Here is a 57671-nt window from a genome sequence, read left to right on the forward strand (position 1 = left end):
GGTTGAACCTGCTCCCTCGCGGCCGCTCACCGGCGGGTGGGCCGGGGCGCGCATCACAGGTGGGGCAGCCCGACGCGTCGGGCTGCCCCACCTGCACGTCTGGATGATCAGTGGTCCCGCCGGGCGGGCGTCGGAAGGCGACGCCCGGCCGTCATACCCCGGGGGCCGCCGTGCGCGACACGGGCCTGGAGACAGAGCCCGGCACGTCCGCGACGACGCGCCGGAGGCACCACGGCGGTGACGTCCCGACGCGTCCCGAATGGGTGAGTTGCTCCGCAACCATCCGCCTCATCCTGGGTGCGGCCATCACGATGACGACAAGACGGGACGTGACAGCGGAGGTGAGCGGCATGAAGCGCCGACGGAGTAGGAAAGGCCCATTGGTGCAGGCGGCGGTGCTGTCGCTGACGGCGGTGGCGACGGCGCTGGTCGTCGTGCTGGCCGGACGTCGCCGCGCCATCGACGACGGTGCGGCTGCGCTGCCCGCTGAGGCCGGCGACGGCGCTTACGCGGCCGGCATGGATGCGCCAACGCTCACCGGCGCCGCGAAACGGTAGCGCCCCGGCGGAGTCCCGCGGCGACGCGGTGCCGCAGTCCATTCGATCACCTCGGTCCATGGGGATCCGAGGCACCGCCCTCCTCTACCCTGCGGCGGCAACCGGTGGGGCAGTTTCGGCGTTCACGGCCGCCGGGGCCGGTGGCGGAGCCACGATGACGCGTACCCGAGACAGCAGCGGGGCCGGGTCGCCGGCCTCGCCGGACAAGGTGGGTGGCGAATGCAGGAGGTGGTGTCCGCGCCGACGGCCACCGAGGGCGGGGTGCCGGGGCTGGCGGAGATGGTGTGGGTCAACGCCCGGCAGGACCCCACCGCGGTGCAGTTCGTGCGCCCGGCTCCGGTTTCCCGGGCGTGGCCGGCGCGCTGGTCCGCGCGGGGCGGTGACCTGCCGGTGACCTGCGAGCAGTTCCGCGACGACGTGCTGGCCCTCGCCCGCGGGTTCATCGCGGCGGGTGTCGGGCCCGGTGACCGGGTGGGCCTGATGAGCCGCACCCGGTACGAGTGGACCCTGATCGATTATGCGCTGTGGGCGATCGGCGCCGTGACGGTGCCCATCTACGACACCTCGAGCAGCGAACAGCTTCAGTGGATACTGGCCGACTGCGGGGCGGTCGGGTGCGTGGTCGAGACGGCGGGGCACGCGGAGCTGCTCGCCGGGGTACGGGACGGCCTGGCGGGGTTGCGTCAGGCGTGGCAGATCGACGCCGGCGATCTGATCGCGCTCGCCGGCCAGGGACGCGGCGTCGACCAGGCGCAGGTCGACGAGCGCCGGACAAGCGTGTCCGGCGGGGACGTCGCGACGATCGTCTACACCAGCGGCACGACCGGCCGACCGAAGGGCTGCGTGCTGACCCACCGCAACCTGTACTGCGACGTCACGGCCGCCACGTCGGTGTTGCCCGAGCTGCTGCATCCGGGGGCCTCGACGGTGTTGTTCCTGCCGTTGGCGCACGCCTTCGCCCGGCTCATCCAGGTCGGGATGGTGCAGGTCCGGGCGACCATGGTGCACAGCGTCGACACCACCAGCATGCGTGACCAGCTGCGCACCCACCGGCCGACATTCATCCTGGCGGTGCCGCGGGTGTTCGAGAAGATGCACATCCGGGCTCGGCAGGAGGCGGACGGGGCACGGCGCGGCAGGGTGTTCGCACTCGCCGACCGGGTCGCGGTGCGCTACAGCCGCGCCCTGGACGGCCGAGGTCCCGGCGTGACGCTACGGCTGGCCCGGCTGGTCTTCGACGCCCTGGTCTACCGGAAGGTGCGGGCCGCGCTCGGCGGCCGCTGCCGCCTCGCGATCGTCGGGGGAGCGCCGCTGGGGGAGCGGCTCGGGCATTTCTTCCGCGGCGCCGGCGTCACCATCCTGGAGGGATACGGCCTGACCGAGACCTCACCGGCCCTGTCGCTGAACCTGCCCTCGGCGATCCGGATCGGCACCGTCGGCCGGCCGCTGCCCGGGGTGCAGGTCCGCATCGCCGGCGGGGAGGTCCTCGCCCGCGGCGACGTCGTCTTCCCCGGGTACTGGAACAACGCCGACGCCACCCGCGCCGCGTTCACCCGCGACGGGTGGCTGCGTACCGGCGACCTCGGCAGCCTCGACGAGGACGGCTTCCTGCGCATCACCGGCCGCAAGAAGGAGATCATCGTGACCGCGGCGGGCCAGAACGTCGCCCCCACGGCCATCGAGGAGACCATCCGCGCCGACCCGCTGATCAGCCAGTGCATGCTCGTGGGCGACGGCCGGCCCTACATCAGCGCCCTGGTCACCATCGACCCTCAGGCGTGGGCGCGGTGGCGCGCCAGCCACGGCCACCCGAGCGCGGACGTGGCTGACCTGCGAGACAACCCCGAGCTTCGAGAGGAGGTCCAGGCTGTGGTCGACCGGGCCAACCAGACGGTGTCCAGGGCGGAACAGGTCAAGGCCTTCCGTATCCTGCCCCGCGACCTCACCGAAGCCGAAGGAGAACTCACTCCCACCCTGAAGATCAGACGCGACGTCGTCCACACGCACCACGCCGCCGACATCGACGCGCTGTACCGCGGCCACTAGGGCGCCCGCCGGCCGCGGAATGCGGCCGGCGGGCGACACGTCTTTCAGATCACGCCGGGTACGGGTCAGCCGCGCCGCCACTTCTGGTTGGCCGTGCCGGCGCACTCCCAGAGCTGAAGGGCGGCCCCGTCATTGCCGTTCCAGTCCTTGATGTCGACGCACTTGTTCGCCTGCGGGTTCACCAGGTCACCGGCGCCGCTCAGCACGAACTGCTGCGCGGCATTGCCGGAGCAGTTGACGATCTGGATGGCGGCGCCGTTCGCGGTGGAGCCCCACGCCACGTCCATGCACTTGTTGTTGGACGTCTGCAGGGTGCCGTTCACGAAGGTCCACCGCTGGGCGGCGCTGTTGTTGCAGGTGTACATCTGCAACTGCTTGCCGTCGGAGAAGTCGCTGCCGGGCACGTCGATGCACTTGTTGTTCCAGTTGCTGATGATCGCGCCGCCACCGCCACCGGACGTGGTCAGGGTCAGGCCGTACGTCTGGAGGATCTCGTTGACCGGCTGGAACCACATCGTGCCGCCCGACGAGCAGTTGCCGGTGCCGCCCGACGTCACACCCTGGGCCTGGTTGCCGGAGATCCACGAACCGCCCGAGTCGCCGGGTTCGGCGCACGCGTTGCTGCGGGACAGGCCGGAGACCGCGCCCTGCGAGTACACGATGGTCTCGTCGCGGCCCAGCAGGGTGCCGCAGCGCCAGCCGGTGGTCCGTCCGGAGCGGCAGATCGAGCTGCCGACCGGAACGTCCTGGGACCCGGCCACGACGACGTTGCCGCCCGCGTAGTTGTTGACCCACGGCTGCGGCGTCCAACTGCCGTTGGTCCGGATCCACGAGTAGTCGTTGCCGGGGAACGACGATCCGGCGAAGGTGCCCTGCCCGACGTTGTTGTAGCCGAGCGTCGGGCTGCCCGTGCCACCGCAGTGGCCGGCGCTGACGAAGCCGCCGGAGACCGCGAAGCCGACCGAGCAGAGCGTGTTGCCGTTGATGACGTACTGGTCGCCGCCGCGGATGTCGTACATCGGCTTCGGTGCCTCGGTGCTGGCGACCACGGAGACCGTACCCGCGCCGCTGTCCCTGGCGAACGTGCTGGCCGCCGCCTCGGCGCCGGGCTCGGCCAGCACGACCACGCTGTTGGTGACGACGTCGACGTACCAGCCGCGGACCGCGCTGCGGGTGGCGTCGGCGGCGTGCGCGTCGAGCGTCCGGCGCGACCTGGTCAGGTCGGCCTCGCTGCGCTTGACCACCGTGGCGTCGGCGCCCGCCGCCCGTACCTTCGCGGCCGCGGCCGGGTCGGTCACCGCGACCGTGAGCCGGCTGGCGCCGGACGGGATCCACGCGCCGGCGAAGACCGCACCGAGCTCGCCGCGCAGCCGCCGTTCGGTCACCGCCGCGGCGGCCTCGGTGCGTAGCCGGGTGGCGATCTGCTGGTCGTCGAGCTTGAGGTCGCGGCGCAACGCGGCGAGCACGCCGGGCGCCATGTCGATCGAGGGAGTGGCGGTGGGTGCCGCCGACGCGGGTTTCTCGGCAGCGAAGCTGACGAGCGGCGACGCGCCGACCGCGGCGAGTGCCACCGCGGCGACGACGAGCGCCTTGACTGGACGGATCATCCGAGTTCCTTTCACACACGTCAGTGCCGTCCCGAGGGGGTGCGGGACGCGGCGCTGTCGATACCGGCGGAGGAGTGCAGAGAGCGCTCTCTCAATCGGAGTGTGTCTATGGTCCGGCGTACTGTCAAGGTTCTTTAGAGAAGTGTCCGGTGTCGCCCTTGTCGCCGCGCTGCGGGCGAATCCGGAAGCGGGGCTGCGGTGGTCGGCTCGGGGTTGCCTCCGGAGCCCGACCCGCTTGCGACGGTCAGACCTGGTACGTGCGTGAGAAGATCATCACCACCGACCCGAAGGCGTCAGAGTGAGTGAGCGACCCTCCGTACTGGTCGGTGACCGTCGGCTTCCCTGGCACCGGACACCGGGCCCGCCCGGCCGAGGTACGCGAGATGGGGGACGTGATGCTGTTGCGGGATGCGTTGTCGGATCGGTTCGGCACGACATGACCGAGCCGCTGTCCGTCGACCGCCGTTGGCTCAGGGACGCGATCGACCTCTCCCGGCGGTGCCCGCCGAAGCCGACCGCGTACGCGGTCGGTGCGATCCTGGTCGGGCGCGACGGGGCCGAGCTGGCCCGAGGGTACTCCCGGGAGACCGACCCCCACGGGCATGCCGAGGAGTCTGCGCTGGTCAAGCTCCAGGGAACCGGGATCGACCTGTCCGCGGCGACGATCTACAGCTCCCTGGAGCCCTGCAGCGTCCGTAGCCACCGGTCGCCCACCTGCACGGAGCTGATCCTGGCCGCGGGTATCCGTCGGGTCGTGCTGGCGATGCGGGAACCGCCGATCTTCGTTGACTGCCAGGGGGTCGAGCTGCTCGATGCGGCGGACGTCGAGGTGGTCGAGATGCCCGATCTCGCGGACCAGGTACGCGTGATCAACGCGCATGTCATGGGACTGTCATGACACCTGGCGTGAGGCTCGCGGCGCTTCCACGGCGCCGTACCCCCCGTCAGCTCCCGGTCCACTGGTATTCACCTCGTTCCGGTCACCGTCGCCCGGCGCTGACCTACGCTGCCGGAAGGAGCAGCGTCCGGGGGGTCAGATGTCGGAACCACAACGGGTGGCCGTACTCGGGCTCGGCGGGATGGGGCGGCCGATGGCGGCGAACATCCTTCGGGCCGGCCTGTCCACGGTCGTCTGGAACCGCCGCCCCGACCCGGCCCGTCAGCTCGGCGAGCAGGGCGCGGAGGTGGCCGACAACCCGGCGGACGCGGTACGTCGGGCGGACGTGGTGATCACGATGGTGACGGACGCGGACGCCGTCGCCTCCATCGCCGCCGACCAGGGCATGCTGGCCGCCATGGCGGACGGCGCGATCTGGGCTCAGATGAGCACCATCGGGGTCTCGGCCACGGCACGCCTCGCCCGGCTGGTCAGCGAGCAACGCCCCGACGTCGTGCTGCTGGACGCGCCGGTGGCGGGCAGCCGTGGCCCGGCGGAAAAGGGGCAGTTGGTCGTCCTCGCCTCGGGGCCGGAGCAGATCCGGGAACGGATCGCCCCGGTCTTCGACGCCATCGGGCAGCGCACCGTGTGGGTCGGACCGGTCGGGTCCGGATCCCGGATGAAGCTGGCCAACAACCTGCTGCTGGCCTTCATCGCCGAGGGACTGGCCGAGTCGATCGCGCTCGGCCAGGCCCTGGGGCTGGACCACTCGGCCGTGACGGCCGCGATGCAGGGCAGCCCACTGCTCTCGCCCTGGGCCGCCGAGAAACTGCAGCGGATCGCCCGGGACGACTACTCCGCCCAGTATCCGCTCTCGCTCGCGCTCAAGGACGTGAACCTGGCGCTGCTCGAGGTCGACGTCGACCGGTTCGCCGTGGCCAACAGCCTGGCCGCGCAGTGGCAGCGGGCGGTGGAACACGGGCTCGGCAACGAGGACCTCACCGTGATCACCCGCGCCCTCCGGCACTAGTCCCAGAACGCGGAGGGGCCTCCCGGCTCGCCGCCCGTAGCACGCCGGAGTGCCGCCACGGCGCAGGTGACCGCGATCGCAGACAGGTGACGCGCGGACCCGGCGACGTCGCGGCAGACTGACCCGATGTCGTCGACGATGCTGGTGGCCGGCCCGAAGCTGGCGGTGACCCTGGTCGTGCTGACCGCCCTGGCGGCGGCCGTGGCCACCGCCGGACAGCTCGGGCACGGCCGCCAGATCGCGGTCGCCGCCATCCGGGCGGGGGTCCAGCTGGCGGCGGTGTCGCTGCTGATAGCCGCCATCGTGGCATCGCTGTGGGCCACCGTCGGTTTCGTGGTCGTGATGTGCGCGGTCGCGGCGGGCACCTCCGGCCGGCGGATCACCGGTGGGGCGCGCGGTTGGTGGGCCGGTGTGCCGATCGTGGCGGGAAGCCTCTCCGTCGTGGCGGGTCTGCTGCTGGTGGGCCTGGTGCCGCTGCGCGGGATCGCGATCATCCCGGTGGCCGGGATCCTGATCGGCGGGGCGATGACGGCCACCTCGCTGGCCGGCCGGCGGGCCGTGGACGAGTTGACCGGCCGCCGGGGCGAGGTGGAGGCGGCTCTGGCCCTGGGCCTGCTGCCCCGGGACGCGGTGCTGCTGGTCTGCCGCCCCGCGGCCGGTCAGGCGTTGATCCCGGCGCTGGACCAGACCCGCACGGTGGGCCTGGTGACGCTGCCCGGGGCCTTCGTCGGGGTGCTGCTCGGCGGGGCGAGTCCCCTCGCCGCCGGGGTCACCCAACTGTTCGTCCTCGTCGGGCTCCTGGCCGTGGAGGTCGTAGCGGTCGTCCTGACCGTCGAACTGGTGGCCCGTGGGCGGCTGCGTCCAATGCCGTGACCGGTGGCGAGGCGGGTCGAGACAGGGCGGACAACTCCCGTGGCACGAGCCGGGACCGGTACAGCAGGAACTGACCGGCCGCGAACCGAAGCGCTGGTCCGGGGACCGGGCCCGTCGGTGGTGGACGCGGGCGCCGACTCGACGAATGCCCGCTGCCGGCTCGGGTACACCATCTGCGGTATGCCGACGGCCCGCCCTGGTGCCGTCGCCGCCCCGTGCCGGCCGACCGGCTGTCGGTCCACCAGTGGCCACCAGGAAGGGATGGCTTGCGATGAAGGTCAGAAGCTCCCTGCGGGGGTTGAAGAGGAAGGTGAACTCGATCGTGGTTCGCCGCAGAGGCAAGTTGTTCGTGATCAACAAGGCCGACCCGCGCCAGAAGGCGCGGCAGGGCTGAGCGCAGGCCCGGCGTGGTGGGCATGTCCCCGACGGTCGCGTCGAGGCCTGCCGCGCGTCGGGCAGGCCTGCCGGGAGCTCCTGGCCACGATCAGTTGACCTGCGCGACGACGGTGCCGGCACCCGACCTGGGTGCCGGTGCCGTCGCTGACCGTCAGCTCTTGGCCTGGCGCTTGGCCATCTGTGGTTCGACGCCCTTGCCGACCTGGCGCAGGGCTTGGCGGAGCTGCTCCTCGGTCATCTTCGAATTGCCCTCGATGCCCGCGTTGTGGGCTCGCTGGCGCAGTTCGTGCAGTTGCTCGCGGTCAGCCATGTCCAACCTCCCCTGTCCGGTCGGCGCGAGTGGGCCGCGCCGTCGAGTCCGCTGGCTTCCCGGGCCGGCCCATCACAAACAGCCCGGGTGCCCTCAGCGTGGGCGGGAACCCCAGGAGGTAGGACAGGGGCCACCGGGTTCAGCGCAGCAGCACCGGTCCGGCGTCGATCCGGGTCCGCAACAGGGCGTAGGGCTTGCGCCGCAGGTCCTGCCCGCACTGGTACTTCGGCTGGCGGTGCAGCTGGTTGGCGGTGACGTAGAGGTACCCGTCGGCGGCGACGGACATCGTGTCGGGCCACAGCAGCCGCGGATCGTGCACCACTGTCTCGTACTCGCCGTCGGCTCGGCGGCGCAGCACCGCGTTGTGCTCGTACGAGGTGAGGTAGAGCCGGCCGGCGTCGTCGGACTCCAGCCCGTCGGAGCCGGTGCCCTTGTCGCCCTCGTCGACCACCGACGCGGCGACCCGGTCGTCGGAAACGGACGGGTCGGCGAGCGCGTCGGTGGACACGCTGTACCAGCGCCGCGAGGCGAGCGGGCAGTAGTGCAACCGGGCGCCGTCGTGGGAGATTGCGATGCCGTCGGAGCCCGCCGCGATCGGTTTCGGCGGCCCGTCGGCGGGGCGTTCCAGGAGCGGCCGGCCCTCGACCACCGGCCGGAACGTCGCCAGCGGCTCGGCCTTGGTGGACGGGTGGTCGTGCAGCCGCCGCCAGGACGCCCCGGCGGCCAGGTCGACCACGATGATCCCGTTCGGGCCGGAGGCGGAGGAGTCGGTGATGTAGGCGATGCCGGCCTCACCGCGGCGCAGATCGAAGCGCACGTCGTTGAGGTACGTCGTGGGCAGCGCCACGTCGGCCGGGAAGGTGACGACCTGGGCGACGCTGTCGGTGTCGAGGTCCACCCGGACCAGCTTCGGCCCGCCGGGCGAGGCGGGTCGGAACATCGGGCTGCCGGTGTCGAGCACCCAGAGCCGGTCGGCGGGGTCGACCACGATGCTCTGCACCGACACGAACGCCTGCGCGTCGTCGTCGCCGGACGGGCTGTTCCACCGCTGGTCGGGGAAGGGGACCTCCCCGCCGCCGCGCAGTTCCACCACCGTGGCCGGCACCTCGTCACCCCACTTCGGGAAGTTGACGAAGATCCGGCCGGTGTGCGACACGCTGACCCCGGTCGGCACCGGCCCGGTGAAGGCGTGCACGAGTTCCAGCTCGCCGAGCGGCTCGTCGGCCACCGGCCCGGTCACGACGCGCTCCCCGGGTTCGCCGGCATCCGCCCGGCTTCTTCCATCGCGCCGGTGCGCGGGCACCCGTGCACAACGGCCTTCATCGACGTCATCTCCCTCCGGCCGACCGGATGCCGACCTTCCCGCCGCGTACCGCCGCAAACCGGCGGCCGGCCGCGAAATCCGGCGACCCGGCTATCTTGGGACAAAACTCCCGATAGTGTGGCGACGAGGTGGTTCACCCGCCCGATGGGAGTACCAGGGCCGCAACGGCCCCGAGGAGGACGACGGTGGGCGGCGGCGGGCGCCGGTGGCCCGGACGAACCGGGGCGGCGCCCGCCGCCGTCGACGTGGGTCAGCCCTTGAGTGCCGCCGCGACCGCGTCGGCGAGGGCGGTGGTGGGGCGGCCGGCGAGCCGCCGCAGGTCACCGCTGTCGGTGGTCAGCTCGCCGCGGGCGATGCCCAGGTCGCACTGGGCGAGCGTGGCGGCGTACGGCTCGGGCAGGCCGGCGGCGACCAGCAACTTCGTGTACTCCTCGGCCGGCAGGTCGCGGTAGACCACCTTGGTGCCGCTCTGCCGGGAGATCTCGGCAGCGAGTTCGGCCATCGTGAACGGATCGTCGCCGCCCAGTTCGTAGACGGTGTTCTCGTGGCCGTCGCCGACCAGGACGGCGGCGGCAGCGGCGGCGAAGTCGGCGCGGGTGGCGGCGGCGACCCGGCCGTCACCGGCGCTGCCGAGGACCGCGCCGTGCTGGAGCGTGGCGGCGAGGTTGCCGGTGTAGTTCTCGGTGTACCAGCCGTTACGCAGCAGTGCGAACGGCAGTCCGGAGGCCCGGATCAGCTCCTCGGTGGCCTGGTGCTCGGCGGCGAGGGGGAAGGTGGCGGTGTCGGCCTTCAGGATGCTGGTGTACGCGAACAGGCGTACCCCGGCGCGCACGGCGGCGTCGACGACGGCGCGGTGCTGGGCCGCCCGCCGGCCGACCTCGCTGGACGAGACGAGCAGGAGGCGGTCGGCGCCGGCGAATGCCGGATCCAGCGTCTCGGGGCGGTCGTAGTCGGCCTCGCGGACGAGCACGCCCCGCGCGGCCAGGTCGCCGGCCTTCTCCGGACCGCGGACCGCGGCGACGATCTCCTGGGCGGGAACGCCCCGGTCGAGCAGTTCGGCGACGACGAGGCGGCCGAGCAGGCCGGTGGCTCCGGTTACGACGATCATGGTTACTCCTCGGGATGGGTGCGCGCCTTGAAGCATGCACTAACTTTTCGAAAGTGCCAACCCGACGGTGAGTGCGGTGGAGCGGATCGTGTCCAGGCGGGTACCGTCGGAGCCATGACTGCTCCCCTCACCAACCCCGGCGGAGCGGACGCCCCGGACGCCGACGACCAGCTCGTCGCGGACGTCTTCGCCCGCAACTGCGACTCGCGGCGGACGCTGGAGAACATCGCCGGCAAGTGGGGGATCCTGGCGCTGTCCGCGCTGCACGAGGGCGCGTACCGCTTCAACGCGCTGCGCCGCCGCGTCGACGGGGTCAGCGAGAAGATGCTGTCCCAGACGCTGCAGGCGCTGGAGCGGGACGGCCTGGTCCGGCGCGACGTGCAGACCACCATCCCGCCCCACGTCGAGTACAGCCTCACCCCGCTCGGGGCCCGGGTGGCCGAGCGGCTGATCGGGCTGATCGAGCTGGTCGAGGGCGAGCTGGGCACCGTCGTGGCGGCCCAGGCCGAGTACGATCGGGCCGCCGCGGACCGGAAGCGGCGGAAGCCGGCCTGAGGCCGGCCCGGGGAATGTCGGCACCCGCCGCTACGGTCGGGGCATGGTCACCGTCGCCGACGTACGGGCGCTGGCACTGACACTGCCGCGCACCACCGAGCACCTGATCCGCGACCGGGTGAAGTTCCGGGTCGGCGCCATCGTGTACGTCGCGTTCTCCCGCGACGAGACGACGATGGGTTTCGGCTACCCGAAGGAGGAGCGCGACGCGCTCGTCGCCGCCGAGCCGGACGTCTTCTTCCTGCCCGGGGCGTCCGACCTGCGTTTCCACTGGGTCTGCTGCCACCTCGAGCGGCTCGATCACGACCAGATGACCGAGCTGGTGACCGAGGCGTGGCGGATGGTGGTGCCCAAGTTCCTGGCCCGGCAGCGGCTGGGCGACTGACGGCGGTCAGCACCGCTCACGCAGAAAGGCGTAGGCGCGGTCCCGCATCTGCGGGGTGAACACGTGCCCCGCCGACGTCCTCCGGGTCGTGTTCCCCGGCGAACCCGGGCAGCACGACCTCCGAGCAGTTCCGCCACGACGTTCCCACCCGCGTACCCCGCGCCTTCCGCACTGACCCGCCCGGCCGGGACGTCAGTCGTTGATGTCCGGCCCCAGCAGCCGGATCTCCTCGATGTCCATCGCGGCCTGCACCTCCCGCTGCACGGCGTCGTCGATCTCGTTGGTGTCGCGCAGCCGGTTGACCTCGCGGCGCTTGTGTTCGAGCACGCCGAGCCGGAAGCGGCGCTCGAGCTCCCGGGCCCGGGCGTCCTCGTCGGCCGTGTCGGCGGCGAGCACGTCGTCGAGGTGCCGCTGGTAGTCGGAGCGGAGCCGGGCGGCCGCGTCCTGCCCGACGCCGAGCTCGGCGGCGACCTCGGGCAGCGCGGCCAGACCCGCCCGGGTGGCCGCCGTCCGGGCCTGCCGGACCTCGCCCTCCCGCTCCCGGTCGCCCGTGAGGCCCGCCCAGCTGACCACCGCCGGCAGCGTGGTGCCCTGGATCAGCATCGTGAGCACGATGACCATCGCGGTGCAGAAGATGATCAGGTCACGCTCGGCGACGCGCCCGCCCGAGGCGGTCGTCACCGGCACCGCGAGCGCCGCCGCGAGGGACACCGCGCCGCGAAAGCCCGCCCACCCGGCCGCAGTGCTCACCCGCCAACCGTTCTGGTCCTCGCGCTGCGGCGTTCGCCAGTGGACGAGCCGCAGGCCGTACGTGGACAGGTGCACCAACACCATCCGGGTCGCCATCACCACGCCCGTCGCCACCGCCCCGATGGTGAGCGCCTGCGCCGTCGACGTGCTGGTGATGCTCTCCGCCGCCCGGGGGATCTGCATGCCGAGCAGGACGAACAACGAACCGTTGATCAGGAAGGTGGAGAGGTCCCAGAAGGCGTACGCCAGCACCCGGGACCGGGCCCGGATGACCCGCGGCCCGAAGTAGGACAGGACGAGGCCGGCGACCACCACCGCCAGGACGCCGCTGGCATGGACGAGTTCCGCCAGCAGGAAGGCGCCGAACGGGGTCATCACGCTCAGCGCGCCCTCACGCAGCGGGTCGTCGAGGTGTCGACGGATCGCGAGCACGACCGCGCCGGCCAGCAGGCCGGCGGCGACCCCGCCCGCCGCGGAGCCGGCGAACCGGCCGAGCAGGACCGGTGCGGTCGGCCAGGCGCCCCCGGCGATCAGGCCGACGGCGATGGAGAAGAGCACCAGCGCCGTGCCGTCGTTGATCAGGCTCTCCGCGCGCAGCGTCGTCAGGATCCGGCGGGGCATCCGCTTGGCCAGGCCGGCGACCGCTGCGGCGTCGGTCGGCGCGAGCACCGCGCCCAGCACCCAGGCGGCGGCCGGTTCGACGCCGAGCCGCTGCACGACCAGGGACACCGCGATCATCGTGACCGCCACCAGCACCACGGCGAGCAACGCGATCGGCGCCAGGTTCGCCCGGATCTCGCGGATGCTGATGACCAGGCTCTCCCGGTAGAGGATCGCCGGCAGGAAGAGCAGCAGCACCACCTCCGGCTGCAGCACCACGTGGGACAGCGGCGGAAGCAGCGCGAGCAGTGCGCCCATGGTGATCAGCAGGACCGGCGGGGCCACGCTGTAGCGGCCACCGATCGTGGTGCCGACCAGCACCGTGGTGCTCAGGACCACGATCAGGACCAGCGCGCTCACGTCACCCCTCCCGCCGGCCGGCGGTCGGCACGCCACCGCCGCGGGGTGCCGTCCCGGCCGGTTCCGCGCCGACGGCCCGACGCCGCCCGCACTGAGCGGCCCGGGGGCGGCCCGCCGATCGCCGACCACCCCTGAACATCGTGATACGGCGGGCGGCCGGCGCGGGGCGGAACGATCGATCCGGGCCGGGGCGGGGATCGCGGAGGTGGACCCGGGGCGGCGCCGGAGCGGGGCCCGCGCGTACCCGCCGGTCGTCGGCGCGGACGGACCCCGATCACCGGGTCCACCGTGAACCGCTCCGCCGGCCGACCCGCGTCCCTCTGTGCCCCCGGTGGCGGCGTCCTTCAAGGGACCAGTAGGGGTCGGAAGGGGTACTGACCCGTCCCGTACGTGGTTAGCGTCGGCCCCGAGCGGGCCACCGTACGCCAGATTGACCGCCGCACGCGGCGCTGCTCCCGGTCGGTCTCGACTCACTTTCACGCGATCCGGCAGAGGGAGACCCACATGGGGCGGGCGGAGAACAAGGTCGTCGTCATCACGGGCGCGGCCCGTGGTCAGGGGCGCAGCCACGCGGTCCGGCTGGCCGAGGAGGGCGCCGACATCATCGCGATCGACATCTGCAGCGACATCGACTCGGCCGGTTACGGCATGGCCGGGAACGAGGACCTGGAGGAGACGGCGCGCCTGGTCAAGGAGGCCGGCCGTCGGGTGGTGGTCCGGCACGCGGACGTCCGCGACTACGCCGCGCTGCGCTCGGCCATCGACGAGGGAGTCGCCGAGCTGGGGAAGATCGACGTCCTGATCCCGAACGCCGGCATCCTGCCGATGGGGCCGGACCAGCCGGTCAGCGCCTTCACCGGCACCATCGACGTCAACCTCGCCGGTGTGCTGAACACGGTGCACGCCGCGCTGCCGCACTTCAACGAGGGCGTGTCGGTCATCATCGTCGGTTCGATCGCGAGCTTCCTGCCGCCGATGCCCTCCGACATCATGGCGGGCGCCGGGTACGCCGGGTACCGGTTCGCCAAGCACGTCCTGGTCGACTACGTGAAGGCGCTGGCGTTGCAGCTCGCGCCGACGAGCGGGCGGGTCAACTCGGTCCACCCGACCACGGTCGACACCGACATGGCGTTCAACAAGTCGATGTTCCAGACCTACCGGCCGGACCTCGACAACCCCACCGTCGAGGACGTCGCGCCGATCCTGAGCGCCATCCACGCCATGCCGATCTCGCACGTGACCCAGGCCGACGTGACGCACGCCGTGGTCTACCTGGCCTCCGACGAGTCGCGCTACGTCACCGGCAGCCAGATCAAGATCGACGGTGGCGCGCTGGCCATGCAGCACCTCTGACATCGTCCCCCCGTACCCGTACGGCGGGTGAAGGACGGCCGGCGGTCGGGCCGCCGGATGTGGCGCGGCCCGACCGGTGTCCGCACGGGGCAACCAATGACCGATCGACAGCGGCGCCGGCCGCGGAAGAGGACGGACAGATGACCGACACGGGCGTCACGCTCTACCTTGAGCTGATCAAGAAGGTGATCGCCAACGAGATCTACACCGACAACGCCGCCCCCTGGTGGACGGGGTCCGGGGGCGCCGCGGTGCCCGAGGGGGGCCTTCCGGGGACCTCCGCCGCACACACCCTGGTGGGTCTCGCGGGCCTGGACAACGTGCAGGAGTGCGTCGAGCGGGTGCTGGCCGACGGGATCCCCGGGGACCTGGTCGAGACGGGCGTGTGGCGCGGCGGCGTCACCATCCTGATGCGCGCCATCCTCAAGGCGCACGGCGTCACCGACCGGCGGGTCTGGGCCGCCGACTCCTTCGAGGGCGTACCCGAGGCGGGGGAGGGCAGCCACCCCCTGGACCAGGAGATGGCCCTGCACAACCTCAACAGCATGCTCAGCGTCTCGGCCGACGCGGTACGGGCCAACTTCAAGGCGTACGACCTGCTCGACGAGCAGGTGGAGTTCCTGGAGGGGTGGTTCAAGGACACCCTGCCGGCGGCGCCGATCTCCTCGATCGCCGTGCTCCGCCTCGACGGCGACCTGTACGAGTCGACCCGGGAGGCGCTGATCCCCCTCTACCCGAAGCTCTCCCCGGGCGGCTTCATCATCATCGACGACTACAACATGGAGCCCTGCCGGGCCGCGGTGCACGAGTACCGCGACGAGCACGGGATCACCGACGAGATCCGGCCGGTGGACAACGGCGGGGTCTTCTGGCGCAGGACGGCCTGAGTCCGCGTACGCCGACAGGGCGCCGCCTCCCGACGGAGGCGGCGCCCTTCGTGTCGCCCGCGCGCCTGGCCCTGCTCGCGCACGCGCGAAGGCCCTTCTCCAACGGGGGTAGGAGAAGGGCCTTCGCTGTCGGTGACCCGCGCCGGCGAATCAGTCGGTCTTCTTCTGGAAGAAGACCGCGGCGAGGGTGACGGAGACGACGAGGATGCCCACGGACCAGGTGAGGGCGATCCAGGGGTTGTTGCCGACCGGCCGGTCGAGCAGGAACCCGCGGACGCTCTCGATGATCGGTGTGGACGGCTGGTGCTTGGCCACGCCCTGCAGCCAGCCGGGCAGCGTGTTGATCGGGACGAACGCGCTGCTGACGTACGGCAGGAACATCATGATGAAGGCGAAGCTGGCGGCGGCGTCGGTGGACTTGGTGAGCAGCCCGACCACGGCGGAGAGCCAGGACATCGCCAGGATGAAGGTGACCAGGATGCCGCCGGCGGCGAGCCACTGGAGCAGGCTCGCCTCGGGACGGAACCCGATGAGCAGGGCCACCGCGATCACCACGACGGTGGAGACGATGTTCTTGATGACGCTGGCGGTCACGTGGCCGCCGAGCAGCACCGCCCCGCTGACGTCCATCGACCGGAACCGGTCGATGATGCCGGTGCTCATGTCGTTGGCGACGCCCACGCCGGTCTGGGCGGCTCCCCAGACCGTGCAGAGCAGCAGCACGCCGGGGGACACGTAGGTGACGTAGTCGCCGCCGGTCTGGATCGCCCCGCCGAAGAGGTAGACGAAGAGCACCATCATCATGATGGGCAGCATCAGCGCCATCATCAGGGCGTCCAGATCCCGGCTGGTCAGCCGGGTGCACCGGGCGATCATGGTCACCATGTCGGTCCCCAGCGAGGTCGGCCGGGGCCGGTTGCGCAGGACGATGGTCTCAGTCACCGACAGTCTCCTTAACTCTCTCCACCTCCGGGCTCGGGGTGGGGTGGCCCGTCAGCGCCAGGAACACGTCGTCCAGCGTCGCGCTGTGCACCTGGAACTTGGTGATCCGGTTGCGCTGCGGGTCGGCCTCGTCCAGCACGGCCCGCACCTGGTTGGCGGAACCGTCGGTGGTGACGCCGATCGTCAGCAGGTCGAGGTCCTTGCTGACCACCCGGTCGCCGAGCAGCGTGAGGACGTCCTCCAGCGCCGGGCGGTCGACCAGCTCCAGGTCGAGCCGCTGGCCCGCGACCCGCTCCTTGAGCTCGGTGGGGGTGCCCTCGGCGACGATGGTGCCGCCGTCGAGCAGGGCCACCCGGTCGGCGAGGCGGTCGGCCTCCTCCAGGTACTGGGTGGTCAGGAAGATGGTCAGGCCGTTGGCGGCCAGGTCGGCGATGACGCCCCACAGTGCGAGGCGGCTGCGCGGGTCCAGGCCGGTGGTCGGCTCGTCGAGGAAGACCACGGACGGCGCCCCGACCAGGCTCGCGGCGAGGTCCAGCCGGCGGGCCATGCCGCCCGAGTAGGTGGCCAGTCGCCGGCCGCCGGCGTCGGTCAGGTCGAACCGGGTGAGCAGCTGCGCCGCGCGCTCCTGCGCCTCGCTGCGGGACAGGCCGGTGAGCCGGCCCATCATGCGGAGGTTCTCCTCGCCGGTCTGGTTCTTGTCGATCGCCGCGTACTGGCCGGTCAGGGTGATCGCCCGCCGCACCTTGCGCCGCTCGCGGACGACGTCGAAGCCGGCGACCCTGGCCTGGCCCGCGTCGAGGGAGGTGAGTGTCGAGAGGATGCGGACCGTGGTCGTCTTGCCCGACCCGTTCGGGCCGAGCAGGGCGAAGACGCTGCCCCGAGGGACGGTGATGTCCACGCCCTTGAGCACCTGCACGTCGCCGTAGGACTTTCGTAGCCCGCTGGCTTCTATTGCCAATTCATAGGCCATTGTCGTTGCACTCCTTGCCGTCCCTGCTCCGGGTGGTCTTCTGCGTGCCTCGTACGCTGATTCGTGTAGACTGTACGCAGTTCGAAGTTCGCCTGTCAACCTGTTCGATCACCGCAGGTCAAGACCGTTTTCCGCGCCGCGCCGCAGGCGCCCCGTAGAGGGGCTCGCGGGCGGTCCGACCGGTGCGCCGCACGCCCTCGGACGGCGCGACCGGGTTCGGCGGCCGGCATGGCGCCCAAGGGTGGGCCCGGGCCGGCGCCGCGGCCCGCCAATGGGAGGCGGCGCGGCTGGATTTCCCGTGCCCGACAATGCGCGGAATCACCGCTGTCGGCGGGTGGTACTGGCGTTCTGAAAGGCTCTCACTCATTTTCCGTCATCCGGGATCAGATGGGGGATGACCCTGAGGCGGCACCCCCCGGTGTGTCCGCCGACCCCTAGGTGGTCGACATCGGCGCTGTTCAGCGCCGATTTCCGCGGCGCGCACGACGGTCGTCAATGGGGGTCCCAGGTCGTCGAGTCGGTGCCGCCGGGCGGTGGTGGGGTTGACGCGCCGAGTACGCGGTGTGTACGGTCTGCACACAACGGTATACGGCATACACAGAAGATTCCGGAGTCCATTCCCGAGCTGATTTTTGTTCGGTTCGAGGTTGACGCCGGGAAAGTCGCCACAATCATTCCGTTCTCACTTGTCGCATTTATGTCCGACATCTTCCGTCACTTCGCGCCCGGCGCGGACGTGGCTCGGGTCGTCGAGCGGACGGTGGGGCGGCGCGGACGTGAGGGCGTACGCGGCCGTCGACCCGGGAGGGATCACCTCGCGGGTGGCCGCCGCGGCTCACGCGCCCGGCAGGTGGGGCGGCGGTGAGCGGAGCGCACAGGGATCGGGTGAGGCTGATGTCGGGAGGAATGGTGGGTCTGCGTTGGGAACACAACGTGGAGGTCACGGTGTCTCCGGACGGGTGGCTGATCCTGCACCGACAGCAGACCGCCACCACGTACCGGTACCCGCCCTTCGTCACGGTCTCCTGGATCTCGCTGCAACGGCACGGCGGCGACCTCCACCTGGCCGCGGACGAGGTGGCCACCAGCTGGCAGGCGGACCGGGCGGAGATCATCGTGGTCATCGCCCGGTGGCTCGACGAGTTGCGCGACGCCGGCCTGGTACGGGAGGACTGACCCCGCCGGTGGGCGCCGAGGGCCCCGGTGGCCGCCGGGTCAGTGGCATCGCGAGGCCCAGGCGCCCGGCGCCCGGTAGTCCGCCGCGGCGGACCAGGACGCCTCCGCGCGCCGGGGGCCGGTCCGGTCAGCGCCCCGACCGGCGCGCAGCGAGCAGATCAGCGCGACGGTGGCCGCCGCGAGCTCCTCCTCGGTGGGGGCGCCCCGGACCACCACCAACCGGGGGACCGGCCCCGCCGCGTCGAGCTCCTCCGGGGCGGTCACGTCGGCGGGTTCCCGTGCTTGCGCCCCGGCAGCTGCACCCGCTTGGCCCGCAGTGTCTCCAGCGCCCCGACCAGCACCGCGCGGGTCTCCGCCGGGTCGATGACGTCGTCCACCAGGCCGCGCTCGGCGGCGTAGTAGGGATGGACCAGCTCCTGCTCGTACTGCTTGATCCGTTGCCGGCGGGCCGCCTCCGGGTCGGGGGCCGCCGCGATCTCCTTGCGGAACACCACGTTGGCCGCGCTCTCCGCGCCCATCACCGCGATCTCGTTGCTCGGCCAGGCGAAGGAGAGGTCCGCGCCGATCGACCGGGAGTCCATCACGATGTACGCCCCGCCGTACGCCTTGCGCAGGATCACCTGGATCCGGGGCACGGTCGCCGAGCAGTACGCGTACAGCAGCTGCGCGCCGTGCCGGATGATCCCGCTGTGCTCCTGCTCGGTGCCGGGCAGGAAGCCGGGCACGTCCACCAGGGTCACCAGCGGGATGCTGAAGGCGTCGCAGGTCTGCACGAAGCGGGCCGCCTTGGCCGAGGCCAGCCCGTCGAGGGCGCCGGCGAGCATCCGGGGCTGGTTCGCGACGATGCCGACCACGTGCCCGTCCAGCCGGGCCAGACCGCAGACGATGTTGCGGGCCCAGGAGGCGTGCACCTCCAGCAGGTCGCCGTCGTCGACGATCTCCTCGATCACCTCGCGCATGTCGTAGGAGCCCCGCGGATCGGCCGGCACCAGGTCGAGCAGGCGCGGGCAGCGGCGGTCCGGCGGGTCGCCGGTGGGGTGTACCGGGGGCAGCTCCCGGTTGTTGGACGGCAGCAGCGAGAGCAGATGCCGGACGTCGGCCAGGCACTCCGCCTCGGTGTCGTGCACGAACGAGACGGTGCCGGTGACCGAGGCGTGCACCTCCGCGCCACCGAGCTGCTCGTGCGTCACCGTCTCGCCGGTCACCGCCTGCACCACGTCCGGCCCGGTGAGGTACATCTGGGCCACGTTGCGGACGGCGAAGACGAAGTCGGTCAGCGCCGGGGAGTACGCCGCGCCGCCGGCGCAGGGCCCGAGCATCACGCTGATCTGCGGGATCACCCCGGAGGCCCGCACATTGCGGCGGAAGATGCCGCCGTACCCGGCCAACGCGGTGACGCCCTCCTGGATCCGGGCGCCCGCGCCGTCACCGAGGCAGACCAGGGGGGCGCCGGCCGACTCGGCCATGTCCATGATCTTGTGGATCTTCTCGGCGTGCGCCTCGCCCAGCGAGCCGCCGAAGATGCGGAAGTCGTGCGCGTACGCGAAGACCGTCCGGCCGTCGACCTTGCCCCAGCCCGTCACCACGCCGTCGGTGTGCGGGCGGCGGTCCTCCAGCCCGAACCCGGCGGCCCGGTGCCGGCGCAGCTGCTCGATCTCGCGGAAGGTGCCCTCGTCGAAGAGCAGGTCGAGACGTTCCCGGACGGTGAGCTTGCCCTTGGCGTGCTGTTGCGCCGACGCCCGGGGCCCGGGGCCGGCGACGGCCGTGGCCTTGACGGAATGCAGCTCGGCCACTCGGGACCCGAGGTCGGAATGCGGTTTTTCCACCATGCGCCGTCGCCCCTCACGCTCGCCGACGTCGACCCGCGTCAACCGGCTGGTCGGGTTCTCACGTAACCACCGCCGGTGCCGGCGCGACCAGAACGGTCGCCCCCTAACCCGGGTGCCCGGATCCCCTAAGCGGCGCTCCGGCCACCCCAGGCATACCGCCATTTCCGCAGCTCAGCGGGCTTGGCAACGCCCTGCGGATACTGATCGGACACTATGCCAAAGAGCTTGACGGTGTTCCGCCGCACTGCATAGCATGTACGCGTGGGGCATACGCAGAAGCGGGCTCCGCGTGGTGGGGCACCTTTGGAAATGGCCGTCAGGCCCCGATGAGCGATGAGGTCTTGTCCCCGTCCCAGGCGGGCGACGCCGGGATCTCCGTGCCCTGAACGATGAAATCGGCATAGACGGGCATAGAAGGGTTTCGGCGACAATGAGCGATTCTGTCGGGCTACTGGCCAAATTGCCGAGTGGTCGGCGTTCCAAGTGGGCGATCCTCGCGTTGTGGATAGTCCTCGCCGTCGTGCTCGGCCCACTCTTCGGCAAGATCGAGGACTACGAGGACCGGACGCCCTCCGGCAGCCTGCCGCGCGGCGCCGAGTCGACCGCGGTGATGGAGGAGCTGGACAAGTACCGCTCCGCCTCGGAGGCCGTCCCGGTCGTCGCCGTCTACACCCGGGAGGCCGGGATCCAGGACGCCGACCGGAGCAAGGTGGAGGCCGATCGTACGGCGTTCGCCAAGTTCGCCGACGGCGGCGCGGCCATCGAGCCGGCCATCCCGTCCCAGGACGGCAAGGCGCTCATGCTGGTGGTGCCACTCACCCGCGACGACGTCGAGATCGACTTCGCGGTCAAGGACCTGCGGGCCGCCGCCCAGGCCGGCGCCCCGGCCGGGCTGGACGTCGACCTCGGCGGCCCTGGCGGCCTGCTCAACGACTACACCCAGGCGTTCGAGAACCTCGACGTCAACCTGATGATCGCGACCAGTTCGATCGTCATCGTGCTGCTGCTGGTGATCTACCGCAGCCCGTTCCTCTGGTTCTTTCCGCTGCTGTCCGTCGGCTTCGCCAGCGCGCTCACCCAGGGCGTGGCGTACCTGCTCGCCAAGCACGCCGGGCTGCCGGTCAACCCGGCAAGTTCGAGCCTGCTGATGATCCTGCTGTTCGGGGTCGGCACCGACTACGCGCTGCTGCTCATCGCGCGCTACCGCGAGGAGTTGCGCCGGCACTCCGACCGGCACCTGGCCATGGGCATCGCGCTGCGCCGCTCGGGCCCCGCGATCCTCGCCTCCGCCGCGACCGTCGTGGTGGGCCTGGCCTGCCTCGCCCTCGCCGACATGCAGAGCGCCCGCAGCCTCGGCCTGGTCGGCGCCACCGGTGTGCTCTGCGCGTACCTGGCAATGGTCACCATCCTGCCGGCCCTGCTGGTGATCGCCGGCCGGTGGGTGTTCTGGCCGTTCGTGCCGAAGTTCGGCCAGGAGGTCCGGGTCGGGCGCGGATTCTGGTCCCGGATCGGCACGACCGTCGGCCGCCACCCCCGGGTGGCCTGGCTCGGCTGCCTGATCGTGATCGGCGGCCTCGCCGTCAGCGCGCTGGACATGAAGATGGGGCTGGCCCAGACCGAGGTGTTCCAGACCAAGCCCCAGTCGGTCACCGCGCAGGAGAAGCTCGCCCGGCACTTCCCGTCCGGCGCCTCCGACCCGGCCATCCTCGTCGCCGACGCCTCGGCGGCCGGGCCGGTCAAGGCCGCCGCCGCCGGCGTGGACGGTGCGACGGTCGGCCAGGAGTCACCCAGCCCGGACGGTAAGCGGGTCATCATCGACGTGGTGCTCCGGGACGCGCCCGACAGCGACGCGGCGAAGGAGACCATCGACGACATCCGGGACGCCGTGCACGCCGTACCCGGGGCGAACGCGAAGATCGGCGGCACGACCGCGGAGAACCTGGACATCGACCGGGCCTCCAACCGGGACGCCCGGGTGGTCATCCCGGTCGTGCTCGCGGTGATCCTGCTGTTCCTGATCATCCTGCTCCGTGCCCTGGTGGCGCCGCTGGTCCTGCTCGGCACGGTGGTGGCGTCCTACTTCGCCGCCCTGGGCGCGTCGCACCTGCTCTTCAAGCACGTGTTCGGGCACGAGGGGACGGCCTGGCAGTTGCCACTGGTCAGCTTCGTCTTCCTCGCGGCACTCGGGGTGGACTACAACATCTTCCTGATGACCCGGGTGCACGAGGAGGCCGCGCGACACGGCCACGCCGAAGGCGTACGTCGTGGTCTGTCCACCACCGGCAGCGTGATCACCTCGGCCGGCATCGTGCTGGCGGCGACCTTCGCGGTCTTCGCCTCCATGCCGGTGGTCGACATGATCCAGTTCGGTGTGGTGGTCGCGGTGGGTGTCCTCCTCGACGCCTTCCTGGTGCGGACCCTGCTGGTGCCGGCGCTCTCCTTCGACATCGGCCGGGCGAGCTGGTGGCCCGGGCGGCTCTACCGGGACCTCGGCAAGCAGGCCGCCGTGCCGGTCAGCCCCGGAGTGCCGGGGGCGGTGCGGGCCACCCAGTAACCACACCGGGCGGGGCGGGCCCCGGTCGGCCCGTCCCCTCCCTGGTGGGGCTGGACACCCACGTCCGCCCGGAGCCGGTCGGCCCCGGCGTCGGCCCGGGACCGTGACCCGGGACGGGCCGGCACCGACCCCGAGCGGAACGTGCGGTCGCGTCGCGGCGCGTTCGACGACATCGTCGGGCGCGCCGCTTCATTGCTTCCTCGGGCAGGGCCGGCGGACCCCCGGGGCGTCGCCGTGACCGGCCGTGGATCGGCTGCCGCCGCTCGCGCTCTTCGAGCCGGTAGGGGTTCGTCGGATCCGTCCCGCGGCAGCTCGGGATGGTGTTTCCGCTGGTGGCGGTGCCGCCGGCCGCCCCGCCGGCCCGCGCTCGGCGCTGCTTCGGTCACCTGCCCCGCAACCCGCCGTGAGCCCTTGCCGTCACGGTGCGATCGGCGTCCCTGACGCCTCGGCGAACAGGTGGCTGATCGCGGGCCAGGGCCGGTTGATGCGGCCGGACGGGTCGGCCAAGGGCCACCTGGTGTCGGCGAGCGGCTGGCGGGCCGCCCGGGGGGCCAGCTGGTAGCAGCCTTGGGTGGCCGGCCGGCGGGCCGGGGTCCGATGTGCACCGGCCTGCCGCGCGTCGGGCACGACGTGACTGGCCCGGACCGGCGGGGTGATGGGCGGGGCCACGTGTCGGGAGCCGGCCAGGCTGACCGGCGTGCACCGGGGTGACGAGTTTCCTCGCGGGTCGGCCCGGCGTCGCGTGCCGCGTCGCTTTCGGTGGCGAGGAAGGGCCGGACGGCCAGCGCGCAGGGCCCGTCATCCCGGGCCGTCGGTGCGTCCCGTGGCGGCCCCGGCAGGTCACGGCCAGGTCACATATCCGCTGCCGGGTGACGACGGGGCGGCGGGCGGGACGGGTGCCTCGTCGGCGCGGTCCGGCAGAAGCGGACCGGACCTGCGCGAATACCGAACCGATCGCAGGGAGGTTAACAATAGGTTGCCGAATCAAGTAACCGTTCGTGACATTTGAAGATCCCTCGCATTGCTCGGGATTGATTGGCCGGCCAAACGCGACGACATGATCAGTCGCATTGGAAATGGGACACACCGGCGAACTGGACATTCTGCAATTCGCCCCATCGGATCGGCGACAGACCGCCTGAGCAGCCCGGCGTGCCTGGCCTGCACTAAAGAGGCAGGGCTAGCATCATCGTCGATCTGTGGATATGATACGCCGCAACGTGGCTACCAGTGTTGAAGCGTTTCGACTACTACGCTGCTTAGGGGTATGCAAACGTGGCGACCATGGGATACGAGGGGGCCCTGTCGCTGTTGCAAGGGCTCCTTCGCCAATGCGACGGCTCAAGCGGCCGACTGGCGCTCGTCGAGGGGGGACTGGCCAGCGGTAAAACATATCTGCTCCATCAATTTTCGCGTTACGCGGCGGAGACGGGGGCGTTACTTCTGACTGGTACGGGATCGCGGGCGGAGCAGTCGATGCCGCTCGGGGTGGTCGATCAGTTGTTTCGCAGCGCCGACCTGGTGGACGCGCTACCCGAACGGGTTGCCCGGCTCATCGGTTCGGTTGATGCGGGCGGCCAGGACGGGGGATGGTCGGACCCGCTGGTGGAGCCCGACGCCCGATCGGGCTGGACGCGTGAGTTCTGCGCGGTGCTGCTCGGCCTGTGCCGGGAGCGCACCGTCGTCATCGTGATCGACGACCTGCAGTTCGCCGATTCCGCCTCACTGCGGCTGCTGTTGTCTCTGCAGCGACGGATGGACGCCGCCCGAATGCTGCTCGTCCTGAGCACGTGGCACCGACGCCGACCGACCCTGCCGCTTTTCTACACGGAACTGACCCGCCAGCCGCACGAGTGCATCAGGCTGTCCGCGCTGACCGTGCCGGACATCGCCGATCTGCTCGCCAAGAAATGGGGAAAGACGGCGCCCGAGTCCGTGGCCCAGGAATACCGCGATCTGACAAATGGTAATCCACTGTTGGTCCACGCGTTGCTCGACGACAATGCGGCCGATGCCCAGATCGACGACGCGGCCACGCCCGTCGTCGGCGACGGATATGCCCACGCCGTGCTGGCCGGCCTGCACAGATGGGACGCCCAACTGCTGGACGTGGCCGCTGCGGCCGCGGTCCTGGACGAGCGTTCCGATCCGGCCCTGATCGGCCGTCTTCTCGGAATGCGGACGGAAACCGCCGAGGAGATCGTCGGAATACTGACCGAGGCCGGCGTGCTGCGGGACTGCCGCATGCGCCACCGCCTGGGCGGCACCACGGTCCTGGAGAACATGACCCCGGCGGACCGGGCAGCCGTCTACGTCCGGGCCGCCGACCTGCTCCACCAGCAGGGCGCACCGGCGGCCGAGGTCGGGCGGCACCTGCTCAACGCCGAAGAGGTGCCCGCCGACTGGGCCGTGGCGGTCCTGCGTACCGCCGCCGGCCAGGCGCTGGCCGGGGACGACCCGGACATGGCGGTGCGTTACCTGGAGCTGGCGCTCTCCGGCTGCACCGACCGCAAGGAACGGATCGCCATCATGCACGCGCTCACCGGCGCGCTCTGGCGACGGAACCCCTCCGCCGCGCTGCCGTACCTGCCCTGTCTGCAGAGCGCGGTGCAGGACGGGGAACTGCACGGGCCGGACGCCGCGGCGGTGATCCGTTACAGCCTGTGGAACGGCGACGAGAGCGCGGCGGCCCGGGCGGTCGCGGCGCTCGGCGCGTCCGCCGACCCGCTCGACCCGCAGACGGCGGCCGAACTCGCCGTCACCTTCCACTGGTTTCTCGGTACGGCCCGCGGGCGCCTGTCCGAGCTCGGGTCCAACGGCGCCAGCCACCCGAGGGACCTCTGGGCGGACGCGGCGCAGCGGCTCACCTCGCTCTGGGGCCGGGGCGGCGGGGAGGCCGCCACCACCAGTGCCGAGCACATCCTGCGCAGCTGCCAGATGGGTGAGACGCCGCTGGAGGTGGTCGCCGCGGCGGTGCTCGCGGTGCTGCGCGGCAACAAGCCGGAGCTGGCCCGCACCTGGTGCGAGCGGATCATGCGGCAGGCCGCGGAGCGGGGGGAGGTCACCTGGCAGGCGGTGCTCTCCTCGCTGGCCGGCAGCATCGCCTACCGGCGCGGCGACCTGGTCAACGCGATCCGGCACGCCGAGCAGGCGCTGACGCTGCTGCCGGAGAAGGGCTGGGGGGTCCTCATCGGTCAGCCGCGCGCCACCCTGATCGTCGCGCGGACGGCCCTCGGGGATTACCAGGAGGCGGCGGAGGTGCTCCAGGCACCGGTGCCCGACTCGATGTTCGGCACCGTCTTCAGCCTGCCGTACCTGCGGGCCCGCGGGCAGTACCACCTGGCCACCGACCGGGTGCTGGCCGCCGGGCGGGACTTCCAGCTGTGCGGCCGGCTGATGCGCGAATGGGACGTGGACGTGCCGGCGCTGGTCCCGTGGCGCAGCGACCTGGCCGAGGTGAACCTCCGGCTGGGCCGTTCCGTCGAGGCCCGGGACCTGCTCACCCAGCAACTGGAACGGGCCCGCGCGGCCGACCTCCGGGTACGGGGGATCTCGCTGCGGGTGCTCGCCGCCGCCAGCGAACCGGCCCAGCGTCCGACCCTGCTGCGGCAGAGCGTGGAATGCCTCCAGGCGGCCGACGACCGGCTGGAGCTGTCCAAGGCGTTGACGGCGTTCAGCGTCGTCCGGCAGCAGCTCGGTGAGTTCGACCGGGCCCGGGTGCTGGCCCGCCGGGCCGCGCAGGTCGCACAGGCCGGCACGACCGGGCCGGCGCTCCCCGCCGGCGGGGACCAGCCGGTCGAGCCGCCCGCGCTGGTCGGCCGCTGGCACGACCGGGAGAAGGAGGGCCGGCACGTGCTCAGCGAGGCCGAGCGTCGGGTGGCGAAGCTGGCCGCGTTGGGTCACACCAACCGGGAGATCAGCCAGACCTTGTACATCACCGTCAGCACCGTCGAGCAGCACCTGACGCGGGTCTACCGCAAGCTCGGCATCACCCGTCGCACGGACCTGCCGGCCGAGCATGAGCTGCGCAAGCGGCTGTCCGAGTCCCGTGGCGAGGGCGCCACCGGGCTGCTGCACGCCGGGCAGGACTGGGAGGAACTGGCCGGCTGAGGCAGACCCCGCCCGTCCGGAGTCCCCGGGGCCGTGCTCCGGACGCGCTCCCTTTCGTCCGTACCCGGGGCGGCGCCCCGACCAGGTCGGTCGGGGCGCCCGCGTGTCCGTGCACCGGGTCGCGGAAACCGCCGCCCGAATCGACGGGCCGCGCGGGTCAGGGGGCGCTAGGGGTTTCCGGGCGTACGGGCCTGCACCAGCATTGCCTCACACGGGCGTCACGGTCAGTGGCCGACCCGGGCCTCGGTCACCTGGCCCGTGGCGCCCAACGCGGTGAGGCTCGCCCAGATCGTGCCGGGGGTGGCGAAGTTCTCCAGGCTCAGCAGGTCGTCGACGAACCGGACCTGGTACGCCGACTCCAGGTCGGAGATCAGCTCCACCGTGGCCATCGAGTCCAGCCCGAAGTCGCGCAGCGGGGTGTCCTCGGTGAGGGTGTCGGTCGGCGACAGGAAGGCCAGGTATCCCCGCAGCATCCCCTCGAACCGTTCGTCCAGCATGGGTCACTCCGAATCTGTCGGAACCGGTGTCGGCGGTGACCTCGATACAAGTACCTGCCCGTGCGGCCGACAACCCCTGTCGCCCCTTACTGTTGGAGCACCGGATGGTAGACGTGGACGGTCCCGCCCTGTCGGCGCGTTTCCTTCGCGGCCTGGCGGTCAACCCCACCGGCACGGCCCTGCGGGTCGGAACCCGCGCCGTGAGCTACGAGGAACTGCACGAGCTGGCGCTGGCCCGGGCCGGGGCCCTGCGCGCCGCCGGGGAGCAGCCGCCGCGGGCCGTCGCGGTGCTCACCGGCAAGAGCATCGAGGCGTACGCGGGAATCCTGGCCGTGCTGTACGCCGGCGCCACGGTCGTACCGTTGCACGCCGGCTTCCCGGTGTCGCGGACCCGGCGGATGCTGGAGGTCTCTGGCGCGAGCGCCGTGGTGGCCGACGAGGCCGGCCTGGCCACCCTCGGCGAGCTGGCCGGCGCCGGGCTGGAGCTGCCGGTGCTGGCGCCCGGCCTGGACGCCGACGCGGTGCCCGGCGCGGCGCGGATCCCGCTGGGCCGCCGGCCGCTCGACGCGCCGCTGCCGGTCACCGCGTCGCAGGTGGCGTACGTGCTGTTCACCTCCGGCTCCACCGGCCGGCCCAAGGGCGTGCCGATCACCTACGGCATGACCGACCACTACTTCCGCCTGGTCGACCGGCACTACGACTTCAACGCCACGGACGTCTTCTCGCAGACCTTCGACCTGAACTTCGACTGCGCGGCGTTCGACCTGTTCTGCGCCTGGGGGGCCGGGGCGGGCGTGCAGCCGGTGCCGGCGCAGGCATACCGGGACCTGCCCGGCTTCCTCGCCGAGCGCGGGATGACCGTCTGGTTCTCCGCGCCGAGCGCGATCACGCTGATCCGCAGGCTGGGCGGCCTGCGCCCCGGCGGGATGCCCGGGCTGCGCTGGAGCCTGTTCGCCGGGGAGGCGCTGCGCGCGGCGGACGTGGCCGACTGGCACGCCGCCGCCGACCGGTCCACGGTGGCGAACATCTACGGCCCGACCGAGCTGACCCTCACCGTCACCGGCCACCGGTGGTCGCCGGAGACCTCGCCGGGGCTCTGCGTCAACGGCCTGGTGCCGATCGGGCACCTGCACGAGGGACACGACGCCCTGCTGCGCATCCCCGACGGGGAACTGTCCGACCAGGAGGGCGAGCTGTGCGTCACCGGCCCGCAGATGACCCCCGGCTACCTCGACCCCGCCGACGACGAGGGCCGGTTCCTCGACCACGACGGGCGCCGCTGGTACCGGACCGGCGACCGGGTACGCCGGCTGGAGAACGGGGAACTGGTCTACCTCGGCCGGTGGGACGCGCAGGTGCAGGTGAACGGCTGGCGGATCGAGCTGGCCGAGATCGAGCACGCGCTCGCCGGCTGCCCGGGCGTACGGGACGCGGTGGCGGTCACCCGGACCGTCGGCGGGCTGGTGGAGATCGTCGTCTACTACACCGGCGAGCCGGTCCCCGCCGCCCAGCTGGCCAAGCAGCTCGCCGAGATCCTGCCGAAGGGGATGCTGCCCCGCCGGTACACCCACCTCGACGAGTTCCCGCTGAACTCCAACCGGAAGATCGACCGCGGCCGGCTGGCCCGGGCGGCGGCGGACTGATCCACCGGCCCCGATCGGCACCGGTAGGGGCTGGTAGGGGATTCGGAAAGCGCCGGCCCGACGTAATTCTGGGCGGGTGGCAGAAGAGGGTACGGAGAACCGGGGAACGCCCACGTCGGCCGCCCGCCTGGCGGGCCTGCCGGGACCGGAGCAGACGCGCGTCCTTGTCGACCTGGTCCGCGCGCACGCGCTGGCCGTGCTGCGCGAGATCGGCGCCGACGACGCGCCGGACGCCGTCGACGCCGGCCGGCCGCTGCGCGAGCAGGGCCTGGACTCGCTCGGCCTGGTCCAGCTGCAACGGCAGCTCACCGCCGCCACCGGCCTGACCCTGCCACCCACCGTCGGCTTCGACCACCCGACCGCGGCCGCGCTCGCCGACCACCTGCGCACCCTGCTGCTCGGCGAGGGGCCGGACGGGTCCGAGCCGGCCCCCGCCGGCCCGCCGGCCGAGGAGGAGCCGATCGCCGTGGTCGGCATCGGCTGCCGCTACCCGGGCGGGGTGGACTCCCCGGACCGGCTGTGGGCGCTGGTCGCCGACGGCGGCACCGTGGTCACCGGCTTCCCCACCGACCGGGGCTGGGACCTCGACGCGCTCTACCACCCCGACCCGGACCACCCCGGCACCACGTATGTGCGCCACGGCGGCTTCCTCGACGACGCCGCCGGCTTCGACGCCGAGTTCTTCGGCATCAGCCCGCGCGAGGCCAGCGCCATGGAACCGCAGCAGCGGCTGGTGCTGGAGACCGCCTGGGAGGCCCTGGAACGAGCCGGCATCGACCCGCAGTCCCTGCGCGGCAGCCGCTCCGGCGTCTTCATCGGCGCCGACCCGCAGGAATACGGCATGCGGCTGCACGAGGCCCCGGACGGCCTCGACGGCTACCTGATGACCGGCAACTCGCCGAGCGTCGTCTCCGGGCGGCTGGCGTACGTGCTGGGCACGGAGGGGCCCACGCTGACCGTCGATACCGCCTGCTCGGGGTCGCTGGTCGCGTTGCATCTGGCCGTCCGCTCACTGCAACGCGGCGAGTGCACCCTGGCGCTGACCGGCGCCGCGTCGGTCATGGTCAACCCCGGCGCGTTCACCTCGTTCAGCCGGCAGCGCGGGCTCTCCCCGGACGGGATCTGCCGCCCCTTCGCCGCCGCCGCCGACGGCACCGCCTGGGCCGAGGGCGTCGGCCTCTTCGTCCTCGAACGACTCTCCGACGCCCGCCGCCACGGCCACCCCGTGCTCGGCGTCATCCGGGGCACCGCGATCAACTCCGACGGCGCCAGCAACGGCCTCACCGCCCCGAACGGCCGGGCCCAGCAGCGGGTCATCCGGCAGGCGCTGGCCGACGCCGGGCTCACCGCCGCCGAGGTCGACGCGGTGGAGGCGCACGGCACGGCCACCACCCTCGGCGACCCGATCGAGGCGCAGGCGCTGATCGCCACGTACGGGCGGGGGCACCAGGCCGACACGCCGCTCTGGCTCGGCTCGATCAAGTCCAACCTCGGCCACGCCCAGGCCGCCGCCGGCGCCGCCGGGCTGATCAAGATGCTGATGGCGATGCGGCACGGCACCCTGCCCCGCACCCTCGGCGTGGACGCGCCGACCCCGCACGTCGACTGGTCGGCCGGCACCGTACGGCTGCTCACCGAGGCCCGGCCCTGGCCCGCCGACGGCGCCCCGCGCCGCGCCGGCATCTCCTCCTTCGGGGTCAGCGGCACCAACGCCCACGTCATCGTCGAGGAGCCGCCGGCGGTCGAGCCGGCCCCCACGGCGGACCCCGCGCCGCCCGTCGCCGCGGCCCTGCGCCCGGTCGTCGTCTCGGCCCGGACCGCGCCCGCGCTGCCCGCCCAGGCCGCCCGGCTGCTCGACGCCACCGACCCCGCCGGAACGCCGCCGGAGCTGGCCGACCTGGGCTGGTCGCTGGCCACCGGCCGCGCCGCCCTCACCCACCGCGCGGTGCTGCTGGCCCGCGACACCGACGAGGTACGCGCCGGACTGCGCGCCCTCGCCGCCGACGACCCCGCCCCCGGGCTGCTCCGGGGCACCGCCACCGGCGGCCGGCTGGCCCTGCTCTTCACCGGCCAGGGCAGCCAGCGCCTCGGCACCGGCCGCCGGCTGCACGCCGCGTACCCGGTCTTCGCCGACGCCCTGGAGGAGGCGATCGGCCACCTCGACCTGCAGCTGGAACACTCGCTGTGGGACGTGCTCTTCGCCGCCGAGGGCACCGGAGAGGCGGCGCTGCTCGACCAGACCGGGTATGCCCAGCCGGCGCTCTTCGCCGTCGAGACCGCGCTCTACCGGCTGGTCGAGTCGTGGGGCCTGCGGCCGGACTTCGTCGCCGGGCACTCCATCGGCGAGCTGGCCGCCGCCCACGCGGCCGGGGTCTTCTCGCTGCCCGACGCCGCCATGCTGGTCGCCGCCCGGGGCCGGCTCATGCAGGAGCTGGACTCGGCCGGCGCGATGGTGGCGGTGGCCGCCGCCGAGGACGAGGTCCGCGAGCTGCTCGTCGACGGGGTGGACCTCGCCGCCGTCAACGGCCCGGCCGCCGTGGTGATCTCCGGCGTCGAGGACGAGACGCTGCGGATCGCCGCCGAGCTCGCCGGCCGGGGCCGGCGCACCAAGCGGCTGCGGGTCAGCCACGCCTTCCACTCGCCGCTGATGGAGCCGATGCTCGACGAGTTCCGCCGGGTCGCCGAGCTGGTCGCGTACGAGCAGCCGCGCGTCCCGGTGGTCTCCAACGTGACCGGCGGGCTCGCCACCGCCGAACTCTGCACCCCCGACTACTGGGTGCGGCACGTCCGCCGGCCGGTCCGCTTCGCCGACGGGATCGCCTTCCTCGACGCGGCCGGCGTCGACACGTACCTCGAACTCGGGCCCGACCCGGTGCTCAGCGCGATGGCGCAGGAGTGCGTCGCGCCCGACGGCGACCGCGCCTTCGTCGGCGCCCTGCGCCGCGACCACGACGAGGAGCGGGAGGTGCTGGCCGCGGTCGCGGCGGCGCACGTCCGCGGCGCCCGGGTCGACTGGGCGGCCTGCTACGCCGGCAGCGGCGCCCGCCGCGTCGAGCTGCCCACGTACGCCTTCCAGCACCGGCACTACTGGCTGACCTCCCCGCCCGCCACCGGGAACGCCTCCGGGGTCGGGCAGCTCGCCGCCGACCACCCGCTGCTCGGCGCGCTGCTGCACCTGGCCACCGAGGACGGCACGGTACTCACCGGCCGGCTGTCCCGCCGCTCCCACCCGTGGCTCGCCGACCACGTCATCGGCGGCGTGAACCTGGTGCCCGGCACCGCCCTCGTCGAGCTGGCCGCCTACGCCGGCGACCAGGTCGGCTGCGCGCTGGTCGAGGAGCTGACCCTGGAGGCGCCGCTGGTCCTGCCGGACGACACGGGCGTCGCGCTCCAGGTCGTGGTCACCCCGCCGGACGCCGACGGGCGGCGGACGGTGGAGTTCCACTCCCGTCGGGAGGACACCCCGGCCGGCGGCGACTGGACCCGGCACGCCAGCGGCGTGCTCGCCCCGACCGGCGCCGCCCCGGCCCGCGACGACGACCTGACCCGGTGGCCGCCGCGCGACGCCGAGGCCGTCGACGTCACCGACTTCTACCCGCGCCTGGCCGAGCAGGGCTACGGCTACGGGCCGACCTTCCACGGGCTGCGCGCGGTCTGGCGGCGTGCCGGCGAGGTGTTCGCCGAGGTGGCACTGCCCGACTCCACCACCGACGGTCCCGCGTACGGGCTGCACCCGGCGCTGCTCGACGCCGCGCTGCACGCGCTGGACCTGGCGCTGCCGCAGCCCGCCGACGGGGTGACCCTGCCGTTCACCTGGTACGACCTCACCCTGCACGCCTCCGGCGCCACCGCCGTGCGGGTGCGGCTCACCGCGACCGGGCCGGACACCGTCCGGGTCGCGCTGGCCGACGGCTCCGGCGCGCCGGTCGCCACCGTCGGGTCGCTGCTGGTGCGCACCGTCGACGCCGACCAGCTCGGCGCCGGCGCCGGCGGCGGGGACCTGCTGCGCATCGAGTGGACCGAGCAGCCCCCACCCGCGACGGCCGAGGTCTCCGTGGCCGTCCTCGGCCCGGACCCGTTCGGGTTGGCCGGCGCGCTCGGCGTGCCGGCACTGGCCGGCCCCGAGGCCGTCGAGACCGTGCCGGACCTGCTCGTGGCGACGTTCGACGCCATCGACGGCGAGCCCCTGGCCGGCGTACGGGCCGCCACGCACCGGGCGCTGCGGCTGGCCCAGGACGTCCTCGCCGACGACCGGCTCGCCGACACCCGGCTGGTCGTGGTGACCCGGCACGCCGTACGGGCGCTGCCCGGGGACCGGGTCGCGCTGACCACCGCGCCGCTGTGGGGCCTGCTGCGGGCGGCGCAGGCCGAGAACCCGGGCCGGCTGCTCCTGCTCGACCTCGACCCGGCCACCCCGGCGACCGCCCTGCCCGGCGCGGCCGCCGCCGGTGAACCGGAGGTGGCGCTGCGGGACGGCCGGCTGCTCGCCCCCCGCCTGGTGCCCGTCCGCCGCCCCCGCGCCGGTGCCCCCGACACCTGGGACGGCACCGTCCTGGTCACCGGCGGCACCGGTGGACTCGGCGCGGTGCTGGCCCGGCACCTGGTCACCACCCACGGGGTCCGGCACCTGCTGCTGGCCAGCCGGAGCGGGCCGGACGCCCCCGGCGCCACCGGGCTGCGCGACGAGCTGGCCGCCCTCGGCGCCCAGGTCACCCTCGCCGGCTGCGACGTCGCCGACCGGGACGCCCTCGCCGCGCTGCTGGCCGCGGTCCCCGCCGACCAGCCGCTCACCGGCGTCGTGCACGCCGCCGGCATCGTCGACGACGGCACGTTCGACGGCCTCACCCCACAGCGGGTGGACGCGGTGCTGCGCCCCAAGGCCGACGCCGCCTGGCACCTGCACGAGCTGACCCGGGACGCCGACCTGCGCGCGTTCGTGCTCTACTCCTCGGCCGCCGGCTTCCTCGACGGCTCCGGGCAGGCCAACTACGCGGCGGCCAACACCTTCCTCGACGCCCTCGCCGAGCACCGCCGCGCCGCCGGGCTGCCCGCCATCAGCCTCGGCTGGGGGCTCTGGCCCCGCGACATCGGTATGGGCGCCGGGGTCGACGACGTCGCCGCGCACCGGGTGAGCCGCCTTGGCCTGCGGGAACTCACCGTCGCGCAGAACCTCGCCCTCTTCGACGCCGCGCTCGGCGTGGACGAGGCGTTCCTCGCGCCGCTGCGCTTCGACCTGGCGGACCTGCAGCAGCGGGCCGCCGAACTGCCGCCGCTGCTGCGCCGGCTGGTCCGCGCGCCCCGGCGGCCCGCCGCCCGGGCCGGTGCCGGGGCCGTCCCGGTCGAGCTCTCCCTGGCCCGCCAGCTCGCCGAGCTCACCGAGGCGGAGCGTACGGCGGTCCTGCTCGACCTGGTCCGTACCCAGGTGGCCGCCGTGCTCGGGCACAGCGGCGCGGACGCGATCGAGCCCCGGCAGGCATTCAACGAGATCGGCTTCGACTCGCTGGCCGCGGTGGAGCTGCGCAACCGGCTCAACGCGGCGACCGGTCTGCGGCTGACCGCCACCCTCGTCTTCGACTACCCGAACCCCCGGGCGCTGGCCGGGCACCTGGTCGAGAAGCTGCTCGACCTGCGCCCGACGGCCGAGCCGGTCCGGACCGTGGTCAACGCCGTCCCCGACGAGCCGATCGCCATCATCGGCATGAGCTGCCGCTACCCGGGCGGGGTCAGCTCCCCGGAGGAGCTGTGGCGGCTGGTCGCCGACGGGGTGGACGCCATCGCCGAGTTCCCCGCCGACCGGGGCTGGAACGTCGACGAGCTGTACGACCCGGAGCCGGGCCGGTCGGGGCGTACCTCCACGAAGGAGGGCGGCTTCCTCTACGACGCGGCCCAGTTCGACCCGGACTTCTTCGGGATCAGCCCCCGCGAGGCCAGCGCCATGGACCCGCAGCAGCGGCTGATGCTGGAGGCGTCCTGGGAGGCGTTCGAGCGGGCGGGCATCGACCCGCACTCGGTGGCCGGCTCGCGTACCGGCGTGTTCGCCGGGGTGATGTACCACGACTGGGCGACCCGGCCCGGCGAGATGCCGGAGGAGGCGCTGGGCTACCTGGGCAACGGGGGCCACACCAGCGTGGTCTCCGGGCGGGTCGCGTACGTCCTCGGCCTGGAGGGGCCGGCGGTGACCGTGGACACCGCCTGCTCGTCGTCGCTGGTGGCGCTGCACTGGGCCATCCAGGCGCTGCGCACCGGGGAGTGTGAACTCGCCCTGGCCGGCGGCGTGACCGTGATGTCCACCCCGGACACCTTCATCGACATGAACCGGCAGGGCGGTCTCTCCTCCGACGGGCGGTGCCGGTCGTTCGCCGCGTCGGCCGACGGCACCGGCTGGGGTGAGGGGGTCGGCGTCCTGCTGGTCGAGCGGCTCTCCGACGCCCGCCGCCACGGCCACCCGGTCCTGGCGGTGGTGCGGGGTTCGGCGGTGAACCAGGACGGCGCGTCGAACGGCATGACCGCGCCGAACGGCCCGTCGCAGCAGCGGGTGATCCGGGCCGCGCTCGCGTCGGCGGGTGTCCCCGCCGCCGAGGTGGACGTGGTGGAGGCGCACGGCACGGGTACGACGCTGGGTGACCCGATCGAGGCGCAGGCGCTACTGGCCACGTACGGCCAGGAGCGGCCGACGGACCGCCCGCTCTGGCTCGGCTCGATCAAGTCCAACCTGGGGCACACCCAGGCCGCCGCCGGTGTCGCCGGGATCATCAAGATGGTCCACGCGATGCGCAACGGCATCCTGCCGCCCACCCTGCACGTGGACGCGCCGTCAACGCAGGTGGACTGGTCGGCCGGCGCGGTGGAGCTGTTGACGCAGGCGCGGGAGTGGCCGGTGAACGGGCATCCGCGCCGGGCCGCGGTGTCGTCGTTCGGGATCAGCGGCACCAACGCGCACGTCATCATCGAACAGGCCCCGGACGACGCCCCGGCGACCCTGCCTCCGGCGCCGGCCGGGCCCGACGGCCTCCCGGCGGTGGTGCCGTGGCTCCTCTCCGCCAGGTCCGAGACGGCGGTCCGGGCCCTGGCCGGTCGGCTGGCGGAGTCCGCGTGGTCGATGGACCCGGCGGACGTGGCGCCGGCGGCGCGGACCCTGGCGACCGGCCGGGCGCTCTTCGACCACCGGGCGGTGGTGCTCGGCGTGGACCCGGCGGAGCTGTCGCCGGCCCTCGCCGCGCTCGCCGACGGCGAGTCCGCGCCCGGGGCGGTGTCCGGCGTGGCCCGTGGTGGCCGGCTGGCGGTGCTGTTCACGGGTCAGGGTGCGCAGCGGCTGGGTATGGGTCGTGAGCTGCATGCCGTGTTTCCGGTGTTCGCGTCGGCGTTCGACGCGGTGGTGGCGGAGTTGGATCAGCATCTGGATCGGCCGTTGCGATCGGTGATCTGGGGTGAGGACGAGGACCTGGTTCGCCGGACGGGTTATGCGCAGGCGGGTTTGTTTGCGGTTGAGGTGGCGTTGTTCCGTCTTGTGGTGTCGTGGGGTGTGCGGCCGGATTTTGTGGCGGGGCATTCGATTGGTGAGTTGGCTGCGGCGCATGTGGCGGGGGTGTTGTCGCTGGGGGATGCGGCGCGGTTGGTGGCGGCGCGGGGTCGGTTGATGCAGGTGTTGCCGGTTGGTGGGGCGATGGTGGCGGTGCAGGCGTCGGAGGGGGAGGTGCGGGCGGCGCTGGCGGGGCGGGGTGTGGTGGTCGGGTCCTTTGGAACTGATGACGTAGACGATTCAGCCTCCGGCCTGGCGGCCTCTGCCACCGCTGGGGTGGACATTGCCGCTGTCAATGGTCCCCGGTCGGTGGTCGTTTCCGGTCCGGAAGCCGCCGTGCTGGCGCTGGCCGAGCAGTTCACCGCGCAGGGTCGCAAGACGACCCGGCTGCGGGTCAGTCACGCCTTCCACAGCGGGTTGATGGACCCGATGCTCGACGAGTTCCGGGCCGTCGCGGCGAGCCTCACCTACGCCGAGCCGCAGCTTCCGGTGGTGTCGAACCTGACCGGTGCGCTCGCCACGAGCGAGTTGACCGACCCCGGCTACTGGGTGCGGCACGTCCGGGAGGCGGTCCGGTTCGCCGACGGCATCACGGCGCTGCACACCGCTGGGGCGACCACGTTCCTGGAACTGGGCCCGGACGCCGCCCTCACCCCGATGATCGAGGGCATCGTGACCGACGCCGTCGTCGTTCCCAGCCTGCGGAGGGGACACGACGAACACCGCCAGGCCCTCACCGCACTGGCCAGGCTGCACGTCACCGGCACCACCGTCAACTGGACCGCACTACTTCCGACGACCACCCGCACCGTCGACCTGCCCACCTACCCGTTCCAGCGCGAACGCTACTGGCTGAACCCGCTGCCGCCCGCCGGCGACGTCGGCTCGGTCGGGCTCGACCCGGTCGGCCACCCGCTGCTCGGCGCCGCCGTACCGGCCGCCGACACCGACCGGGTGGTGCTCACCGGGCGGCTCGCCGTCGACCGGCAGCGCTGGCTGGCCGACCACGAGATCCTCGGGGCGGTGCTGCTGCCCGGCACCGGCTTCGTCGAACTCGCCGTCCGGGCCGGTGACCACGTCGGCTGCGGCCGGGTCGAGGAACTGACCCACCGGGCCCCGATGATCCTGCCCGGCCGGGGCGCGGTGGCCGTACAGGTGGTGGTGGGGTCGCCGGACGACAGCGGCGTACGCCAGATCGGCATCCACTCCCGAGCCGAGGGCGGGGACGGAGCGTGGACCCTGCACGCCACCGGCGCGGTCGCGCCGACCGCCGCCCCGCCCACCTGGGACCTCACCCAGTGGCCGCCGCCGGGCGCCACCCCACTGCCGGTGGAGAGCTTCTACCCGGGGCTGCGCGCCCGCGGCTACGGCTACGGCCCGACGTTCCAGTGCCTGCGGGCCGCCTGGCGGCGCGGCGAGGACGTCTACGCCGAGGTCGCGCTCCCCGAGGGCGAGGACGCCGAGCGGTACGGCCTGCACCCGGCCCTGCTCGACGCCGCCATGCACGCCGACCAGCTCGGCGAGGACGGGCCGCTGGACGGCGAGACACTCCTGCCGTTCTCCTGGTCCGGGGTGACCCTGCACGCCGGCGGGGCCCGCGCGCTGCGCGTACACCTGGAACGGCTGCGCGGCGACGAGGAGTGCCGGATCCGGGTGGCCGACCCCGACGGACGACCGGTCGCCACCGTCGAGTCGCTGCTGGTGCGGCCGGTCTCCGCCGGGCAGCTGGCCGCCGCCCGGGACGACCGGGCCGGTGCGCTGCTGCGCCTGGAGTGGACCCCGGCGCCGGTCCCACCGGCGACCAGCCGGGCCGTCGTGCTCGGCGACCTGCCGGGGACCGGACTGCCCGCGTACCCGGATCTGGCCGCGCTCGGCGCGGCGCTCGACGCGGGGGAGACCGGCACCCCCGACCTCGTGCTGCTCGCCGTCGGGCCGGCCGGGGGCGACCCGGCCGCGGCGGCCCGTGCCACCATCCGGGACACGCTGCGGACCGTGCGGTCCTGGCTGGCCGACGGCCGGCTCGACGGGGCCCGCCTCACCGTCGTCACCCGGCAGGCGGTCGCCACCTCGACCGGCGACGACGTCGACCTGACCCAGGCCCCGATCTGGGGGCTGCTGCGGGCGGCGGCCGGCGAACAGCCGGGCCGGTTCGGGCTGCTCGACACCGACGGCGGCGCCGACTCCGCGCGGCTGCTCGCCACGGTCGCCGCCGCCGAGCCCGAGGCGGCGGTCCGCGCCGGCCGGGTCAGCGTGCCGCGACTGGCCCGGCTGCGCCCCACCGACGGCGCACCGGCCTGGCAGCCGGACGGCACCGTGCTGGTCACCGGCGGCACCGGCGGGCTCGGCGCGCTGATCGCCCGGCACCTGGTGACCACCCACGGGGTACGCCGGCTGGTGCTCACCAGCCGACGCGGCCCGGACGCCCCCGGCGCGGCGGCGCTGCGCGACGAGCTGCGCGCGCTCGGCGCGGCGGACGTCACCGTCGCCGCCTGCGACGTCACCGACCGCGCCGCCGTCGCCGCCGTGCTCGCCGCCGTCCCCGCCGACCACCCGCTCACCGCCGTGGTGCACGCCGCCGGCGTACCCGGCGCCGGCCTGGTCGCCGACCTCGACCCCGACGGGCTCGACCCGGTGCTGGCCCCCAAGGTGGACGGCGCCTGGCACCTGCACGAGCTGACCCGGGACCTGCCGCTCGCCGCGTTCGTGCTGCTCTCCTCCGCCGGGGGCCTGGTGCTCGCCGCCGGGCAGGGGCACTACGCCGCCGCGAACGTCTTCCTGGACGCCCTCGCCGCCCACCGGGCCGCCGCCGGCCTGCCCGCCACCGCGGTCGCCTTCGGCCTCTGGGACCTCGGCGAAGCGTCGGCCGACGACGTCGCCCTGGTGCGGCGGCTCGGCCTGCCGGCGCTCGGCGTCGACGACGGGCTCGCGCTGCTGGACGCCGCCGTGACGGCCGCCGAACCGCTGGTCGTGCCGCTGCGCGTCGACCCGGTCGCCGTCCGCGCCCGGGGCGAGGTGCCGACCCTGCTCCGCGGCCTGGTCACCGCCCCCACCCGGCGCGCCACCGCCGGTACGACCAGCAGCGGCGGCGGCGCCGCCACCGGGCTGGCCCAACGGCTCGCCGGCGTCACCGGGGCGGAACGGCACCGGGTCCTCGTCGACCTGGTCCGCGCCCGGGTGGCGGCGGTCCTCGGCCACTCCGGCGTCGACACGGTCGCCCCCGACCGGGCGTTCAAGGACCTCGGCTTCGACTCCCTCGCCGCCGTCGAACTGCGCAACGCCCTCAACGAGGCGACCGGCCTGCGGCTGCCCGCAACCCTGGTCTTCGACCACCCGACCGCCGAGGCCGCCGCGCGCTTCCTCGCCGACCGGCTGGTCGGCGCCACCCCCGCCGCCGGTCCCGCCCCGACCACCCCGACCGCGCCCCCGCCGGACGACGACCCGATCGCCATCGTCGCCATCCACTGCCGCTACCCGGGCGAGGTGCGCTCCGCCGACGACCTGTGGCGGCTGCTGGTCGAGGAGCGCGACGCGATCTCCGAGTTCCCGGTCGACCGGGGCTGGGACGTCGACGCGGTCTACGACCCGGAGCCCGGCGCGGCCGGGAAGACGTACGTCAAGACCGGCGGGTTCCTGCACGACGCGGCCGAGTTCGACCCGGAGTTCTTCGGCATCATGCCGCGCGAGGCGCTCGCCATGGACCCGCAGCAGCGGCTGCTGCTCCAGGGCGCCTGGGAGGCGTTCGAGCGGGCCGGCATCGACCCCGTCGCCATGCGGGGCAGCCGCACCGGCGTCTACGTCGGCGTCATGTACACCGAGTACGGCAGCCGGGTGCAGCAGCACGTGCCCGAGGAGATCGCGGCGTACCTCAGCGGTGGCAGCGGCGCCAGCATCGCCTCCGGGCGGGTCGCGTACGCGCTGGGACTGGAGGGGCCGGCGGTCACCATCGACACGGCCTGCTCCTCCTCGCTGGTCGCGCTGCACATCGCCTGCCAGGCGCTGCGCCAGGGCGAGGTGGAGATGGCGCTGGCCGGTGGCGTGACCGTGCTGCCCACCCCGGACGTCTTCGTCGACTTCAGCCGGCAGCGCGGCCTCGCCCCGGACGGCCGGTGCAAGGCGTACGCGAACGGGGCCGACGGCACCGGCTGGTCCGAGGGGATCGGGCTGCTGCTGGTGGAACGGCTCTCCGACGCCCGGCGCAAGGGCCACCCGGTGCTCGCCGTGGTGCGTGGGTCGGCGATCAACCAGGACGGCGCGTCCAACGGGCTGACCGCCCCGAACGGCCCCTCCCAGCAGCGGGTCATCGAGGCGGCCCTCGCCGCCGCCGCGCTCGCCCCGGCCGACGTGGACCTGGTCGAGGGGCACGGCACCGGCACCGCGCTCGGCGACCCGATCGAGGCGCAGGCGCTGCTGGCCACGTACGGCCGGCACCGGGACCGTCCGCTGTGGCTCGGTTCGGTCAAGTCGAACCTGGGGCACGCCCAGGCCGCCGCCGGGGTGGCTGGGGTGATCAAGGCGGTGCAGGCGATGCGGCACGGGCTGATGCCGGCGACGTTGCACGTCGACGCGCCCTCCGACGAGGTCGACTGGTCCTCCGGCGCGGTGGAACTGCTGACCCGGCCGCGGGAGTGGCCGGCGCAGGGACGCCCGCGCCGGGCGGCGGTCTCCTCGTTCGGGCTCAGCGGCACCAACGCTCACATGATCATCGAGGAGGCGCCGGCGGGCCTCGCCGCTCCCGACCGGCCGGCCGACCCACCGGCCGCCGGCGCCGGCGCGATCGTGCCGGCGCTGCCGTGGGTGCTGTCCGGCCGCACCGACCGGGCGTTGCGGGTGCAGGCGGAGCGGCTGGCCGCGCACCTCGACGGCCGGGACGACCTGGCCGACCGGGACGTCGCGTGGTCCCTGGCCACCGGCCGGGCGGCCCTGGAACACCGGGCCGTGGTGCTCGGCGCGGACCGGGACGAGCTGACCGCCGGCCTGACCGCCCTGGCGGCCGGTGAGGTCGCCACCGGCGTGGTCTCCGGCACCGCGCGCTCCGGTGGCCGGTCGGCGGTGGTCTTCACCGGTCAGGGCGCCCAGCGCCTCGGTATGGGTCGTGAGCTGCACTCGGTGTTCCCGGTGTTCGCCGCTGCGTTCGACGCGGTGGTGGCGGAGTTGGATCAGCATCTGGATCGGCCGTTGCGATCGGTGATCTGGGGTGAGGACGAGGACCTGGTTCGCCGGACGGGTTATGCGCAGGCTGGTTTGTTTGCGGTTGAGGTGGCGTTGTTCCGTCTTGTGGTGTCGTGGGGTGTGCGGCCGGATTTTGTGGCGGGGCATTCGATTGGTGAGTTGGCTGCTGTGCATGTGGCGGGGGTGTTGTCGCTGGGGGATGCGGCGCGGTTGGTGGCGGCGCGGGGTCGGTTGATGCAGGTGTTGCCGGTTGGTGGGGCGATGGTGGCGGTGCAGGCGTCGGAGGGGGAGGTGCGGGCGGCGCTGGCGGGGCGGGGTGTGGTGGTCGGGTCCTTTGGAGCTGATGACGTAGACGATTCAGCCTCCGACATCACGGCGTCGGGCGGTGCTGGGGTGGACGTCGCCGCTGTCAATGGTCCCCGGTCGGTGGTCGTTTCCGGTCCGGAAGCCGCCGTGCTGGCGCTGGCCGAGCAGTTCACCGCGCAGGGTCGCAAGACGACCCGGCTGCGGGTCAGTCACGCCTTCCACAGCGGGTTGATGGACCCGATGCTCGACGAGTTCCGGGCCGTCGCGGCGAGCCTCACCTACGCCGAGCCGCAGCTTCCGGTGGTGTCGAACCTGACCGGTGCGCTCGCCACGAGCGAGTTGACCGACCCCGGCTACTGGGTGCGGCACGTCCGGGAGGCGGTCCGGTTCGCCGACGGCATCACGGCGCTGCACACCGCTGGGGCGACCACGTTCCTGGAACTCGGTCCGGACGCCGCCCTCACCCCGATGATCGAGGGCATCGTGACCGACGCCGTCGTCGTTCCCAGCCTGCGGAGGGGACACGACGAACACCGCCAGGCCCTCACCGCACTGGCCAGGCTGCACGTCACCGGCACCACCGTCAACTGGACCGCGCTGCTCACCGGCGCCCGCGTCGACCTGCCCACCTACCCCTTCCAGCGGCAGCGCTACTGGGCCGACGCGCGGGAGTACTGGGCCGACGCCTGGGCCGGGGCGGGTGACGGCGAGGTCGTCGCCGCCGGCCTCGCCGCGCTGCGCCACCCACTGCTCGGCGCCGAGGTGGTCGTACCGGACTCCGGCGGGGTGGTGCTGACCGGACGGGTCTCCCTCGCCACCCACCCCTGGCTCGCCGACCACGCCGTCGCCGGGACGGTGCTGCTGCCCGGCGCCGCCCTGGTCGACCTGGCCGTGCACGCCGGCGACCGGGTCGGCTGCCCGCACCTGGTCGAGCTGACCCTCCAGGCGCCGTTGCCGCTGCCCGACGGCGCGGCGGTCGTGCTGCGGGTGGTCGTCGGCGGGGCGGACGGGGCGGACACCCGTACCGTCACCGTCTACTCCGGCGACGACGCCGAGGACACCGCCTGGACGGCGCACGCCACCGGGCTGCTCTCCGCGTCCGTACCCGAACCGGCCGCGCCGCTGGACACCTGGCCGCCGGCCGGCGCCAGCCCGCTGCCGGTGGCCGACGGCTACCAGCGGCTGCTCGCCGACGGCTACGCGTACGGGCCGACGTTCCAGGGCCTGCGTGCGGCCTGGCGGCACGGCGACGAGGTGTACGCCGAGGTCGTGCTGCCCGAGCCGGCCCACCCGGACGCCGCCCGCTTCGGCCTGCACCCCGCGCTGCTCGACGCCGGCCTGCACGCCGCCCTGCTCGACGCCGCCGACCGCGACGCCGCCGAACCGGGCACGGGCGGCGACGACACGGACGGGGACGCGCTGCTGCCGTTCTCCTGGAGCGGGGTGACCCTGCACGCCGCCGGCGCGACCGCGCTACGGGTACGCATCACCCGCCGCGGCCCGCGCAGCGCCACCGTCACCGTGGCCGACGCGGCCGGGCAGCCGGTGCTCACCGTCGACTCGCTGGACTACCGGGCGGTCAGCGCGGACCAGCTCGACCCCGGCACCCGCCCCGACACGATGTACCGGCTCGACTGGGTACCGCTGACCGGCCCCGCCCCGCAGGGCGGGACCGGATCGGCGGTGCTGGTCGGTACGCCACCGGCGGGCGCGGCGGAGCTGCCGGCCCACCCCGACCTCGCCGCGTTCGCCGACGCCGTCGAGGCAGGCGCCCCGGTGCCCGACCGGGTGCTGGTCACCGTGCCGGCGTTCACCGGCGACGACCTGCCGACGCGACTGCGCGCGGCGGTGGCGTGGACGCTGCGGCTGGCCCAGGACTGGGTCGCCGACTTCCGTTTCGGCGCGGCCCAACTGGTGCTGGTCACCACGGAGGCCGTACCGGTGGGGGAGGGCGACGTGGACCTGGCCACCGCGCCGCTGTGGGGCCTGGTGCGCGCGGCGGAGGCCGAGCACCCGGGCCGGTTCGCGCTGCTGGACGTCGACCGTACCGTCGAATCGGGCCGCTGCCTGCCGACGGCGCTGGCCTGCGGTGAACCGGAGCTGGCGCTGCGCGGCGGCGAGATCCGGTTGCCGCGCCTGGTCCGTGCGGCGGCGGATGCCGCGACCCCGGCCGCGCCGCGCGAGCACGGCACCGTCCTGGTCACCGGCGGCACCGGCGGCCTGGGCGCGCTGGTCGCCCGGCACCTCGTCACCGAGCTGGGCGTCCGCCACCTGCTGCTGACCAGCCGGCGCGGCATCGACGCGCCCGGCGCCCGGGAACTGGTCGCCGAGCTGGCCGACCTGGGCGGCGACGTCACCGTCGCCGCCTGCGACGTCGCCGACCGGGACGCGCTGGCCCGGCTGCTGGCCAGCGTGCCCGCCGCCCGCCCGCTGACCGGGGTGGTGCACGCCGCCGGGGTGCTCGACGACGGCGTCCTCGCCGCGCTCACCCCCGAGCGGGTCGACGCCGTCCTCGCCCCCAAGGCGACCGCCGCCTGGCACCTGCACGAGCTCACCCGCGACCTGCGGATGTTCGTGCTCTTCTCCTCGGCGGCCGGGGTGCTCGGCGCGCCCGGACAGAGCGGCTACTCCGCCGCCAACGTCTTCCTCGACGCCCTGGCCGCGCACCGCCGCGCCGCCGGACTGCCGGCCGTCTCGCTGGCCTGGGGGCTGTGGGCGGCCGACGGGATGGGCGAGCGGCTCACCGCCGCGGAGCTGCGCCGGTTGGGCCGCAACGGTTTCCCCCCGCTCACCCGTACCGAAGGGCTGGCCCTGTTCACCGCGGCGCTCGACGCCGCGGAGCCGCTGCGGGTGCCGGTCCGGCTCGACCTGCCGGCGCTGCGCGCGGTCGCCGCCGGCCAACCGCTGCCGGCCGCGCTGCGCGGCCTGGTCCCGCCGGCCCGGCCGGTCGCGCGAGCCGGCGCGACCGGGCCGGCCGGCGGCGACGAGCTGCTCGGCCGGCTCGCCGGCCGGTCCGGGCCCGAGCGCCGCGAGGCCCTTCTCGATCTGGTACGCGTCGAGATCGCCGCCGTGCTCGGCCACCCCACGGTCGACGCCGTCCAGCCCGACCAGGCGTTCAAGGACCTCGGCTTCGACTCGCTGTCGGCGGTGGAACTGCGTAACCGGCTGACCACGGTGACCGGACTGCGGCTGCCGGCCACCCTGGTCTTCGACCACCCCACCGCGGTCGCCGTGGCCGCGCACCTCGACGGCGTGCTCACCCCCGGCGAGGCGGCCCCGGCCACCGGCACCCCGGCGACGCGGGCGGCCGACGAGCCGATCGCCATCGTCGCGATGAGCTGCCGCTTCCCCGGCGGGGTCAGCTCACCGGAGGAGCTGTGGCGGTTGGTGGCCGACGGGGTGGACGCGATCGGCGACTTCCCCGCCGACCGGGGCTGGGACGTCGACGGCATCTACCACCCGGAGCGGGGCGCCGAGGGGCGGACCTACTCCCGCTCCGGCGGCTTCCTCGCCGACGCCGCCGAGTTCGACGCCGGCTTCTTCGGCATCAGCCCGAACGAGGCCGTGGCGATCGACCCGCAGCAGCGGCTGCTGCTGGAGTGCGCCTGGGAGACCTTCGAGCGGGCCGGCATCGACCCCGCGACGCTCAAGGGCAGCCCCACCGGCGTTTTCGCCGGCGTGATGTACCACGACTACCAGGACAACACGAACACCGGCTCGATCGCCTCTGGCCGCGTCGCGTACGCCTTCGGGCTGGAGGGGCCGGCGGTGACCGTGGACACCGCCTGCTCGTCGTCGCTGGTCGCGCTGCACCTGGCGGCCCAGGCGCTGCGGTCGGGGGAGTGCACCCTCGCGCTCGCCGGTGGGGTGACCGTGATGGCCACCCCCGACACGTTCGTCGAGTTCAGCCGGCAGCGCGGGCTCTCTCCGGACGGGCGGTGCCGGTCGTTCGGCGCGGGCGCCGACGGCACCGGCTTCTCCGAGGGCGCCGGCCTGCTGCTGGTGGAACGCCTCTCCGACGCCCGCCGCCACGGCCACCCCGTCCTCGCGGTGGTCCGGGGCTCGGCGGTCAACTCCGACGGCGCGTCGAACGGCCTGACCGCGCCCAACGGACCCGCCCAGCAGCGGGTGATCCGCGCGGCCCTCGCGTCGGCCCGGGTGCCGGCGGCCGAGGTGGACGTGCTGGAGGCGCACGGTACGGGCACCACCCTCGGCGACCCGATCGAGGCGCAGGCGCTGCTGGCCACGTACGGGCAGGACCGGCCGGCGGACCGTCCGCTGTGGTTGGGGTCGGTCAAGTCGAACCTGGGGCACACCCAGGCCGCCGCCGGCGTGGCCGGGATGATGAAGATGATCCTCGCGATGCGGCACGGGCTGATGCCCCGCACGCTGTACGCCGAGGAGCGCTCCCCGCAGGTGGACTGGTCCGCCGGCGCGGTCGAGCTGCTGACCCAGCCGCGCGAGTGGCCGGCGAACGGGCACCCGCGCCGGGCTGGGATCTCCTCCTTTGGGCTCTCCGGCACCAACGCCCACGTGATCATCGAGGAGGCCCCCGCCGACGGGTCGGGCGGCGGCGACCCGGCCACGACCGGACCGGCCGACGGCCTCGTGCCCTGGCCGGTGTCGGCGCGGTCCGACACCGCCGTACGCGAGCTGGCCGGCCGGCTGGCAGCCCTCGCCGCGCGGATCGACCCGGCGGACGTGCCGGCGGCGGGCCGGACGCTCGCCACCGGACGGGCGCTCTTCGGCCACCGGGCCGTGGTGCTCGGCGCGGACCCGGCCGAGCTGTCCGCCGGGCTGACCGCCCTGGCCACCGGCGCCAGCGCCCCCGGCCTGGTCGCCGGGGTGGCCCGGCCGGGTGGCCGGCTGGCGGTGCTGTTCACCGGTCAGGGCGCCCAGCGGCTGGGTATGGGTCGTGAGTTGCACGCGGCCTTCCCGGTGTTCGCCGCTGCGTTCGATGCGGTGGTGGCGGAGTTGGATCAGCATCTGGACCGGCCGTTGTGTGACGTCGTGTGGGGTGAGGACGAGGACCTGGTTCGGCGGACGGGGTTTGCGCAGGCTGGTTTGTTTGCGGTTGAGGTGGCGTTGTTCCGTCTTGTGGTGTCGTGGGGTGTGCGGCCGGATTTTGTGGCGGGGCATTCGATTGGTGAGTTGGCTGCGGCGCATGTTGCTGGGGTGTGGTCTCTGGCGGATGCGGCGCGGTTGGTGGTGGCGCGGGGTCGGTTGATGCAGGTGTTGCCGGTTGGTGGGGCGATGGTGGCGGTGCAGGCGTCGGAGGGGGAGGTGCGGGCGGCGCTGGCGGGGCGGGGTGTGGTGGTCGGGTCCTTTGGAGCTGATGTCGTAAACGATTCAGCCTCTGACGTGGCGGTGCCGGCCGGTGGTGACCTGTCGGCGACCTCGGGCACCAACGCCAACCGCAAAGGCAACGGCGACCGCAACCGCAACCGCAACGGCAGCGGCAACGGCGACCGCAACGGCGACGGCGACCGCAACGGCAATGGCAACGGCGACCGCAATGGCAACGGCAACAGGGTCAATGCCGGCAGCGTTGGGGTGGACATCGCCGCTGTCAATGGTCCCCGGTCGGTGGTTGTTTCCGGTCCGGAAGCCGCCGTGCTGGCGCTGGCCGAGCAGTTCACCGCGCAGGGTCGCAAGACGACCCGGCTGCGGGTCAGTCACGCCTTCCACAGCGGTCTGATGGACCCGATGCTCGACGAGTTCCGGGCCGTCGCGGCGAGCCTCAGCTACGCCGAGCCGCAGCTCCCGGTCGTGTCGAACCTGACCGGCGCCCTCGCGAGCGCCGACGACCTGACCGACCCGGACTACTGGGTGCGGCACGTCCGCGAGGCGGTCCGGTTCGCCGACGGCATCACCGCTCTGCACGAGGCGGGAGCCACGACCTTCCTGGAACTGGGCCCGGACGCCGCACTCACCCCGCTCATCGAGGGCATCCTCACCGACGTCACGATCATCCCCAGCCTGCGGCGAAACCACGACGAACCCCGGCAGTCGCTCACCGCACTGGCGAGGCTGCACGTCACCGGTACCACCGTCGACTGGACCGCACTGCTCCCGACGACCACCCGCACGGTCGACCTGCCCACCTACCCCTTCCAACGGCAGCGCTACTGGCAGCGGGCCACCACGCCCAACGGGGATCTCGGCGCCGTCGGGGTCGACGCCGCGCGCCACCCGCTGCTCGGGGCCGCCGTCACCCTCGCCGGCTCCGACAGCACCGTCCTCACCGGGCGGCTCTCCGTGCACAGCCAGCCCTGGCTCGCCGACCACGTGGTGGGCGACGCGATCCTGCTGCCGGGCACCGGCTTCGTGGAGCTGGCGCTGAGCGCGGGCGAGCAGGTCGGCTGCGACACGCTCACCGAACTGGTCCTCGAAGCGCCGTTGGTCGTACCGGAGCGCGGCGGGGTCACCGTCCAGGTGCTGCTCGGCGCGGCCGACAAGACGGGCAGCCGTCCGGTCACCGTCCACTCGCGCGACGGCGGACCGGACCAGCCGTGGACCCGGCACGCCACCGGCGCCGTCGCCCCGGCAGCCCGGCCGCCGTCGTTCGACCTGGCCGCCTGGCCACCGCCGGGCGCCGTCCCGGTCGACCTCGCCGGGCGGTACGACGCCCAGGCCGCCGCCGGACTGGCGTACGGGCCGGCGTTCCAGGGGCTGCGCGCCGCGTGGACCGCCGGCGACCAGGTGTACGCCGAGGTGGCCCTGCCGACCGGGGACGGCGCCGACGACGGATACCGGATGCACCCGGCCCTGCTCGACGCCTGCCTCCAGGCGATCGGCCTCGACGCCGGTCAGGTCGGGCCGGTCCGGCTGCCGTTCGCCTTCTCCGGCGTCACCGTCGCAGTCCCCGACGCCGCCACCGTCCGGGTCCGGGTCACCCCGGCCGGCGACGGGGTGCGCCTCGACATCGCCGACGCCGCCGGCCTGCCGGTCGCCTCGGTGGAGTCGCTCACCCTGCGGGAACTCTCCGCCGCCCAGCTCGCCGCCGGCCGGCAGGACCCGCTGTACCGGCTCGCCTGGCAGCCCGCCGGGCCGGTCGACGCGCCCCCCGTGCGCTGGGCGGCGTGGGACGACGTCCGCGACGACGTACCCGAGGTGGTGGTGCTGCGGCCGGAGCCCGGCCTGGATGCCGCCGCCGTGCACCGCGCCACCCACCAGGCCCTGGAGCGCGTCCAGACCTGGCTCGCCGACGACCGGTACGCCCGGTCCACCCTGCTGGTGGTCACCCGGGGCGCGGTCGCGGTGGCCGGCGAGGAGGCCGCCGACCTGGCCGGCGCGGCCGTCTGGGGTCTGGTCCGCTCCGCGCAGTCGGAGCAGCCGGACCGGATCGTCCTGGCCGACCTCGACGCCCCGGACGACCCGGCCGCGCTCGCCCTGGCCGTCGCGACCGGGGAACCGCAGGTCGCCGTCCGGGCCGGCGCCGCCCACGTCGCCCGGCTCACCCGGCTCGCCGCCACCCCCGACGCGCCGCCGGCCAGCAGGTTCGGTGCGGAGGGGACGGTGCTGGTCACCGGCGCGACCGGCCTGCTCGGCCGGCTCGTCGCCCGGCACCTGGTCACCACGCACGGCGTACGCCGGCTGCTGCTGACCAGCCGGCGGGGCGCGGCGGCGGCCGGCGCGGACGACCTCGTCGCCGAGCTGACCGCCCTCGGCGCGGACGTCCGGCTCGCCGCCTGCGACATGGGCGACCGGGACGCCGTGGTGGCCCTGCTGGCCGGCCTCGACCCGGCGCACCCGCTCACCGGGGTCGTGCACTCCGCCGGCGTGCTCGACGACGGCGTGATCGGCTCGCTCACCCCGGACCGCGTCGACGTCGTGTTCCGCCCCAAGGTGGACGCCGCGCTGCACCTGCACGAGCTGACCGCCGGCCTGCCGCTCACCGCGTTCGTGCTCTTCTCCTCCGCCGCCGGTGTGGTCGGCAACCCCGGCCAGGGCAGCTACGCCGCCGCCAACGCGTGCCTCGACGCGCTCGCCGCGCACCGCCGGGCCGCCGGCCTGCCCGCCCAGTCGCTCGCCTGGGGGGCCTGGGCCGGCGACGCCGGGATGGCCGCCGACCTCACCGCCGGCGACCGGGCCCGCGTCGAGCGGACCGGCGTCCGCCCGCTGGCGCCCGCCGAGGGGCTCGCGCTGCTGGACGCGGCCTCCGCCACCGACGCGGCGGTGGTCGTACCGGTGGGGTTGGACCTGGCGGCGCTGGCCGGCGTACCCGACCTGCCGGCGCTCTTCCGTGGCCTGGTGCGGCGGCCGGCGCGCACCGGCGGCGGGGCCGGACCGGACGCCGCCGCGGCCCTGACCCGGCGGCTCGCCACGCTGTCGGCCGACGAACGCGAGTCCGCGCTACTCGACGTGGTGCTCACCCTGGCGGCGGCGATCCTCGGGCACGCCGGCCCGCAGGACGTCGACCCCGACCGGGCCTTCCAGGAACTCGGCTTCGACTCGCTGAGCGCGGTGGAGTTCCGCAACCAGCTCAACACCGCGACCGGCCTGCGGCTGCCCGCGACGCTGGTCTTCGACCACCCCAACGCCCGGGTCCTCGCCGCCGAACTGGCCACCGCGCTCGCCCCCGCCCCGGCCGACGGGCTGGGCGAGGACCGGGTCCGCGAGGTCCTCCAGGGCATCCCGCTGAGCCGGCTGCGGGAGGCCGGGCTGCTGGACCGGCTGCTCGAACTCGGCGGGCTCGCCCCCACGCCGGCCACCACGGCGGACGACGAGGCCGGCCGCTCGATCGACGAGATGGACGCCGACGACCTGATCAGCATGGCGCTGGGCGACCAGGACCTCGACGACCTCATGACGGGAGACCCTCGATGACCGACGACAAGCTCGTCGCCGCGCTGCGCAGCTCGCTCAAGGAGACCGAGCGGCTGCGCGCGCAGAACCGGCGGCTCACCGCGGCCGCCCACGAGCCGGTCGCGATCGTCGGGATGAGCTGCCGCTTCCCCGGCGGGGTGAGCACCCCGGAGCAGCTGTGGCGGCTGGTCGCCGACGGGATGGACGCGATCGGCGACTTCCCCGCCGACCGGGGCTGGAACGTCGACGAACTCTACGACCCGACCGGCGAGCGGCCGCACACCAGCTACGTCCGGCAGGGCGGATTCCTCGCCGACGCCGAGGCCTTCGACCCGGCGTTCTTCGGGATCAGCCCCAACGAGGCGACGATCATGGATCCGCAGCAGCGCCTGCTGCTGGAGTGCGCCTGGGAGGCGTTCGAGCGGGCGGGCATCGATCCGGGCACGCTGCGCGGCAGCCGTACCGGCGTGTTCGCCGGGCTGATGTACCACGACTACGCCAGCAGCCACGCCACCGGCTCGGTCGCCTCCGGCCGGGTGGCGTACGCGCTCGGCCTGGAGGGACCGGCGGTCACCGTGGACACCGCCTGCTCGTCGTCGCTGGTGGCGCTGCACCTGGCCGTGCAGGCGCTGCGGTCGGGGGAGTGCACCCTGGCGCTCGCCGGCGGCGCGGCGGTGATGGCGACGCCGGAGGCGTTCGTCGAGTTCAGCCGCCAGCGGGGGCTCGCCCCGGACGGCAGGTGCAAATCGTTCGGCGCGGGCGCCGACGGCACCGGGTGGGGCGAGGGCGCGGGCTTCCTGCTGGTCGAACGGCTCTCGGACGCCCAGCGGCTCGGCCATCCGGTGCTCGCGGTGGTGCGCGGCACAGCGGTAAACCAGGACGGCGCGTCCAACGGGTTCTTCGCCCCGAACGGCCCCGCCCAGCAGCGGGTGATCCGGGCCGCCCTCGCCGCGGCCGGCGTCCCGGCCGCCGAGGTGGACGTGGTGGAGGCGCACGGCACCGGCACCACCCTCGGCGACCCGATCGAAGCGCAGGCGCTGCTGGCCACCTACGGCCAGGAGCGGCTCGCCGACCGTCCGCTCCGGCTCGGGTCGATCAAGTCGAACCTCGGCCACACCCAGGCCGCCGCCGGCGTGGCCGCTGTGATCAAGATGGTGCAGGCGATGCGGCACCGGGTGATGCCCCGGACCCTGCACGCCGAGGAGCGCTCCCCGCAGGTGGACTGGTCGTCCGGCGCGGTCGAGCTGCTGACCGAGGCGCGCGAGTGGCCGGCGGGCGGGCACCCGCGCCGGGCGGGCATCTCGTCGTTCGGCCTCTCCGGCACCAACGCCCACGTCATCGTCGAAGAGGCCCCGGCGTCCGGCCCGGAGTCGGACGACATTGCTCCGCCCTCGTCGCTGGTGCCCTGGGTGCTGTCGGCGAAGTCCGACCCGGCGGTACGGGACCTGGCGGGCCGTTTCGCCGACGTCGCCGGGCACCTCGCGCCGGCGGACCTGGGCTCCGCGGCCCGGACCCTGGTCACGGGTCGGGCGGCCTTCGGCCACCGGGCGGTGGTGCTGGGCGCGGACCCGGCCGAACTGTCCGCCGGCCTGGCGGCGGTGGCGGCGGGGGAACCGGCCCCGAACGCCGTCCTCGGCACGGTCCGTCCGGGCCGGCTGGCGGTGCTGTTCACGGGTCAGGGTGCGCAGCGGCTGGGCATGGGTCGTGAGTTGCATGCGGTGTTTCCGGTGTTCGCCGCTGCGTTCGATGCGGTGGTGGCGGAGTTGGATCAGCATCTGGATCGGCCGTTGTGTTCGGTGGTGTGGGGTGAGGACGAGGACCTGGTTCGGCGGACGGGTTATGCGCAGGCTGGTTTGTTTGCGGTTGAGGTGGCGTTGTTTCGTCTTGTGGTGTCGTGGGGTGTGCGGCCGGATTTTGTGGCGGGGCATTCGATTGGTGAGTTGGCTGCTGCGCATGTGGCGGGGGTGTTGTCGCTGGGGGATGCGGCGCGGTTGGTGGTGGCGCGGGGTCGGTTGATGCAGGTGTTGCCGGTTGGTGGGGCGATGGTGGCGGTGCAGGCGTCGGAGGGGGAGGTGCGGGCGGCGCTGGCGGGGCGGGGTGTGGTGGTCGGGTCCTTTGGAGCTGATGACGTAGACGATTCAGCCTCCGACATCACGGCGTCGGGCGGTGCTGGGGTGGACGTCGCCGCGGTCAATGGTCCCCGGTCGGTGGTTGTTTCTGGTCCGGAAGGCGCGGTGCTGGCGCTGGCCGAGCAGTTCACCGTGCAGGGTCGCAAGACGACCCGGCTTCGGGTGAGTCACGCGTTCCACAGTCAGCTGATGGATCCGATGCTCGACGAGTTCCGGGCTGTCGCGGCGGGGCTGACCTACGCCTTGCCGCAGCTTTCGGTGGTGTCGAACCTGACTGGTGCGCTCGCCACGAGCGAGTTGACTGATCCGGATTACTGGGTGCGGCACGTCCGGGAGGCGGTCCGTTTCGCCGACGGCATCACGGCGCTGCACACCGCTGGGGCGACCACGTTCCTGGAACTCGGTCCGGACGCGGCGCTCACCCCGCTGATCGAGGGGATCCTCACCGACGACGTCACCGTCGTGCCGTCCCTGCGGCGTGATCACGACGAACCCCGACAGGCCCTGACCGCGCTGGCCAGGCTGCACGTCACCGGCACCACCGTCGACTGGACCGCACTGCTCCCGACGACCACCCGTACGGTCGACCTGCCCACCTACCCCTTCCAACGGCAGCGCTACTGGCTGCACACCCTCGACTACCTCGCCGAGTCCTGGCTCGCCGGATCGATCGGCGACGACCCGGCCGCGCTCGGCCTGACCCCCGTCGATCACCCGCTGCTGCGCGCGGCCGTGGCCACCGCCCACGCCGACGGCCTTGTCCTCACCGGCCGGCTCTCCCGGCAGGCCCAGCCCTGGCTCGCCGACCACGACGTGCTCGGCACCGTGCTGCTGCCCGGCACCGGCCTGGTCGAACTCGCCCTGCGCGCCGGCGAGGAGGCGGGCTGCCACCGCCTCGACGAGCTGACCCTTACCGCACCGCTGGTGCTGCCGGAGCGCGGCGACGTCATGGTGCAGGTCGTCGTCGGCGACCCGGACACCGCCGGGCGCCGCACCGTCGGCGTCTACTCCCGGGCCACCGGGGGCCGCTGGACGCTGCACGCCGACGGGCTGCTCGCCGCCGACGCCGCCGAGCCGTCCGTCGACCTGACCGCCTGGCCGCCGCCGGGCGCGACCCCGCTGGCCACCGAGGGCGCGTACGAGCGGCTGCGCGGGCGGGGGTACGCGTACGGGCCGACGTTCCAGGGGCTGCGGGCCGCCTGGGAACGCGGCGACGAGCTGTACGCCGAGGTGGCCCTGCCCGACGAGGCGCACCCCGACGCCGCGCGGTTCGGCCTGCACCCGGCCCTGCTCGACGCCGCCATGCACGCCTCCCTGCTCCAGGACCACGACGGTTCCGGGGCGACGCTGCTGCCGTTCGCCTGGAACGGCGTCTCCCGGCACGCCGTCGGCGCCACCGCGCTGCGGCTGCGGATGACCCCCACCGGCCCGGACAGCGTCACCCTCACCGTCGCCGACCCGTCCGGGCGGCCGGTGCTCACGGTCGGGTCGCTGGTCTCCCGGCCGGTCTCCGCCGCCCAGCTCGACGGCGTCCGGGCCGGCCGCGACCAGGTGCTGCACCGGGTGCGTTGGCAGCCGGCGGCCACCCCGGACCGCACCCCGGACCCGTCCGACTGGGCGGTGGTCGGCGACAGCGCCGCCGTACCCGGCGTGCCGGCGTACGCCGATCTGGACGCGCTGGGCGCGGCGGCCGACGTACCGGAGGTCGTGCTGCTGGCGCTCGGCGGCGGCGACGGCGACGTGCCGGCGGCGGTCCGGGAGGCGACCGGGGCGGCGCTGGCGGCCGTGCGGGCCTGGCTGGCCGACGACCGGTTCGCCGGCTCCCGGCTGGTGCTGCTCACCCGGGACGCCGTGGTCACCGGGCCCGACGACCGGGTGGCGCTGGACCAGGCGCCGGTCTGGGGCCTGGTCCGGGCGGCGCAGGCGGAGAACCCGGACCGCTTCGTCCTCGCCGACATTGACGGCCGGCCGGAGTCCCGGGCCGTGCTGCCGGCGGCCCTCGCGGCGGGACAGCCGGAGCTGGCGCTGCGCGCCGGACAGCTGCTCGTACCCCGGCTCGTCCCGGCGGCCGACGCCGCGCCGCCCGGCCACGCCACGAGCGACGCCGGGACCGGCGACGACCAGGCAACCGTCGCCGCCGGCACGGCACTGGTCACCGGCGGCACGGGCGGCCTCGGCGCGCTGGTGGCCCGGCACCTGGTCACCGCGCACGGCGTCCGTCACCTGGTGCTCACCAGTCGGCGCGGGTCCGCCGCCCCGGGCGCGGACGCGCTGGTCACCGAGCTGACCGGGCTCGGCGCGACGGTACGCGTGGCGGCCTGCGACGCCGCGGACCGGGACGCACTCGCCGCCGTGCTGGCCGCCATCCCCGCCGCGCACCCGCTGCGGATCGTGGTGCACGCCGCCGGGGTCGCCGACAACGGCGTGGCCGCCACCCTCACCCCGGAACGGCTGGCGGCCACCCTCGCGCCCAAGGTGGACGGCGCCTGGCACCTGCACGAGCTGACCCGCGAGGCGGACCTGTCCGCCTTCGTGCTCTTCTCCTCCGCGGGCGGGCTGGTGCTCGCCGCCGGCCAGGCCGGCTACGCGGCGGCGAACGTCTTCCTCGACGCCCTCGCCGAGCACCGGGCCGCGCTCGGACTGCCGGCGACCTCGCTCGCGTACGGGCTGTGGGCCACCGACGCGGGGCTGGGCGCCGCGCTCAGCGACGCCGACCTGGAACGGATGGCCCGGCAGGGGTTCCCCGCCCTCACCGAGGCCGACGGGTTGGCCGCGTTCGACACCGCGCTGCGGGACCGGCCGGTCACCCTCGCCCCGCTCCGGATCGACCCGGCCGCCGTGCGCACCGACACCGGCATCCCCGCGCTGCTGCGCGCCCTGGTCCGGGCGCCCCGGCGGTTGCGCCGCGCCACCGACACCCCGGCCGGCGCGACCGCCGGGCGGTTCGCCGGCCTGTCCGGCCCCGACCGGGTACGCGCCCTGCGCGACCTGGTCCGCGCCCAGGTCGCCGCCGTCCTCGGGTACGACTCCGCAGAGGCGGTGGAGCCGGACCGCGCCTTCTCCGAGCTGGGCTTCGACTCGCTGTCGGCGGTGGAACTGCGCAACGCGCTCGGCGCGGCGGCCGACCTGCGGCTGCCCGCCACGCTGGTCTTCGACTACCCGACCGCCGACGCCGTCGCGGCGTACCTCGACTCGCTGCTCGGCGGGGTCTCCGCCGACGCCCCCACCCAGGCCGGGCCGCGCCCGGTGGACGAGCCGATCGCGATCGTCGGGATGAGCTGCCGCTTCCCCGGTGGGGTCGGTTCGCCGGAGGAGCTGTGGCGGCTGGTCGCCGACGGGGTGGACGCGATCGCGCCGCTGCCCACCGACCGGGGCTGGGCCGACGACCTCTACCACCCCGAGCCGGGCCGCCCCGGCCGCTGCTACGCCCGGGCCGGCGGGTTCCTGCCCGACGCCGCCGACTTCGACGCCGGCTTCTTCGGCATCAGCCCCAACGAGGCGTACGCGGTGGACCCGCAGCAGCGGCTGCTGCTGGAGTGCGCCTGGGAGGCGTTCGAGCGGGCCGGGATCGACCCGGGCACGCTCAGGGGCAGCCCCACCGGCGTCTTCGCCGGCCTGATGTACCACGACTACGGCTACGGCAGCTCCGCCGGCGGCAGCGCGGCGGCCGGCCGGGTGTCGTACGTGCTGGGCCTGGAGGGCCCGGCGGTGGCGGTGGACACCGCCTGCTCGTCGTCCCTGGTCGCGCTGCACCTGGCCGTGCAGGCGCTGCGTTCGGGGGAGTGCTCCCTCGCCCTCGCTGGTGGCGTGACCGTGATGGCCACCCCGGAGATCCTGATCGAGTTCTCCCGGCAGCGCGGCCTCTCCCCGGACGGCCGGTGCCGCTCCTTCGGGGCGGGCGCCGACGGCACCGGCTGGGCCGAGGGGGCGGGCTTCCTGCTGGTCGAGCGCCTGTCGGACGCCGAACGCCTCGGCCACCCGGTGCTGGCGGTGGTCCGGGGCACGGCGGTCAATCAGGACGGCGCGTCGAACGGCTTCTTCGCCCCGAACGGGCCGTCCCAGCAGCGGGTGATCCGGGCGGCGCTGGCGTCGGCGGGGGTGCCGGCGGTCGAGGTGGATGTGGTGGAGGCGCACGGTACGGGCACCACGTTGGGTGATCCGATCGAGGCGCAGGCGTTGCTGGCCACGTACGGGCAGGACCGGCCGGCGGACCGTCCGCTGTGGCTGGGGTCGGTCAAGTCGAATCTGGGGCACACGCAGGCGGCTGCCGGTGTCGCCGGCGTGATCAAGATGGTGCAGGCGATGCGGCACGGCCTGATGCCACCGACGCTGCACGCCGAGGAACGCTCCCCGCAGGTGGACTGGTCCGCCGGGGCGGTGGAGCTGCTGACCCGGCCCCGCGAGTGGCCGGTGAACGGGCACCCGCGCCGGGCCGGTGTCTCCTCGTTCGGCCTGTCGGGCACCAACGCCCACATCATCCTCGAACAGGCCCCGCCGCTCCGAACCGTAACCGGTGAGCCGGAGGACGGGCCCCTCGCGCCCCTGCCGTGGCTGCTCTCCGCCCGCTCGGAGGCGGCGCTGCGAGCCCAGGCCGCCCGGCTGCACCGGCATCTGTCAGGCCGGCCGGAGCTGCGGCTGCCGGACGTGGCGTACTCGCTGGCGACCGGCCGCGCCGCCCTGGAACAGCGGGCCGCCCTGCTGGGTGCCGACCGCGACGAACTGCTGGCCGGGCTGGCCACCCTCGCCGAGGGTGGGACGGCGGCCGTCCTGTCGGGAACGGCCCGTGGTGGCCGGCTGGCGGTGCTGTTCACGGGTCAGGGTGCGCAGCGGCTGGGTATGGGTCGTGAGCTGCATGCCGTGTTTCCGGTGTTCGCCGCTGCGTTCGACGCGGTGGTGGCGGAGTTGGATCAGCATCTGGATCGGCCGTTGCGATCGGTGATC

General features: G+C 74.0%; 28 protein-coding genes (1 of these 28 running past the window's edge). 17 read left to right on the forward strand and 11 right to left on the reverse strand.

Annotated elements, in window-relative coordinates; all coding sequences use genetic code 11:
* Window positions 1–350: 350 nt before the first annotated feature.
* On the forward strand, window positions 351–557 hold the full coding sequence (locus AB0I41_RS06265; RefSeq protein ID WP_357102449.1) for a hypothetical protein: 207 nt from the start codon (window positions 351–353) through the stop codon (window positions 555–557).
* Between the two features lie 219 nt (window positions 558–776).
* Window positions 777–2603: an AMP-binding protein gene (locus AB0I41_RS06270; protein WP_357102451.1), complete on the forward strand. Its 1827-nt coding sequence runs from the start codon at window positions 777–779 to the stop codon at window positions 2601–2603.
* A 65-nt stretch (window positions 2604–2668) separates the two neighbouring features.
* On the opposite strand, the gene AB0I41_RS06275 is transcribed toward AB0I41_RS06270, so the two are convergent.
* Window positions 2669–4210 carry a ricin-type beta-trefoil lectin domain protein gene (locus AB0I41_RS06275; protein WP_357102453.1) on the reverse strand — a complete coding sequence of 514 codons (1542 nt, stop codon included), beginning with the start codon at window positions 4208–4210 and terminating at the stop codon, window positions 2669–2671.
* Window positions 4211–4512: 302 nt separating this feature from the next.
* Between AB0I41_RS06275 and AB0I41_RS06280 the strand changes: the two genes are divergently transcribed.
* The 5 genes from AB0I41_RS06280 to AB0I41_RS06300 all read left to right on the forward strand — a co-directional run bounded on the left by AB0I41_RS06280 (window position 4513) and on the right by AB0I41_RS06300 (window position 7384).
* Entirely contained in the window at window positions 4513–4650 is a 138-nt protein-coding gene (locus AB0I41_RS06280) for a hypothetical protein (RefSeq protein ID WP_357102455.1), read from the forward strand.
* Window positions 4647–5108 carry a deaminase gene (locus AB0I41_RS06285; RefSeq protein ID WP_357102457.1) on the forward strand — a complete coding sequence of 154 codons (462 nt, stop codon included), beginning with the start codon at window positions 4647–4649 and terminating at the stop codon, window positions 5106–5108. Before AB0I41_RS06280 ends, AB0I41_RS06285 begins: the two co-directional genes overlap by 4 nt.
* Entirely contained in the window at window positions 5089–6117 is a 1029-nt protein-coding gene (locus AB0I41_RS06290; protein ID WP_357102459.1) for an NAD(P)-dependent oxidoreductase, read from the forward strand. The genes AB0I41_RS06285 and AB0I41_RS06290 overlap by 20 nt, the downstream gene beginning before the upstream one ends.
* Before the next feature lie 126 nt (window positions 6118–6243).
* Window positions 6244–6990 (forward strand): ABC transporter permease, encoded by a 747-nt coding sequence (locus AB0I41_RS06295; protein WP_357102461.1) that lies wholly within the window; start codon window positions 6244–6246, stop codon window positions 6988–6990.
* A gap of 271 nt (window positions 6991–7261) precedes the next feature.
* Window positions 7262–7384, forward strand: a complete 123-nt coding sequence (locus AB0I41_RS06300; RefSeq protein ID WP_357102463.1) for a 50S ribosomal protein L36 — start codon at window positions 7262–7264, stop codon at window positions 7382–7384.
* Between the two features lie 153 nt (window positions 7385–7537).
* Here AB0I41_RS06300 and AB0I41_RS06305 read toward each other — a convergent pair whose 3' ends face one another.
* From AB0I41_RS06305 to AB0I41_RS06315, 3 genes are all read right to left on the reverse strand, one after another.
* The gene (locus AB0I41_RS06305) at window positions 7538–7696 is read right to left on the reverse strand and encodes a hypothetical protein (RefSeq protein WP_357102465.1); all 159 of its coding nucleotides are present in this window, start codon (window positions 7694–7696) and stop codon (window positions 7538–7540) included.
* Between the two features lie 139 nt (window positions 7697–7835).
* Window positions 7836–8936 (reverse strand): L-dopachrome tautomerase-related protein, encoded by a 1101-nt coding sequence (locus AB0I41_RS06310; RefSeq protein WP_357102467.1) that lies wholly within the window; start codon window positions 8934–8936, stop codon window positions 7836–7838.
* A gap of 334 nt (window positions 8937–9270) precedes the next feature.
* Window positions 9271–10128 (reverse strand): SDR family oxidoreductase, encoded by an 858-nt coding sequence (locus AB0I41_RS06315; RefSeq protein WP_357102469.1) that lies wholly within the window; start codon window positions 10126–10128, stop codon window positions 9271–9273.
* Window positions 10129–10242: 114 nt separating this feature from the next.
* Between AB0I41_RS06315 and AB0I41_RS06320 the strand changes: the two genes are divergently transcribed.
* Window positions 10243–10683 carry a helix-turn-helix domain-containing protein gene (locus tag AB0I41_RS06320; protein WP_357102471.1) on the forward strand — a complete coding sequence of 147 codons (441 nt, stop codon included), beginning with the start codon at window positions 10243–10245 and terminating at the stop codon, window positions 10681–10683.
* Between the two features lie 43 nt (window positions 10684–10726).
* Window positions 10727–11068: an MmcQ/YjbR family DNA-binding protein gene (locus AB0I41_RS06325; protein ID WP_357102473.1), complete on the forward strand. Its 342-nt coding sequence runs from the start codon at window positions 10727–10729 to the stop codon at window positions 11066–11068.
* 192 nt (window positions 11069–11260) lie between these two features.
* On the opposite strand, the gene AB0I41_RS06330 is transcribed toward AB0I41_RS06325, so the two are convergent.
* A complete protein-coding gene (locus AB0I41_RS06330) occupies window positions 11261–12838 on the reverse strand; it encodes a Na+/H+ antiporter (protein WP_357102475.1) in 1578 nt (525 codons plus the stop codon).
* A gap of 504 nt (window positions 12839–13342) precedes the next feature.
* Between AB0I41_RS06330 and AB0I41_RS06335 the strand changes: the two genes are divergently transcribed.
* Complete coding sequence (locus tag AB0I41_RS06335) at window positions 13343–14191, forward strand: mycofactocin-coupled SDR family oxidoreductase (RefSeq protein WP_357102478.1); 849 nt, start codon at window positions 13343–13345, stop codon at window positions 14189–14191.
* Between the two features lie 140 nt (window positions 14192–14331).
* Window positions 14332–15078, forward strand: coding sequence for a TylF/MycF/NovP-related O-methyltransferase (locus AB0I41_RS06340; RefSeq protein ID WP_357102480.1), 747 nt, complete (start codon window positions 14332–14334; stop codon window positions 15076–15078).
* Window positions 15079–15228: 150 nt separating this feature from the next.
* Here the strand turns inward: AB0I41_RS06340 and AB0I41_RS06345 are convergent, their stop codons facing one another.
* Both AB0I41_RS06345 and AB0I41_RS06350 read right to left on the reverse strand, forming a co-directional pair.
* Entirely contained in the window at window positions 15229–16020 is a 792-nt protein-coding gene (locus tag AB0I41_RS06345; RefSeq protein WP_357102482.1) for an ABC transporter permease, read from the reverse strand.
* On the reverse strand, window positions 16013–16990 hold the full coding sequence (locus AB0I41_RS06350; protein ID WP_357102484.1) for an ATP-binding cassette domain-containing protein: 978 nt from the start codon (window positions 16988–16990) through the stop codon (window positions 16013–16015). The genes AB0I41_RS06345 and AB0I41_RS06350 overlap by 8 nt, the downstream gene beginning before the upstream one ends.
* Before the next feature lie 894 nt (window positions 16991–17884).
* On the opposite strand from AB0I41_RS06350, the gene AB0I41_RS06355 reads away from it, so the two are divergent.
* On the forward strand, window positions 17885–18166 hold the full coding sequence (locus AB0I41_RS06355; protein WP_357102486.1) for a hypothetical protein: 282 nt from the start codon (window positions 17885–17887) through the stop codon (window positions 18164–18166).
* A gap of 39 nt (window positions 18167–18205) precedes the next feature.
* Here the strand turns inward: AB0I41_RS06355 and AB0I41_RS06360 are convergent, their stop codons facing one another.
* Together AB0I41_RS06360 and AB0I41_RS06365 are read right to left on the reverse strand one after the other, a co-directional pair.
* A complete protein-coding gene (locus tag AB0I41_RS06360) occupies window positions 18206–18430 on the reverse strand; it encodes an acyl-CoA carboxylase epsilon subunit (protein WP_357102488.1) in 225 nt (74 codons plus the stop codon).
* Window positions 18427–19959 carry an acyl-CoA carboxylase subunit beta gene (locus AB0I41_RS06365; protein WP_357102490.1) on the reverse strand — a complete coding sequence of 511 codons (1533 nt, stop codon included), beginning with the start codon at window positions 19957–19959 and terminating at the stop codon, window positions 18427–18429. Before AB0I41_RS06365 ends, AB0I41_RS06360 begins: the two co-directional genes overlap by 4 nt.
* A gap of 466 nt (window positions 19960–20425) precedes the next feature.
* Between AB0I41_RS06365 and AB0I41_RS06370 the strand changes: the two genes are divergently transcribed.
* Window positions 20426–22549 carry an MMPL family transporter gene (locus AB0I41_RS06370; protein WP_357102492.1) on the forward strand — a complete coding sequence of 708 codons (2124 nt, stop codon included), beginning with the start codon at window positions 20426–20428 and terminating at the stop codon, window positions 22547–22549.
* Between the two features lie 417 nt (window positions 22550–22966).
* Here the strand turns inward: AB0I41_RS06370 and AB0I41_RS06375 are convergent, their stop codons facing one another.
* Window positions 22967–23218, reverse strand: a complete 252-nt coding sequence (locus AB0I41_RS06375; RefSeq protein ID WP_357102494.1) for a hypothetical protein — start codon at window positions 23216–23218, stop codon at window positions 22967–22969.
* 615 nt (window positions 23219–23833) lie between these two features.
* On the opposite strand from AB0I41_RS06375, the gene AB0I41_RS06380 reads away from it, so the two are divergent.
* The gene (locus tag AB0I41_RS06380) at window positions 23834–26659 is read left to right on the forward strand and encodes an AAA family ATPase (RefSeq protein WP_357102496.1); all 2826 of its coding nucleotides are present in this window, start codon (window positions 23834–23836) and stop codon (window positions 26657–26659) included.
* 224 nt (window positions 26660–26883) lie between these two features.
* On the opposite strand, the gene AB0I41_RS06385 is transcribed toward AB0I41_RS06380, so the two are convergent.
* Window positions 26884–27156 carry an acyl carrier protein gene (locus tag AB0I41_RS06385; protein WP_357102498.1) on the reverse strand — a complete coding sequence of 91 codons (273 nt, stop codon included), beginning with the start codon at window positions 27154–27156 and terminating at the stop codon, window positions 26884–26886.
* A 104-nt stretch (window positions 27157–27260) separates the two neighbouring features.
* Here AB0I41_RS06385 and AB0I41_RS06390 point away from each other — a divergent pair, with 104 nt between their 5' ends.
* The 3 genes from AB0I41_RS06390 to AB0I41_RS06400 form a co-directional block, all read left to right on the forward strand.
* Entirely contained in the window at window positions 27261–28799 is a 1539-nt protein-coding gene (locus AB0I41_RS06390; protein WP_357102500.1) for an AMP-binding protein, read from the forward strand.
* Between the two features lie 76 nt (window positions 28800–28875).
* Entirely contained in the window at window positions 28876–50622 is a 21747-nt protein-coding gene (locus AB0I41_RS06395) for an SDR family NAD(P)-dependent oxidoreductase (RefSeq protein ID WP_357102503.1), read from the forward strand.
* Window positions 50619–57671, forward strand: partial view of a type I polyketide synthase gene (locus tag AB0I41_RS06400; protein WP_357102505.1) — the 5' portion only. The gene runs 4533 nt beyond the window's last position; only the first 7053 of its 11586 coding nucleotides appear in the window; its start codon is at window positions 50619–50621; its stop codon lies beyond the right edge, outside the window. The genes AB0I41_RS06395 and AB0I41_RS06400 overlap by 4 nt, the downstream gene beginning before the upstream one ends.

It is taken from the genome of Micromonospora sp. NPDC050200 (genome assembly GCF_040656135.1).
GTDB lineage: Bacteria > Actinomycetota > Actinomycetes > Mycobacteriales > Micromonosporaceae > Micromonospora.

Coding starts and splice junctions, on each gene's coding strand:
- AB0I41_RS06335 (WP_357102478.1), top strand. CDS start 13,343: ATGGGGCGGGCGGAGAACAAGGTCGTCGTCATCACGGGCGCGGCCCGT.
- AB0I41_RS06325 (WP_357102473.1), top strand. CDS start 10,727: ATGGTCACCGTCGCCGACGTACGGGCGCTGGCACTGACACTGCCGCGC.
- AB0I41_RS06320 (WP_357102471.1), top strand. CDS start 10,243: ATGACTGCTCCCCTCACCAACCCCGGCGGAGCGGACGCCCCGGACGCC.
- AB0I41_RS06285 (WP_357102457.1), top strand. CDS start 4,647: ATGACCGAGCCGCTGTCCGTCGACCGCCGTTGGCTCAGGGACGCGATC.
- AB0I41_RS06390 (WP_357102500.1), top strand. CDS start 27,261: ATGGTAGACGTGGACGGTCCCGCCCTGTCGGCGCGTTTCCTTCGCGGC.
- AB0I41_RS06275 (WP_357102453.1), bottom strand. CDS start 4,210: ATGATCCGTCCAGTCAAGGCGCTCGTCGTCGCCGCGGTGGCACTCGCC.
- AB0I41_RS06340 (WP_357102480.1), top strand. CDS start 14,332: ATGACCGACACGGGCGTCACGCTCTACCTTGAGCTGATCAAGAAGGTG.
- AB0I41_RS06300 (WP_357102463.1), top strand. CDS start 7,262: ATGAAGGTCAGAAGCTCCCTGCGGGGGTTGAAGAGGAAGGTGAACTCG.
- AB0I41_RS06315 (WP_357102469.1), bottom strand. CDS start 10,128: ATGATCGTCGTAACCGGAGCCACCGGCCTGCTCGGCCGCCTCGTCGTC.
- AB0I41_RS06305 (WP_357102465.1), bottom strand. CDS start 7,696: ATGGCTGACCGCGAGCAACTGCACGAACTGCGCCAGCGAGCCCACAAC.
- AB0I41_RS06265 (WP_357102449.1), top strand. CDS start 351: ATGAAGCGCCGACGGAGTAGGAAAGGCCCATTGGTGCAGGCGGCGGTG.
- AB0I41_RS06270 (WP_357102451.1), top strand. CDS start 777: ATGCAGGAGGTGGTGTCCGCGCCGACGGCCACCGAGGGCGGGGTGCCG.
- AB0I41_RS06380 (WP_357102496.1), top strand. CDS start 23,834: ATGGGATACGAGGGGGCCCTGTCGCTGTTGCAAGGGCTCCTTCGCCAA.
- AB0I41_RS06350 (WP_357102484.1), bottom strand. CDS start 16,990: ATGGCCTATGAATTGGCAATAGAAGCCAGCGGGCTACGAAAGTCCTAC.
- AB0I41_RS06385 (WP_357102498.1), bottom strand. CDS start 27,156: ATGCTGGACGAACGGTTCGAGGGGATGCTGCGGGGATACCTGGCCTTC.
- AB0I41_RS06290 (WP_357102459.1), top strand. CDS start 5,089: ATGTCATGGGACTGTCATGACACCTGGCGTGAGGCTCGCGGCGCTTCC.
- AB0I41_RS06355 (WP_357102486.1), top strand. CDS start 17,885: ATGTCGGGAGGAATGGTGGGTCTGCGTTGGGAACACAACGTGGAGGTC.
- AB0I41_RS06295 (WP_357102461.1), top strand. CDS start 6,244: ATGTCGTCGACGATGCTGGTGGCCGGCCCGAAGCTGGCGGTGACCCTG.
- AB0I41_RS06370 (WP_357102492.1), top strand. CDS start 20,426: ATGAGCGATTCTGTCGGGCTACTGGCCAAATTGCCGAGTGGTCGGCGT.